The following is a 57671-nucleotide window of genomic DNA, read 5'->3' on the forward strand; positions in this document are numbered from 1 at the left end:
CCGTTGCCCCGGATGCGGGCGCCCGGCTTCGGATCGCTGCTGATGACCTTGCCGCGGTCGACGTCGTCGCTGTAGGCCCGATCGACGCCCTTCAGCTCGAGACCGGAGTCCGAGAGCCGCTGGCGGGCGGTCTTCTCGGTCTGGCCGAGCAGCGAGGGGACCCGGGTGAACTGTCCCGAGTTGATGTACCAGACACCGGCGCCGACCCCCAGTACCAGCAGCACGGCGACGATCGCAGCGAGCATCCCGCGGCGGGGACCGCCGTGCCGCGGCCCACTCCTCGCCGGCTCGGGCGGCAGCGGCGGGGGCATCTCCAGCCGGCTGGTGTGATGGGCGGTGCCCTGGTCGACCGGGAGCACCCGGGGGATCACGCTCGTCCGGTCCTCGGCATCGTCGTGTGCCTCGGCGAGGGCCTGCGGCGGTACGGCGTCCAGCTGGTTGTCGGTGAGCGCGGCCCGCGCGGTGCGGGCCTCGGCGAGCAGGGCCACGGCGTCGAACGGACGGGCCTCGGGGTTGCGGGCGGTGGCGCTCGCGACCAGTTCGTCCAGCTCGGTCGCGAGCCCCGGGACGACGGCCGACGGCGTCGGCACGTCCTCGTTGAGGTGCTGGTAGATGACCTGGGCGGGGGATTCGCCGGTGTGCGGCTTGGCGCCCGTCAGCATCTCGTACAGCACGACACCGCAGGCGTACACATCGGTGCGGGTGTCCGCCGTGCCGTGCTCGATCTGCTCGGGGGCGAGATAGGAGACGGTGCCGAGGACCGTTCCGGTGGTGTTGGTGTCGGAACCCACGGTCCGTACGAGACCGAAGTCCGCGACCTTGACCCGGCCGTCGTCCCCTATGAGGACGTTCTCCGGCTTCATGTCGCGGTGTACGAAGCCTGCCCGGTGTGCGGCGCCGAGCGCGGCCAGGACCGGCTCCAGGATGTCCAGCGCGGCTCTCGGCTGCAGGGCGCCGCGCTCACGCAGGACGTCGCGCAGCGTGCAGCCCGCCACGTACTCCATCGCCAGGTAGACGTACGGCCCCTGGGCGCCCTGGTCGAAGACAGCGACCACATTGGGGTGCGCGAGCCGGGCCACGGACTTGGCCTCGCGGATGAAACGTTCGACGAACGAGGCGTCGGTTGCGAGGGCCGGGTGCATCACCTTCAGGGCGAGCACCCGGTCGAGCCGGGTGTCCATGGCCCGGTAGACCGTGGCCATCCCGCCCACGGCGATGCGGGCATCGACGCGGTAGCGGCCGTCGAGCAGCTGCCCGACGATGGGGTCTCCCCGGCCGAAGGCCGGGGAAGGGTCCTGGAGGGTCGTATCCACGCAAGCGAGTCTACGAGCCGCCGAGGACGTGGCCGACGGGCCGGGGCGATCCCGGGGCCGTACTGCAGCCGAGCCGTGACAGGGAGATGCGCGCCACACGCGTGCGGCGTCAGGCGCTCCGCGTGCGTACGGGGGCTCAGAACGCGGGCCGCTCCGGGTCCAGCGCAGCCCGCCCCTCCATCGGTGACGACGCCTCGGCGAAGTGGCGCCGGGGGATCCGGCCCGCGCGGTACGCCAGCCGCCCGCCGTCCACCGCGTGCCGCATCGCAGCCGCCATCAGCTCGGGCTCCTGCGCCCGGGTCACCGCCGACGCCAGCATCACCGCCGCGCACCCCAGCTCCATCGCGAGCGCCGCGTCCGATGCGGTCCCGGCGCCGGCGTCGAGAATCACCGGTACCCGGGCGTGCTCGACGATCAGCTGGAAGTTGTGCGGGTTGCGGATGCCGAGACCGGAGCCGATCGGGGAGCCGAGCGGCATGATCGCCGCACACCCCACGTCCTCCAGCTTCCGGGCCAGCACCGGGTCGTCATTCGTGTACGGAAGGACGGTGAAACCGTCGTCCACCAGCGTCTCCGCGGCGTCCAACAGTTCGATCGGGTCGGGCAGCAGGGTCCGCTCGTCGGCCACCACCTCCAGCTTGATCCAGTCGGTGCCCAGCGCCTCGCGGGCCAGCCGCGCGGTCAGCACGGCCTCGCCCGCGGTGAAGCAGCCCGCCGTGTTCGGCAGGACGCGGATCGAGAGCCGTTCCAGCACGGAGAGCACCGAACCCTGCACGGTCGGGTCGAGGCGGCGCATCGCGATGGTGGTCAGCTCGGTGCCGGACGCGGTCAGCGAGCGTTCCAGCACGTCGAGGCTGGGTGCCCCGCCCGTCCCCATGATCAGCCGGGAGCCGAACGTGGTGTCGCCGAGGGTGAAGAGATCGTCGGACATGGTCAGCCTCCCTGGACCGCGGTGAGAACTTCGATCCGGTCGCCGTCGGCGAGCGCCGCGGTGGACCACCGGCTGCGCGGGACGACGGTCTCGTTGACGGCGGCAGCGACGCCCGAGGGTGCCGCGGTGAGGGCGGCGACGAGGGCTTCCAGGGTGGTACCGGCGGCGATCGAGCGGGGATCACCGTTCACGGACACGGAGAGCGCGACGGAGTCGGTCATGCGGGCTGCTCCTGACGTGCGGTGGCGGGGGGCGCGGCGGGCGGCGGTACGACGGCGGGCGCGAACCGCCCGGGGGTGAACGGGCGGGCCACGGCGGGCAGCTCGCCGGTGGTCAGCAGCTCGGCCATGGCGTCACCGGTGACGGGGGTGAGCAGCACCCCGTTGCGGTGGTGGCCGGTGGCGAGATGCAGGCCGGGCAGGGCGGTGGGGCCGAGAAGCGGGGCGTTGTCGGGGGAGGCGGGGCGCAGGCCGGCCCGGGTCTCGGTGAGCGGCAGTTCGGTGATGCCTGGCACCAGCTCATGGGCGTCGCGCAGCAGTTCGTACACCCCGCCCGCTGTGACCGTGGTGTCCCAGCCCATCTCCTCGCTGGTGGCGCCGACGACCAGCTCGCCGTTCTCGCGCGGGACGAGATAGACGTGGCTGCCGCGGACCACGGCCCGCACGGTCCGGGTGAGGAACGGCGCGTACGCGGCGGGCACGGTCAGCCGCAGCACCTGCCCCTTCACCGGCCGGACGGGCGGCACGACCTCGTCCGGCAGCCCCGCGAGCCGCCCGCTGAGGCTGCCCGCGGCGAGCACGATCTGGTCGGCTGCGAGCTCCGTGCCGGTTGCCAGTACGGCCCCGGCGGCCCGGTCCCGTACCACCACCAGGCGTTCCGCCCGGTCGCGGTGGAAGACCACCCCGGTCCGCTCGCAGGCCGTCAGCAGAGCGGCGGCCAGCCGACGGGGGTCGACCTGGTGGTCGCCGTCGACCCGCAGACCGCCGCGCACACCCGGCGCCAGCATCGGTTCCAGGCGGCGGCACTCACGGCCGGTGAGCCACTCCGACTGCAGCCCCGAACGGTGCTGGAGCGCGTGCAGTTCCCGCAGATGGGCGCGGTCGTCGGAGTCCAGGGCGACCGCGAGGGTGCCGCAGGCCCGGAAGCCGATGTCCTGGCCGCTCGCCGCCTCCAGCTCGGCCGCGAAGGCCGGGTAGCGCGCGGCGGAGGCGACATTGAGGCCGAGCAGCATCTGTTCGCCGTAGTGGAGTTCGGTGACGGCGGCGAGCATTCCGGCCGCGACCCGGGCGGCACCGCCGCCCGGGTCGGGGTCGACGACCGCGGTGCGCAGGCCCCGCTGCGCCGCCCGCCAGGCGGTCACCAGACCGATGATTCCGCCCCCGATGACGAGGACGTCGGATCCGGGTACGTCGGATCCGTCTGCCGAGGTGTTCCCGGATGATCGCATGGGCGTCCAGCCCCTCCCTTCGCCGGCATGACCCGGATCAGGTTCGTACGGTCGGAGGCCGCCCAGCCTCCCTCTCAGCCCGGTGCGTCCGGGCTCCCGCGAGTGTCTTACGTTGGCCACCCTAAACCCCGTCACCCGGACCCAGTAAGGGAGCAGCCACTGTGGCCCGTTCACTCGACGGACTTGTCCTCTCGCCGGTCGCCGACCAGGCGCCGGGTCAGGTCGGTACCCGGACCCGCTTCACGTACCACGAGGAGAGGGGCACGATCTGGGCCGATTACGCGGGCGGGGACGTGGTCCGGGGCCATCTCGTCGGCACCCGCACCGGCGATCGACTCGACTTCCGGTACGTCCAGTTGAAGCAGGACGGAACGACCTCCTCCGGACACTGCGTCTCCAGCGTCGTCGGCCTTGCGGACGGCCGGGTGCGGCTGGAGGAGCGCTGGGAATGGGAGTCGCAAGAGGGCAGCGGGACGAGTGTGGTCGAGGAACTCGCGGACCTGACGGTTCGTCAGATGCTTAAGGTGGACAGGTGAGCGAGCAGCAGACAGAGCAGCCGGCCGGGCGGACAGAGCGCCGCGTCGTCATCGTCGGTGCGGGCATGGCCGGCGTGCAGACCGCGGTGGCCCTGCGGGAACAGGGCTTCACCGGCCCGGTCACCCTGATCGGTGCCGAACCCCACCAGCCGTACGACCGGCCTCCGCTGTCCAAGGCGGTGCTGCTCGGCACGGCCGAAGGCTCCGCCTTCGACATCGACTTCGAAGAGCTGGACATCGAGCTGCAACTGGGCCGTGACGTCACCGGCGTACGGGCCGACGCGCACGAACTGGACACCCTGGCGGGCCCCGTCCCGTACGACGTCCTGGTCATCGCCTCCGGCGCCGAACCGGTGGTGCTGCCCGGCTCCGAGGGGGTGCCCGGCGTCCATCTGCTGCGCACCCTCGACGACGCCGCACGGCTGCGGCCGGTCCTCGACCAGCAGCACACCGTCGTGGTCGTCGGCGCGGGCTGGATCGGCGCCGAATTCGCCACCGCAGCCCGCGCCGCGGGCTGTGAGGTCACCGTCGTCGAGGCCGCCGACCGGCCGCTCTCGGGCGTCCTGCCCGCCGAGGTCGCCGCCCCGATGGCCCGCTGGTACGCGCAGAGCGGCGCCGAGCTCCTCACCGGCGCCCCGGTGGCCCGGATCGAGCCCGGCAGCGTGGTCCTCGCGGACGGCCGCACGGTTGCCGCCGGAGCGGTGGTCGTCGGGATCGGCGCCCGGCCCGCCACTGGCTGGCTGGCCGGCTCCGGCATCGCCCTCGGTCCGGACGGATCGGTGACCGCCGACGCGGAGCTGCGCACCTCGCTGCCCGATGTGTACGCGGTCGGGGACTGTGCGTCCTTCCCCTCCGCGCGGTACGGCACACGGCTCCTCGTCCACCACTGGGACAACGCCCTCCAAGGGCCGCGGACCGCCGCCGCCAACATCATCGGTGCCGGTGCGGACGGGGCGTCGCAGCTCCTGGCCTACGACCCCGTTCCGTACTTCTGGTCCGAGCAGTTCGACCGGTTCGTGCAGTACGCGGGCCATCACGGGGGCGCGGACACCCTGCTCTGGCGCGGTGACCCGGCCGATCCCGCCTGGTCCATCTGCTGGCTGCGGGACGGCGCGCTGGTCGCCGTCCTCGCCGTCGGCCGGCCGCGCGATCTGGCTCAGGGGCGCAAACTCATCGAGGCGGGGGCACGGCTGGATCCGGTGCGGGCGGCCGACCCCGCCGTACCGCTGAAGTCGGCCAGGGTCGATGCCCCGTAGCGGCGCGCGCGGAGGGGGTTCCGGAGCCCTTGCGGGCACTGGGTCGACCCCCGTCCGGTCGGGTCCGGGTACCGACTGTCGGTCCGGGATGGCACGCTTGTCTCCGTGACCGAGATTGACGCAAAGATTGATGCTCTCGTCCCCGCCTGGCTCCACCTTCCCGACATCGCCGAAATGTTCGATGTCGAGGTGACGCGCGTGCGGCAGCTGGTCAAGGAGGGCCAGCTCATCGCCGTACGACGTGGTGAGAACCGGACGCTCCAGGTGCCTGCTGCCTTCATCGACGGCAACAAGGTGGTCAAGGGCCTCTCCGGCACCCTGACGCTCCTGAGGGACGACGGCTACACCGACGAAGAGATGCTGGAGTGGCTCTTCACCCCCGACCCGACCCTGCCGGGTACCCCCGCGCAGGCGCTGAGCGAGAATCGCGGCACGGAGGTGAAGCGCCGCGCCCAGGCGCTCGCCGTCTGACCGGGACAACCGCACGCGGGGTACGGGCACGGTCCGTTCCGAACGGCCTGTGCCCGTACCTCCGCATCACGCCGTACCGCTGTGCCAGCCCGACCGTGTCGTACCGCTGTATTCCGTACAGCTGTATCAAGGGGGAACCGCGCCATGCCCACGCCTCGCGAGCTGCTGTCCGACGCCCGGCTCTATCTGTGCACGGATGCCCGCAGGCGCCAGGGCGACCTGCCCGCCTTCCTCGACGCCGTGCTCTCCTCCGGGGTGGACATCGTCCAGCTGCGTGACAAGGGCATGGAGGCGGCCGAGGAACTCGAACACCTGGCGGTCCTCGCCGACGCCTGCCGGCGCCACGGCAAGCTCCTCGCCGTGAACGACCGGGCCGATGTCGCCCACGCCATCGGGTCCGACGTGCTCCACCTCGGCCAGGGAGACCTGCCGGTGCCCGCCGCCCGCGCCATCATCGGCGAGGACGTGGTGATCGGCCGCTCCACGCACGCGGAGCCCGAGGTCGACGCCGCCGTCGCCGAGCCCGGCATGGACTACTTCTGCACCGGACCCTGCTGGCCCACCCCGACCAAGCCCGGCCGGCACGCCCCCGGGCTCGACCTCGTTCGATACGCCGCCTCGCTCGCCCAGCCGCGCCCCTGGTTCGCCATCGGCGGGATCGACGCGGGCAACCTCGACGAGGTGCTGGACGCGGGAGCGCGCAGGGTCGTCGTCGTGCGGGCGATCACCGAGGCCGACGATCCGGCGGCGGCCACCGCGGAGCTGGCGAAGCGGATCAGGGCGCACGCCGACGGCTGACAGGCGCGTCAGGGAAATCACAGATCATCCGGAGAACGCCGGAGGACTGTCCGAAGGGTGGACAAACCACCAGTCAATTCGGGCAATTGCCGCTGGTCCGGTTGGGGCACCGCCGCACCCTGGTTAACCTGCAGTATGGCCCTTGGCACTCCCTCTACCAGGACGGATCACGCACGCACCGTGCGTGAGCTGCTCGCGACCGGCAAGACTTCGTATTCGTTCGAGTTCTGGGCGCCCAAGACCGAGAAGGGCGAGCGGAATCTCTGGAATGCGCTGCGCCGGGTCGAGGCGGTGGGTCCGAGCTTCGTCTCCGTGACGTACGGGGCGGGTGGTTCCACCCGGGCCGGGACGGTCAGAGCCACCCAGCAGATCGCTGCCGATTCCACCCTCACCCCGGTCGCGCACCTCACGGCTGTCAACCACTCCGTCGCCGAGCTGCGCAACATGATCGGGCAGTACGCCGACGCCGGGATCAGGAACATGCTCGCCGTGCGCGGCGACCCGCCGGGCGACCCGATGGGCGAGTGGGTCGAGCACCCGGAGGGCGTGCGGTACGCGGCCGACCTCGTCCGGCTCATCAAGGAATCCGGCGATTTCTGCGTGGGGGTCGCGGCATTTCCCGAGATGCATCCGCGCTCGACCGACTGGGACACCGACATCCGGCATTTCGTGGACAAGTGCCGCGCGGGTGCCGACTATGCGATCACGCAGATGTTCTTCAATCCGGACGACTATTTGCGGATGCGTGACCGTGTGGTTGCTGCGGGTTGCGACACGCCCGTCATCCCCGAGGTCATGCCGCTCACCAGTGTCAAGCAGTTGGAGCGGTTTCCGCAGCTCAGCAACGCGACGCTGCCTTCGTCCCTGAAAGACCGCATCCTCGCCGTCAAGGACGACGCAGCCGCTGTACGCTCCATTGGCATCGAGTTCGCAACGGAGTTCTGCGCGAGGCTGCGCTCCGAGGGTGTGCCCGGACTGCACTTCATTACGCTCAACAACTCGACGGCAACGCTCGAAATCTACGAGAATCTCGGACTGCACAAGCAGTCGTGACCGGCCGTACCCGCCATGATCCCGGGCGGCGGCCGTAGAAATGGGGGCGGGCATGGGCTGGACGGTCCTCTACATCGCGTTCGGCATCGTGGCGCTGTGGCTGCTCGGCGAAGTGCTCCTGCAGTACAAGGCGCGGCTGCGCTGGCGCCTGCTCGCCTTCACCGGCTTCGCCGGCGTGGTCGTCGGCGTGCTGATGCCGTCCGTGCCTGTCATCGCCGTCGGCGCGATCGCGTTCGCCATCGGCCAGACGTACGTCACGCTCTCCTTCCGGCGCGGCTTCTCGACCGGTTGGGCCATAGGGGGCAGCCCGGGCGAGAGCCGTCGCCGCCGAAGCGGCGGTGACCGGGACACCCGCCGGGAGCCCACGCTCGAAGTGTCGGACCTGGAAGTGGAGTACGACCGGGCGGGCGAGGGCGAGGCGGAGAGCGCCTCACCCGCACCCGCGGCCGCCGTCTACGAGCCGGAACCGCTGCCGGACGACACCGGGCAGTACGGCATCTACACCGATCCCGTCCCGCAGCAGGAGTCCCAGCAGGCTCAGGGGCAGCCCCAGTACGGCGCGTACGACCCGTACACCGACTACTCCACGTACAGCGGCGTGCCCGGCCAGGACAGCTACGCCGGACAGGGTACGTACGCCGACCAGAACGCGTACGCCAGTCAGGACAGTTACGCCGGGCAGGACACTTACACCAGTCAGGACAGCTACGCCGGGCAGTACGACTACGGCACGGGCCAGCAGCAGTACGCCGCGTACTCCGACCCGTACATCGGCACCGGCACCACCGGCCCCTCGCAGTACGGTGCGCCCGACCCCTACGCGAGCTACGACAGCTACGGCGGCCAGCAGCAGTACGCGGCAGACCCCTACGCCCAGCAGTACACCTCCGAGACCCCGCCGGGCGGCGTCTGGGTACCGCAGCAGCGCGAGGGCGAGCAGTATCCGCCGGAGCAGCAGCCCGCACAGCCCGCCCCGTACCCGAACACCTACGACAGCGGCTACAACGAGCAGCAGTACCGCTACTGACGGACGCCAGGCACCCGGTCCCGGCCTCTCATGCCTTCGAGGTGATGGGGGAGACCGGCGACGAGGCGGCCCCCGACGCGTCCGGCCCCCGCCCCCGTACCCGCACTCGTGCCCTCCCGATGCAGGCCCCTCACCGGGAGCCGCGGAAGCTGTCCCCCTCCACGATGAGCCCGGCGACGAGCGTCCCCGACATCCCGGCGTGCGCGAGCCCGCCGCCCGGGTGGGACCAGCCGCCCGCGAGGTAGAGACCCGGCAGCCGGGTGCGGTTCCCCGGATGCAGATACGCGCCACCGGCCCCGGCCAGCGCCGGTGCGGGTACCGAGCCGCCCTCGGCGCCGGTGTCGGCAGCTGTTTGGGCGGGCGTCCGCACTTCGGCGTGGAGCAGCCGCTCACGTATGCCGGGGACGGCAGCGCCGGCCGCCTCGATCAAGGTGTCCGCGTACCGCTCGCGCAGCGCCGCGTCCGTCCAGTCCACCGCGCCGTGCGGGGCGACCGTCGCCGTCACCGTCACGGCCTCGTGCGCGTCGTCGGGGCGGGTCGACGGATCGTCCGGGCGGATCACCGTCACCGTGGGCCGCTCGGCGAGCAGGCCACCGAACACCGCCTCTCGTTCCGCCGCGCCGTGCACCACGGTCCGGTGCACCGTCCCCGCGGGCCGGGCGCCGCTCAGCGACAGCAGGACCTGGAACCGGCCCGGCACCGTCGCCCGGTCCGCCGACCGCGGCTGAGCCGTCACATCGCCGTCCTGCCAGAGCTCCTGACCCGGCACCAGCCCCGGGCGCGGCCAGGCCCCGAGAACCACGTGATCGGCCTCGGCGACCGTCCCCGACGCCAGCTCGACGCCCGCCGCCCGGCCGTCCTTCTCCACCACCCGGGCCACCTCGGCGCCGAACACGAACTCCACCTTCCGCGCCAGGCACCGCTCGTACACCGCCTGCGCCAGCGCCCGCATCCCGCCGACCACGTACCAGCTGCCGAACGTCTCCTCCATGTACGGGAGCAGGGCCGCGCTCGCCGGCGTGCGCAGCGGATCGAGGCCGTACGACAACGCGTATCCGTCGAGCAGCGCGGTCAGCCGGGGGTCCGTCAGCTCCCAGGCGCCGACCTCCGCCACCGTGCCCGCCTGCCGGGCGGCCCGCAGTATCCGGCGCTGCCGGAGCGCCGGATACGGATCGCGGCCCAGCACCTGCCAGTCGGCGCGCAACGGCTCCTCCAGCAGCGGCCGCCGGGACCGGTCCCACGCATCCCGGGCCCGGTCGAGGAACTCGCCCCAGCTGCTGCCCGCACCGGTCCCCAGCGCGCCGTCCAGGGCGGCGACCACCCCGGCCCGCGAGGCGTCCGGCAGCGAGACCGCCGTGCCGTCGGCGAAGAGATGGCGGCTCGCCGGATCGACCTGTGTCATCGTGACGCACCGCTCCAGCGGCTCCTTGCCGGTCTTGACGAACAGATCGCGGTAGACGGCGGGCAGATGCAGCAGCGAGGGACCCGTGTCGAACGCGAAGCCGTCACGGGCATACCGGCCGACCGAGCCGCCGTACGTCCCGGACCGCTCGTACACCGTCACCCGGTGGCCTGCCACGGCCAGCCGGGCAGCCGCCGTCATTGCGCCCATCCCGGCGCCGATCACCGCAATACGTGCCATGTCAGTGACCTTAACGGCCACCGCTGACAAGTCAGCCGGGAGGCCAGTGCGAACCCGTCCCGGCCAGGTGTTTCTCCTCGCGCCGCTGGGCCCTCCGGCGCAGGAACCGGCGGATCCGGGAGGCCAGGAGAACCAGTGTCACGATGCCGAGCACCAGCAGCGTCGCGGCGATGATCGCGGCCGCCAGCGGATGGAATATCGCGAACGTGATGATTCCGGCGACGCCCAGGTCCTCGGCGGTGCTCACCGCGATATTGCTGAACGGCTCGGGCGAGGTGTTCACCGCCATCCTGGTTCCCGCCTTCACCAGATGACTCATCAGCGCGGTGGAACCGCCGACGGCCCCGGCGGCCAGCTCCGGCAGCGAACCGCTCTCACCGGCCAGCAGCGCCGCCACGACGGCCCCGGCGAGCGGCCTGATGACGGTGTGCACCGAGTCCCAGAGCGAGTCCACGTACGGGATCTTGTCCGCCACCGCCTCGCACAGGAACAGCACGCCGGCCACCACGAGGACATCGGTGCGCTGCAGCGATGCGGGCACCTCGTCGCTGATGCCGGTCGCACCGAAGACGCCGAGCAACAGGACCACCGCGTAGGCGTTGATCCCGCTCGCCCAGCCGCTCGTGAACACCAGGGGGAGTACGGACACGGACGTGATCGTAACCAGGTGGTGCGGCGCTGCGGGTGGGGTCGGGTGCGCAGCTCTGAGTATCCGTACCTAGTGAACGAGATGAGTAGGTACGCGGATGGGCTGCCACCTGCGCAGACGGAAGAGTGGAGACCACGGAAGGGGCGCGGCGTCGGTACCGCCGACACGGGGCGGCGGAACAGGCACGGCACTCCTTTCCGGAACGGGGGTGCACCGCGGAGGGCCCGGGGACCACGGGGGAACACGGGGGTCACGGGGGAAGGCTCTCCGACAGCACGGGAAGCGCCGGTCGGACGAGGCTCGGGGGGATCGAGCCTCGTGGGACCGGCGCTTCTGTGCGTGCGCACGCCCTCGGAGAGGAGCGCGTATCAGCGTCCGCTGACCCGGCCGTGCAGCAGCAGGGACAGCGCCGAGTGCACATCGTCGATGGACCGCTCAGGCTGGAACGCCTGCCAGTCCAGCGCCGCCACCAGCACCATGCCGACCAGTGCGGCCGCCGTCAGCGGGATGTCGATCTCCTGGCTGAGCTCGCCGTTCCCGACGCCCTCCCGGAGCACGTCCTCGACCACGGCGACGGCCTCCTGACGTACCACCAGCAGGGTCGCCTGCCAGGCACGGTTGGTGCGCCACAGCTCCGCGACGTACAGCTGGGTGAACGCCGGATAGCGGTCGATGAAGACCAGGCCGGCCCTGATCATTGCGTCCAGGGCCTCGACCCGGGTGCCGCCGCGCTCCTCGGTCTGCTCGGCCGCGGACCGCAGTGACGCGGTCAGCAGTCCGACGCCGTGCCGCAGCAGTTCCTCGAAGAGCTCGGTCTTGCTCTTGAAGTTGTAGTAGACCGTGCCCTTGGCGACCCCGGCGCGCTCGGCGATCTCGTCGACCGTGGTCGCCGAGAATCCCTTCTCCGCAATGAGCGTGACGGCCGCCTCGTAGAGCTTCTGCCGGGTGGCCTGGCGACGCGTGGTGCTACTGCTTTCCATGCGGTCGATTCTCACAGGTCCCGGCGCGCTCACAGGATCAGCTCCGGATGCAGCCGGTCCAGCGTCCACACCTGCTTGCGGCGTGCGGCGACCGCGGTCAGGGCCAGCGCCCCCGCCGTGAACGCCAGGAGCACCGCACAGCCCTGCCAGACCGGGCCGAGCCCGCCGCCCGTGATCAGCCTGCGCAGCCCCTCGACGACATAGCTCATCGGCAGATACGGGTGGATCGCACCGAAGAAGCCGGGGCTGGTCTGGACGGGATACGTACCTCCGGCCGAGGTCAGCTGGAGCATCAGCACGGCGAGTACGAGGATCCGTCCCGCTGCACCGAACCGTGCGTTCAGCCACTGCACGATCGCGCCGAAGCAGCAGGTCACAAGGGCGAGGAAGCCGATCGTTCCGGCGGCGTGGGCCATCTGCAGTCCCAGCCCCCAGTGCAGCACGGACATCAGGGCGGCGACCTGCAGCAGACCGATCGCGGCCACCGGCAGCCAGCCCGCGAAGGCGATTCGCCAGGCGGAGGCCCCGGCGGCGAGCGCCCTCCGGTTGAGCGGCTGGATCAGCATGTATGCCACCATCGCGCCCACCCAGAGGGAGAGCGGGATGAAGTACGGGGCGAACCCGGTGCCGTAGTTGGGGGCCTTGTGCAGCGACTGGGAGGCGAGCTTCACCGGGTCGGCCATCACATCGGTGCGCCGGTCGCGGTCCTGCTTGTCGTAGTCGGGGATCTTGCCGACCCCGTCGTTCAGCCCCTGGGCGAGCGTCGCCGAACCGTCGCCGAGCCGGATCAGCCCGCCGTCCAGGCTGGTCGCCCCCTTCTTCAACTCGCCGACGCCGGTGTTCAGATCGACGGATCCGGTCCTCGCGGTGGCCAGGCCGGTGTGCAGCTCGTCCGCACCCTTGGCGACCTTGTGGGCTCCGGTGTTGAGCGCGTTGACCTTCGCGACGGCGGACTTCAGGTCCTCGTCGAGGTGCGGGGAGCGTTCGGCGAGGGCGTCGGCCTGCTTCTGCAGGGTCGCCAGCTGTCCGCGCAGCTTCTTGAGATCCCCGTTCTGGTCCTTGACCAGTACGTTCACATCGTCGGCGACCTTCGCGACATCGGCCGCGGCGGTCGTGGCCCGCTTCAGCGGGGGACAGACGGTGGGGTCGGGGAGCAGCTGCTCCGTGCAGCGGGTGCGGTAGACGTCGGCCAGATCGTCGGAGGCCTCGTGGGCGGCGGTCGCCGCGGTCGGCGCCGCCTTCACCAGCAGGTCGAGGTTGTCCCGTACGGTCTGCGAGGAATCGGCGACCAGCCGGGCGGTGTCGCCGATCGTCCTGCCGTTGTCCTTCAGGAACGGGCGGACGTCGGCCGCCACCCCGTTGACCTTGTCGGCGAGCAGCTGAGTGCCGTCGGCGACCTGCCGGGACCCGGTTTCGAGGTCGCCGGCGCCCTTGTTCAGTTTGGCGATTCCGCTCTCCAGCCGGCCGCTGCCGGACTTGGCGTCCTTGAGTCCGTCCGCGAGATCCTTCGAGCCCTTCTTCGCCTTGCCGATCCCGCCCTTGAGGTCGTCGGCGCCCTGCGCGGCCTTCGCCGTCGCGTCGTGGAGGTCGGAGAACGAGATGAAGATCCGGTCGAGGAAGCCGCGCGAGGCATTGACCGAGGCGGCGGTGCGGACCTCGGAGAACACCGTCCGGGAGATCTGCCCGACGATGTAGTTGTTGGCGTCGTTCGTCCGCACCTGCAGCGCACCGGTCTCGGGGGAGTCACCCGAACTGGACGCGATCCGCTTGCTGAAGTCCGCCGGCATGGTCAGCGAGAGGTAGTACGTGCCGTCCTCGACGCCCCGGTCGGCCTGGGCGGAGCTCACCTCGTGCCACTCGAAGATCTTGGAGTCGAGCAGCTCGCCGGTGATCTCGTCCCCGGCCTCGATGCGCTTTCCGGCGGCGGTGGCGCCCTTGTCGTTGTCGACCAGGGCGACAGGGATCTTGTCGAGGCGGCTGTACGGGTCCCAGAAGGACCACAGGTACAGGGCGCCGTAGAGCAGGGGCAGGAGCAGGAGCGCGACGAGTGCGGCGCGGGGCAGCCTGCCCCTGCCGAAACGCTTCAGCTCAAGCGCGGCCAGTTTCGGCGAACGCATCGGCCGTCCCCTCATCAGTGGTCTTCTCGGTAGTCGTCGCCTCGGAGGCCTCTGCGGGCTCGGAGGCGTCCGTGGCGTCTGCCTCTGTGACGTCCGCGGTGTCTGAGACGCTCGTGGCGGCCGTGGTGGCCGTGTTGTCCGTGCGGACGGTGATGGCGCCCCCGGGCGCCTGGCTGCAGACGGCGAGCACGGTCGTTCCGCTGTCGGCGACGGAACGCAGCAGTTCCCAGGCCTCGGCGCGCTCGGCATCGGAGAGCTTGAGATCGGTGTCGTCCACGGCGAGCAGCCGCGGCCGACCGATCAGTGCGAGGGCGACGGACAGCCGCAGCGCCTCCAGCCGCTCCAGATCGCGTACGGAGGTCCGCTCGGCCTTGGGCAGGGTTGCCGGGTCGAGTCCGGCGGCGGCCAGTGCCGTGTCGATCCGGTCGCGGGCTGCGGCTGTGCGCTCGGCGCGGGGGCGGAGCAGGGCGCACAGCGAACCGTCGAAGCGGCGCTGCAGCAGGGCGCGCTCGCGCAGGTGCTCGGCGACCGTGAAGGCCGGGTCGAGTTCGCTGACTCCCGGCACCGGGCCGAGCGCGCTGATCCTGCGTGCGGCGGCCATCTGGCGCGGCAGGCGCAGACCGCCCACTTCGGCGCGGCCCTCGGAGGGGCGCATCCGGCCCGTCAGGGCGAGCAGCAGGCAGGTGCGGCCGGAGCCGGACGGGCCCTCGATGGCGACCAGGGCGCCGGGTGGGGCGTCGAGCCGTACGCCCCGGAAGGACCAGCCGCGCGGTCCCTTGAGCCCGAAGTCCTCGGCGGTGACAGCTGCCCCGTGCGGGCTGTCCACAGACCCTCCCCTTTTAGACTGACTGGTCAGTACAAAAAGATAGCTCGAACTCGCGAACGAGGCAAAAGGGCAGGTCAGGGGCGGATCGAGGTCGATTGTCAGTGGTGGGCCCCACGATGGATACATACGGCCACGGAGCCGTCACACGACGACAGGAGGTTCGTCATGGCCAACTCGTCCGCAGCTGCCGCCTCTCGGCGCCGCGCAGGCGGCCCTGCCCCCTCACCGACCGGCCCCGCCCCGTCTTCGAACGGCCCGGCGAACGACGTCCACCCGGTGCTGCGCCGCACCACCGCGCCGCCCGCCGCTCTCGATCTGCTGGCCCAGGCCCGCGGTGGCCTCGAAGAGGCTGCCGTGCTCGCCGTGCCGAACGAGCGCTATGCCACCGCTCATCTCGCCGCGCTGCGCACCGCTGCCGCCGTGCTCGCCGCCCGCGGCCGGCCCGAAACGACCAGGCGACGCAGGGAGAGGATCCGCAGCGCCTGGGAAGTCCTCCCGGAGATCGCCCCGGAGCTCACCGAATGGAGCGCCCTGTTCGCTTCGGGGGCCCGCAGGAGGGCCCGGGCGGAAGCGGGCATACCGGGGGCGGCCAGCAGCCGCGACGCCGACGATCTGCTGCGCGACGCGGCCATGTTCCTGCGCCTGGTGGAGCGGCTCCTGGTGCTCCAGCCGACGCTCCCTCAGGCCCGGCAGAAGCGGCCCGACGCGGGATGACGGCTGCGGTTGCTCGAGGCAATAGGGTGGACAGCACCTGCATCAACCTGCACCGTTCACGCTCCGCCGTCAGTGGCGGCACCGTGCCGAGGAGTCAACTGCCGTGTCGGATCAGCTGCGCCCCCGCGCCTCCCTCCGTACCGCCGTGGTCTGGGAGGTCCTGAAGGATGCTCTCGACCGTCAGGTCAAGGCGACCGGCAGGGACGCCCTGGACGTCCTGGACACCGGCGGCGGCACCGGAAACTTCGCGGTGCCGGTCGCCCGCCTCGGCCACCGGGTCACCGTGGTCGACCCCAGCCCCAACGCGCTCTTCGCGCTGGAGCGCCGCGCCGCCGAGGCGGGGGTCGCCGACCGCGTCCGAGGCGTCCAGGGCGACATCCTCGGCCTGTTCGAGGTGGTCGAGCGCGGCGGTTACGACGCGGTGCTGTGCCACGGCGTCCTGGAGTACGTCGACGACCCCGCCGAGGGCGTACGCAACGCTGTCGACGCACTCCGCCCGTCAGGTGAGCTCAGCCTGCTCGCCGCCGGACTCGGCGGCGCCGTCCTGGCCCGGGCGCTCGCGGGTCACTTCACCGAGGCCAGGCAGGCGCTCAGCGACCCGGCGGGCCGCTGGGGCGCAGGCGACCCGGTGCCCCGGCGGTACACCGCGGAGCAGCTCACCGAGCTGGTCTCCGCAGCCGACGTCGAGGTCGGCGCGGTCCACGGTGTGCGGGTCTTCGCCGACCTCGTACCGGGTGTTCTGGTGGACACCGAGCCCGGCGCGATGGAGGCACTGCTCAAGCTGGAGACTGCGGTTGCGGAACTGCCGGCGTTCCGCTCGGTCGCGACCCAGCTGCACGTTCTGGGCACCAAGCGCGCCTGAGTCGCGGCCGGGGCCTGGCTGCCGGCAGTGCCGGACCGGGCCGAAGTGCGGCGGCAGCGCGGCTGATCAGCAACGCAGCTGCAGATGGAGTACGCCACAGGCCCCCCGATCGGGGCGCAGTCACCGTATGATCGGGGGACACCATCCGGCATGACGGATCGGATGTTGGGGAATCTACGCCTCAGCAGCTGAGCCGTTGTGGCGGCCCGGACTGGCTGATTGGCGAACAGGGCGGGTTTCACGGGGGCGAATCCCTGCCTATCCTGGAAGGGCCGCATACCGGCCGCCCCCCGCGGCCGACGACGAGGAGGACTCCGTGCCGCTCTCGGAGCACGAGCAGCGAATGCTCGAGCAGATGGAGCGAGCGCTGTACGCCGAAGATCCCAAGTTCGCGACAGCGCTCGAGGGAAGCGGGCTGCGTACGTACACCCGGCGACGGGTCTACCAGGCGGTCGCTGGCTTCCTGGTGGGTATCGCGCTCCTCATGGCCGGAATGGTCGCCCAGCAGATCTGGATCAGCGTGGTGGGATTCCTCGTCATGCTGGGCTGCGCGGTCCTTGCGGTCACCGGTTGGCGCAAGGCGCCCAAGCCCGGCGAGCAGCAGGCGCCCGGAGGCAAGGGCGAGCGCCGACACCCCAGGCAACGCCGAACCGTGATGAACCGGATCGAGCAGCGGTGGCAGCGCCGCCGTGACGAGCAGGGTCAGTAAGCGCTTCCGAACGTGTACTGGTGAGGGGCGGCCGCATTCCCGCGGCCGCCCCTCAGCCATGTCTGCGCACCGCTTGCGCGGCCCGGCGGCACCGCCCTTCGATTTCCCCCACGGCCCCAAGGGCAGGCGAAGGTCCTCCCACCGGGCAGCGGCCCATGCCGCTCACGGCGTTTGCTCCTCCCCCTGGACGGGCCGAAACATCGAGCCCGTCCGTCCGGCGACGAGGAGGGAGCGCGGCCCGGTGGCCGCGCCCGCTCCTCAGCCCCGCTGGCGGGACGGCCACGGCGGCAACCTGCGCCACCGCGCCGCCCACCGGCCGATGAGCGCGGACCAGCTTTCGGACGCCGCCCAGATCACCCGAACGGCCGAGCGTGGTGCCACCACCGCGCGGATCCGGGCGAAGCGGTCGGCGGAGGCCCGCAACCCGTTCCGCACCGTCTCCACGTCCTCGGAGAGCCCGGTGGCCGCCCGGGGCTGCGGGGCGTACAGCACCTGCTCCACGGCCCCTGCCACCCCGTGCACGGCAGCGGCCTCGTCGGTGTCCAGCCGCCCCAGCCGTACCATCCGCGCTGCCGCCTTGCGGGGGGTCAGCGAATCGTCGGGGCCGATGCCGTGGTCCCACGCCGTGTCAGTGATCTCCCGCCAGGCCGCCAGCGTTCTGGCGGTGGCATCCGCCGGCGTACGTCCCGCGGGCGAGTTCAGCCTGCGCGTACGCACCCGAACCCGCCAGAGCAACGGCAGCAGCAGCAACGCGAGCACCAGCAGGACCGCCAGAACCGCCCAGACGACGGTGCCGACCGGCGTCCCCGGGTCCTTCGGAGTCGCGGCGCCCGGCGCCGTCGACGAGCCGCACTCGCCCTGCCTGCGAAGCTGCGGCGGGCAGCTGTCCGACGCGGACGGCGCGGCCGACGGCGCGGCCGAGGTACTCGCCTGCGGACGGCTCGGGTTGGCCGAGCCGCCCGTGGGGGCGTCCGGCAGGGTGTACTCGGGCGTACTGCCCCGCGTCGGGGTCGGCTCGAAGCGGGTCCAGCCGATGCCCTCGAAGTACAGCTCCGGCCAGGCGTGCGCATCGCGCAGCCCCACCGACACCGAACCGTCCGACTGCGCGGTGCCGGGCGTGAAGCCCACCGCGACCCGGGCCGGAATGCCCAGCGTCCGCGCCATCGCGGCCATCGTGAACGAGAAGTGGACGCAGAAGCCCCGCTTGGCCTTCAGGAACCGGCCGATCGCGGCCGAGCCGGTGCCCGAGGTCACCGAGGTGTCGTAGCTGAAGCGGCCGTCCAGGGCGAAGAAATTCTGCAGCTTCACCGCTCGCTCGTAGTTGTTGGCGGCGCCCTTCGTCACCTGCTCCGCCGTCTCCTTGACCACCTTCGGCAGCGAGCCGGGTACCTGGGTGTACTCCCGCCGCATCGCGGCCGACGCCGGGCCCGCCGCGGCGAGCTGATCCGCGGTCGGCTGGACCACCAGGCTGGAGACCTCGTACTGCGCCCCACGGGTGGTCTGGCCGCGGTCTCCGACGAGGGTGCGTCCCGCGCGCTCGTACCGCCAGTGCCCGCCGATCTTGATCTCGGTCGCCGGGTAGGGGAGCGGCAGGTAGGTCTGCTGGTACGAACGGGACGCGGAGATGTTCGACCTGATCTCCGTGACGGCGACGTCCGCGGCCAGGCCATCCGGGTTGGGGAGCCGCTTCGGCACGTCCTGCAGGCTGCGCCGCGAGGGCCGCCACTCGCCACCGGTGAACTGGTCCAGGGCCAGGATCCGCAGGTAGAAGTCCTGCGGGCTGCCGGAATTGGTGCGGTACGACATCACCTCCCGGTTCTCCGGCTGGTTCAGATCGTTCTGCAGCGAGACCAGCGGGTTCACCGCGGAGATCGTGCCACCGCCCCCGCCCTTGCCGGACCCGGTCCCCGTACCGGCCAGCCAACCGCCGTTGAGCGCGGACGTCGGTACGGCCAGGGCGATCCCCAGCGCCAGCGCACCGATCCGCCGCCCGGTGCGGACCGGGGCGAGCGGCCGGCCGCCCGACATGTCGAGACCGGCCGCCAGACCGTTCGGTGACCGACCCGTACCACCGAAGACCCGCCCCCACTGGGAGATCCGGTCCCGGCCCTCGGCCAGCAGCAGGAGTAGATAGCCGGCGGCCGCCAGCAGGAACCACAGCCGGCCCGCACCACCGGACAGTCCTGCGGCGACCGAGTAGAGCGCGAGGAGAGGCAGCCCTGCCGGAGCCGCGCTGCGGAACGTCACCGCGAGAGTGTCCACGGCAAGACCGATCAGCAGCACACCGCCGACCAGCATCAGCCGGATGCCGTCCGTCGCGGGCGCCGGGATGGCGTACCTCCCGACATCGTCCGCACCCGCGGTGAGCAGGTCAGCGAGCCGCTGGACGGCCTCGGGACCGGGCAGGAAACCGATCAGGGCCTGCCCCCGGGCGAACACCACGGTCAGCAGCACCAGAGTGACCAGGAACTGCACCGTGACGATCAGCAGCCGCGGCAACGGCACCCGGCGGGCGAGTGCGCCCACCCCGCTCTGGATCGCCAGCAGGAATGCGGCCTGCACGATCCAGGCGGCCGGGTCGACCAGGGGCAGCATCGAACCCGCTGCCAACAGTGTCGCCGCAAAGGCGCACAGCGCCAGCCGACCACGACCGCTCATGACCATCCCCCGGTGAAACCTGTCGTACCGCCCGTGACGCCGCCCGACAGGGCGGACTGCGTCACGGCGCTCTGTTGCCCCGCCAGCTGCCACAGCTCGGCGAGATCGGCCCTGGGCTTCACCAGGACCGCTGTCCAGCCCGCTTCGCGCAGCAGCCGCAGCCGCTCCTCCGCCCCCGCGACAGCGGCGTCGTGCGACTCTCCCTGCACCCAGGTATCGCTGTCCAGCACGAACGCGACGGCGCCGCCGCTGCGCTGCCGCATCCGGGCCGCCACCGCCGCCTGTTCCTCGTCCAGATCGCCGAAGAAGGCGACCAGTAGCCCTTGGTTGCCGCCGCGCAGCACGTCGTACGCCCGCGAAAGGCCGCCCCCGTCGGAGTGGTCGACGACCGCGAGCGTGTCCATCATCAGTCCCGCCGAGTCGGCGGACTCGTGGGTCGAGCCGGCGAAGCCGCCCTCGCCCTCGCCCGGCACCGAACTGCCGTCGTCGGTCAGCAGCCGCACCGCGAAGCCCCGCTCCAGCATGTGCACCAGTGCGGACGCGGCCCCCGACACCGCCCATTCGAAGGCCGAGTCGGGCCCGGTCCCCTGGTAGGCGAACCGCCGGGTGTCCAGCAGCACCGTGCATCTGGCCCGCTGCGGCTGCTCCTCGCGGCGCACCATCAGCTCGCCGTAGCGCGCGGTGGAGCGCCAGTGGACCCGGCGCAGATCGTCGCCGTGCCGGTAGCCGCGCGGAATCACGTCGTCCTCACCGGCCAGTGCCAGCGCGCGCTGCCGCCCCTCGCCGTACCCGGAGGCCTCGCCCGCCAGCCGGACCGGCGGCAGCGGCTCGGTCCGCGGGATGACGACCAGGGTGTCGTACGCGCTGAACGAGCGGGTCAGCTCGCACATCCCGAACGGATCGCTCAACCGCAGCTGCAGCGGTCCGAGCGGATACCGCCCGCGCAGATCCGACCGCACCCGGTACGACACCTCGCGTCGGCCGCCCGCCTCCACCCGGTCCAGCACGAACCGCGGCCGCGGCCCGAGCACATAGGGCACCCGGTCCTGCAGCATGAGCAGCCCCGTGGGCAGCCGCGACACGTTCTCCATCCGCAGGTGCACCCGCGCCTCGGTGCCCGCGGGCACCCGGGACGGGGAGAGCCGCCGGGTGCCCGCGACCCGGTAGCGGGTGCGGAACAGCACCGTCACGCAGACCAGAGGCAGCGCGGCGAGCAGCAGCCCGACCCGCAACAGGTCGCCCTGGCCCAGCACATACGCGCAGACCGCAGCCGCGATCCCGGCCGCGAGGAAGGACCGCCCGCGTGTGGTGAGCCCGCCCAGCGCGGCCCGCAGCCCGCCCTTGTCGTCGCCGTCGTTCATCGCGGCCGGCCCCCCTGCTGCCATCACACCCGCCGCATGCCGGGCGGCTGCTGCCGGCCGTACATCACGGGGCCCGGCTGGTGCTGCGGCGGCGCCGGGACGGCCGCACCGCCACCCGCGGTCGGCACCGGCGTCTGCTGCAGGATCTCCAGCACGACCTGCTCCGCGGTACGACGGTTCAACTGGGCCTGCGCGGTGGGCAGCAGCCGGTGCGCGAGCACCGCGACCGCCAGCGCCTGCACATCGTCGGGCAGGCAGTAGTCCCGCCCGCTCAGCGCCGCCGAGGCCTTTGCCGCGCGGAGCAGATGCAACGTGGCGCGCGGCGAGGCGCCGAGTCTGAGATCCGGGTGGACACGCGTGGCCCCGACCAGCTCCACCGCGTACCGCCGCACGGATTCGGCCACATGGACCGTCCGTACCGCCTCGATCAGCTTCACGATGTCGTGGGCGTGCGCCACCGGCTGCAGATCGTCGAGCGGCGAGACCCCGCCGTGCACATCGAGCATCTGCAGCTCGGCCTCCGCGCTGGGATAGCCGATCGACACCCGGGCCATGAACCGGTCGCGCTGGGCCTCGGGCAGCGGATACGTGCCCTCCATCTCCACCGGGTTCTGGGTGGCCACCACCATGAACGGGTCCGGCAGTTCGTAACTGTGCCCGTCGATGGTGACCTGGCGCTCCTCCATCGACTCCAGCAGCGCGGACTGGGTCTTGGGCGAGGCGCGGTTGATCTCGTCGCCGATCACGATCTGGGCGAAGATCGCGCCCGGTTTGAATTCGAATTCGCGCCGCTGCTGGTCGAAGATGGACACACCGGTGATGTCGGAAGGCAGCAGGTCCGGTGTGAACTGAATGCGCCGCACCGAGCAGTCGATCGACCGCGCGAGCGCCTTGGCCAGCATGGTCTTGCCCACCCCGGGGACATCCTCGATGAGGAGATGCCCCTCTGCGAGCAACACGGTCAGCGAAAGCCGAACGACCTCAGGCTTGCCCTCGATCACAGCCTCCACCGACCTGCGCACCCGCTCCGCTGTGGTCGTCAGATCTGTGAGGCTCGCTCGATCGTCATAGGTCGTCACCCGGCCCTCCTCGGCCCTGCCCCACGCTCTCAAGGAGCAGGGGATACCCCATTCACGGGCCGATGCGCTGTAGTTGGCCCGGCCACCCCGAAAAACGAACACCCTCCGGAACGGTCCGGTGGGATGTCACACCCGCATTCTTGTTGCCGTTACCGCTTCGTGTCACTCGCCTGTGGATAAGTGGGTGCGAAATGTCAGGGTCGGGGGTACTTTCGGTGCCCGGAAAAAACTCGCGAGCGTCAGCTGACGGGGTGGATCTCGCGCAGCAAGCCGCTGGTCACGTCGAAGACGAAGCCGCGGACGTCATCGGTGTGCGGGAGGAACGGCGAGGTGCGGACGCGCTGCATCGACTGCCGTACGTCCTGATCCGCGTCCTTGTACGCCTCCACCGCCCAGACCGGCCGCTGGCCGACCTCCGCCTCCAGCTCCTGGCGGAACTCCTCGGTGATCGACTCGAGGCCGCAGTTGGTGTGGTGGATGAGTATGACGCTGCGGGTGCCGAGCGCCCGCTGGCTGATGGTCAGCGAGCGGATGACGTCGTCGGTGACCACGCCGCCCGCGTTGCGGATGGTGTGGCAGTCGCCGAGCGCCAGGCCGAGCGCGTCGTGGAGGTCGAGCCGGGCGTCCATGCAGGCGACCACGGCGACCTGCAGCACCGGCCGCGCGTCCATGCCGGGATCGTCGAACTCGGCCGCGTAACTGATGTTCGCCTCGACCAGGCGGTCGGTGACCGTACCGCCGGTGCGGGCCCGGCCGGCAGCGGGTGCGGGGTGCTGAGCAGGGGACTGCGCGGAAGTCGACATGGATATGACGTTAGCTCTCGCAGATCACCCTGGCGTGCTGTGAGAAGGGACAAAGAACGTCAACGAGGCTTGTTGTGAGGTAACCCACAGGCCTTGGCCAGCTCACTCGACCGAGTGAAGAGAGGGCGGGCCGACGCGCTACCGGGTTGATTGATCGGGAATCGATCGAATGGCAGGGTGGACTAAAGTGACGGGAAGTTACCGACACCTTGCACATTCCGAAGATTTCCCCTGTGTGCGCGGCGTACGTACGGCCCGGCCCTCTCCCGCTCGCCGGTCGGCCGACGCCACTTCCCCGGCGCCGGCGGACCTCCCCTTCCGAGCGGGCGGGGACCAGGCCGTACGTGCAGCCACACGGGACCTGAGCCTGAGAGGGCGCATGAGCCAGACCCGACACGTCCCGGTGATGCTCCAGCGATGCCTGGACCTGTTGGCCCCGGCTCTGGAGGTGCCGAGTCCGCAAGAGCCCGTGGTCGTCGACTGCACCCTCGGTCTCGGCGGCCACAGCGAGGCCCTCCTCGCCGCCTTCCCGTCCGCCCGGCTGATCGCGCTGGACCGGGACAAGGAGGCGCTGCGGCTCTCCGGCGAGCGGCTCGCCCCGTACGGTGACCGGGCCACGCTGGTGCACGCCGTCTACGACGAGCTGCCCGAGGTGCTCGCCCGGCTCGGCGTCCCCAAGGTCCAGGGCATCCTGTTCGACCTCGGGGTCTCCTCCATGCAGCTGGACGAGGCCGACCGCGGGTTCGCGTACGCCCAGGACGCCCCGCTCGACATGCGGATGGACCAGACGACCGGCATCAGTGCGGCCGAGGTCCTCAACACCTACCCGCCGGGCGAGCTCGTCCGGATCCTGCGTGCGTACGGAGAGGAGAAGCAGGCCAAGCGGATCGTCTCCGCGATCGTGCGCGAGCGGGAGAAGGAACCGTTCAGCAACAGCGCCCGGCTGGTCGAGCTGATCCGTGACTCACTGCCGCAGGCCGCCAAGCGCACCGGCGGCAACCCCGCCAAACGGACCTTCCAGGCGCTGCGCATCGAGGTCAACGGCGAGCTCTCCGTCCTGGAGCGGGCGATCCCGGCCGCCGTGGAGGCCCTCGCCGTGGGCGGCCGGATCGCCGTCCTGTCGTACCACTCGCTGGAGGACCGGCTGGTCAAGCAGGTGTTCGCGGCAGGCGCGGCCAATACGGCGCCGCCCGGACTGCCCGTCGTCCCCGAGCGCTATCAGCCGCGGCTGAAGCTCCTGACCCGCGGTGCGGAGCTGCCCACGGAGGAGGAGGTCGCCGAGAACCGGCGCGCCGCCCCCGCCCGGCTGCGCGGCGCCCAGCGGATCCGCGAGGAGGAGCGATGAGCGCAGCCGGTACGGCACCGGGAGAGGCCGAGGTGACGCGGTGAGCGGACCGGCCGGACAGCTCAAGGGGCGGGCCGCGCGGCTGGCCCGGCTGATGCCCTCCGGGTCCAGCAGTGCGGCCCGTACGCCCTTCGTCCTGCTGGTCGTGCTGCTCCTCGGCGGCGGCCTGATCACCCTGCTGCTGCTGAACTCCGCACTCAACGAGGGATCGTTCAGGCTGAGCGAACTGAAGAAGCGGACCACTGATCTCACCGACGAGGAGCAGGCCCTCCAGCGCGACGTCGACGGCCGCTCCGAGCCGGACGCACTGGAGCGGCGGGCCCGCGAGCTCGGCATGGTGCCCGGCGGTAGTCCCGCCTTCCTCAACCCGGACGGTACGGTCCGCGGCGTCCCCTCCGAGGCCGTCGCCCAGCGGACCCGGGCGCCCGCGGCCGCGCCGCCTGCCGGTGCCTCGCCGTCGAAATCCGTACCGCCCCCGGCCGCGCCGTCCGCTTCCGCCACGTCCCCGGCCCCGCCCGCCACCAAACCCAGCACCTCGGCAGCCCCGCTCGCCACCAAGCCCAGCACCTCGGCAGTCCCGCTCGCGCAACCGCCTACCCCGGCACACCAGTCCTCGACCAGCCCCGGCAGGTGACGCAGTGCCCTCGAAGGAACCGCCGCGCCGCCGGGTCCCCGGCCCCGCACGCCCCCGCAGCGCCGCAGCGGGCTCCGGCCGTCCCCGGCCCGCCGCCCGTCGCCCGTCGCCGGTCCCACGCGGCCGCGCCCCGCGGGGGCCGTCGGCGCGCCCGCTGCGCCTCGGCAGCCCGCGCCCCCGGCTCCGCCTGGTCAGCCTGGGGCTGACGCTCGTCATGCTGGCGTTCGTCGTCCGGCTCCTCCAGGTCCAGGCCGTCGACGCCAGCGCGTACGCGGCCAAGGCCGAGGAGAACCGCTACCTCGAGTACACGATCTCCGCCGAGCGCGGTGAGATCACCGACCGCAGCGGCATCGCTCTGGCCATCAGCGTCGACGCGTACGACATCACCGCCGACCCCAAGATGTTCACGCCCGAGGACAGCAAGGCGCCGGACGCCCCGCAGCAGGCCGCGGCCCTCCTCGCCCCCATCCTCGGCGTCGACGCCGAAGAGCTGACGAAGAAGCTGTCGAAGCCGAAGAGCCGGTACGCCGTCCTGGCCCGCCGACAGACCCCACAGGTCTGGAAGCAGATCAAGGACCTCAAGTCCGTCTTCGCCGAGAAGGCCGAGAAGGACAGGGTGAACGGCGGCCCCGGAGCCAACGTGCTGGCCGGAATCTTCCAGGAGGCGACCACCAAACGGGTCTACCCCAACGGTGGGCTGGCCGCCGGGATACTGGGCTACGTCAACGCCGAGGGCAAGGGCGCGGGCGGCCTCGAATCGCAGCTGGACAAGGAGCTCGCGGGCGAGGACGGCAAGATCAAGTACGCCCAGTCCGGCGGCCGCCGGGTGCCCACCGCGGGCACCAAGGAGGTCCCGGCCGTGGCCGGTTCCGACATCGAGCTGACCATCGACCGGGACATCCAGTGGGCCGCCCAGAAGGCCATCTCGGACCAGGTGAAGAAGTCCAAGGCGGACCGCGGCTATGTGATCGTGCAGAACACCAGGACCGGCGAGGTCCTCGCCATGGCCAACGCCCCGGGCTTCGACCCCAACGACCTCTCGCAGGCCGACGCGGCGTCGCTGGGGAACGCGGCCGTGCAGGACGTGTACGAACCCGGCTCCACCAGCAAGGTCATGTCCATGGCCGCCGTCCTGGAGGAGGGCGTGGCCACCCCCGGTACCCATGTCACCGTCCCCAACCGGCTCCACCGCGGCGACCGGCTCTTCAAGGACGACATCGACCACTCCACCTGGTACCTGACGCTCAACGGCGTACTCGCCAAGTCCAGCAACATCGGGACCATCCTGGCCACCGGACAGCTCGGCAAGACGCAGGCAGAGGCCAACAAGGTCCTCTACTCGTACCTGCGCAAATTCGGCATCGGCAGCCCGACCGGACTGGACTACCCGGGCGAGACGCCCGGCATCCTCGCCAAGCCGCAGGACTGGTCGACCTCGCAGCAGTACACGATCCCGTTCGGCCAGGGACTCTCGCTCAACGCCATGCAGGCCGCCTCGGTCTACTCGACGATCGCTAACGGCGGTGTCCGGATCCAGCCCACCCTGGTCCGCGGCACCAAGGGCGCCGACGGCCGCTTCACCCCCGCGACCACCCCCGGACAGACCCGGGTGATCAGCGAGAAGACCGCGAAATCGCTCGCGAGCATGCTGGAGTCGGTGGTCGGTGACGAGGAGGGCACCGGTACCAAGGCCCGTATCCCCGGCTACCGGGTCGCGGGCAAGACCGGCACGGCCAACCGGGTCGATCCGGTCCGCGGTGGATACCACGGCTACACCGCGTCCTTCGCGGGCTTCGCGCCCGCCGACAACCCGCAGATCACTGTCTACTGCGCGATCCAGAATCCGACGAAGGGCAGCTACTTCGGCGGCCAGATCTGCGGTCCCATCTACAAACAGGTCATGGAGTTCGCGCTGAAGACGCTCCAGACCGCACCGTCCGGCAGCAGGTCCGCCCGCCTGCCGGTGTCCTTCCAGCCCGGCGAGTGAACTCGGGGTAATCAGCCAGTGACAACCATCACCCCCGATCCCGGGAACCGGAACGGGAACCACCCGGGAGCGGCCCCCTCACTTCGCGGGAGGCCGGGTGCGCCCGGTACGCTCACCGCCGTGCCCCACGCTGAACAGTCCCAAACCATCCAGAAGGACGCCCCTGTGAACTACCCGGGAGCGCCCCGCCCGGATCGGCTCCGGCCGACCACCCTCGGCGAGCTGGCAGCCCGGCTGGGAGTCGAATCGCCCGGACCCGGCGAGGTCACCGGGATCACCCATGACTCGCGGGCGGTACGGCCCGGCGATGTGTACGCGGCGCTGCCCGGCGCCCGCCTCCACGGCGCCGACTTCGTCGCCCAGGCGGCCGGCCTCGGCGCGGCGGCGGTCCTCACCGACCCGGCGGGCGCCGAGCGCGCCGCCGCCACCGGACTGCCGGTGCTGGTCACCGAGAACCCGCGCGGCCGGATGGGCGAACTCGCCGCGGAGATCTACGGGCGGCCGGGCGCCGACCTCCTGCAGATCGGCATCACCGGAACGTCCGGGAAGACCACCACCGCGTATCTCATCGAGGGCGGCTTCCGGGGCGCCGGACGCAGCACCGGTCTGATCGGCACCGTCGAGACGCGGATCGGCGACGAGCGCATCAAGTCCGAGCGCACCACCCCCGAAGCGACCGACCTCCAGGCACTGTTCGCCGTCATGCGCGAGCGCGGCGTCGACGCGGTCACCATGGAGGTCTCCAGCCACGCGCTGGTGCTCGGCCGGGTCGACGGCTGCGTCTTCGACGTCGCCGTCTTCAACAACCTCAGCCCGGAGCACATGGAGTTCCACTCCGGCATGGAGGACTACTTCGCGGCCAAGGCCCAGCTGTTCACCCCGGAGCGCAGCCGGCGGGGCGTCGTCAACTTCGACGACGAGTACGGCCGCAGGCTGATCACCGGGGCGTCCGTTCCGGTCGTCACCTTCTCCGCCGAGGGCCACCTGGACGCCGACTGGCGCGCCGAGGACGTCGAAGTCGGCCCGCTGGGCTCCACCTTCACCGTTGTCGGCCCCAAGGGTGAGCGGATCAGCGCCAGGGCCCCGCTGCCCGGCCCGTTCAACGTCGCCAACACCCTCGCCGCGATCGTCACCCTGGCCGTCGCGGGCGTCGACCCGCAGACCGCGGCCGACGGGGTCGCCGCCGTCCCCGGAGTCCCCGGCCGGCTGGAACGCGTCGACGCCGGACAGCCGTACCTCGCGCTCGTCGACTACGCGCACAAGACCGACGCCGTCGAGTCCGTCCTGCGCTCCCTGCGCAAGGTCACCGAGGGCAAACTGCACATCGTGCTCGGCTGCGGCGGCGACCGCGACACGACGAAACGCGGACCGATGGGGGCGGCAGCTGCCCGGCTCGCCGACACCGCCGTACTGACCTCCGACAATCCCCGCTCCGAGGACCCTCTGGCCATCCTCACCGCGATGCTCTCGGGCGCCGCCGAGGTGCCCGTCCACGAACGCGGCGAGGTCCTGGTCGACGCCGACCGGGCCGCCGCCATCGCCACCGCGGTCGCCCGCGCCCGGCCCGGTGACACAGTGCTGATCGCCGGCAAGGGCCACGAACAGGGCCAGGACATCCACGGAGTGGTACGCCCCTTCGACGACCGTACGGTGCTGCGCGCCGCCATCGCCCGGTCCCTGGGGCAAGAGAGCGCCGACGACGCCCCCGAGGACACCCCGGACCTCGCCCACACCCACGAGAACAACAGTCAGGGATGACCAAGTGATCGCCCTTACCCTCGCCGAGATCGCCGATATCGTCGGCGGGCAGTCGTACGACATACCGGATCCGGCAGCGGCCGTCAGCGGGCCTGTCGTCATCGACTCCCGAGCGGTGGAGCAAGGCAGCCTGTTCGTCGCCTTCGCCGGCGAGCGGGTCGACGGCCACGACTATGCGCAGCGCGCCGTCGAGGCGGGCGCGGCAGCGGTGCTGGCCGCGCGCCCCGTCGGCGTCCCGGCGATCGTCGTCGACGACGTCCTGGCCGCGCTCGGTGCTCTCGCCCGGGCCGTCGTCGAACGGCTCGGCACCGCCGTCGTCGCCCTCACCGGCTCCGCGGGCAAGACCTCCACCAAGGACCTGATCGCCCAGCTCCTGGAGCGCAAGGGCCCCACCGTCTTCCCCGCGGGCAACCTCAACAACGAGATCGGACTGCCGCTCACCGCCCTGCGCGCCACCGAGAGCACCGAGCACCTCGTCCTCGAGATGGGTGCGCGCTACATCGGCGACATCCGCTACCTCACCGGCCTGGTCCCGCCGCGGATCGGCCTCGTCCTCAACGTCGGCACCGCACACATCGGCGAGTTCGGCGGCCGCGAGCAGATCGCCATCGCCAAGGGCGAGATGGTCGAGTCGCTCCCCGAGGACGGGGTCGCCGTCCTCAACGCCGACGACCCGCTCGTGCGCGCCATGTCCTCCCGTACGAAGGCCCGGGTGCTGCTCTTCGGCGAAGCCGCGGATGCGGACGTACGGGGAGAGAAGGTCCGTCTCACCGACGACGGCCGCCCCGCTTTCACGCTCCACACACCCACCGGGTGCAGCGATGTGACCATGCGCCTGTACGGTGAGCACCACGTGTCGAACGCGCTCGCCGCGGCCGCCGTCGCCCATGAGTTGGGCCTGTCCGCAGACGAGATCGCCGAAGCGCTCTCCGAGGCGGGCACCCTCTCCCGCTGGCGCATGGAGGTCACCGAGCGTCCGGACGGCGTGACGTTCGTCAATGACGCCTACAACGCGAACCCCGAATCCATGCGAGCAGCGCTGCGCGCGCTGGTCGCCATGGGGAAGGGCCGGCGTACGTGGGCGGTGCTCGGCCCCATGGCCGAGCTCGGCGACGCCTCGCTCGCCGAGCACGACGCGGTCGGACGGCTCGCCGTCCGGCTCAACGTCAGCAAGCTCGTCGCGGTCGGGGGCAGAGAAGCCTCCTGGCTGCAACTGGGCGCATACAACGAGGGTTCGTGGGGTGAGGAGTCGGTGCACGTGTCCGACGCACAGGCTGCCGTCGACCTGTTGCGCAGTGAACTGCGCGCGGGAGACGTCGTGCTGGTGAAGGCGTCCCGGTCGGCCGGCCTGGAAAAGGTCGCCCAGGCACTGCTGGAGAACTCGACCGAGGGCGAGGTCACCGGCCGATGAGGCAGATCCTCTTCGCGGGGGCCATCGGGCTCTTCCTGACCCTGGTCGGTACCCCGCTGCTGATCAAGCTCCTGGCCCGCAAGGGATATGGGCAGTTCATCCGTGATGACGGCCCGCGCAGCCACGGCAGCAAGAAGGGCACGCCCACCATGGGCGGCATCGCCTTCATCCTGGCCACGCTGATGGCGTACGTCCTGGCGAAGGTGATCACCGGCGAGCAGATGCGCTTCTCCGGTGTGCTGGTCCTGTTCCTGATGACCGGCATGGGTCTTGTCGGGTTCCTCGACGACTACATCAAGATCGTCAAGCAGCGTTCGCTCGGTCTGCGGGCCAAGGCGAAGATGGCCGGCCAGCTGATCGTCGGCATCGCCTTCGCGGTGCTGTCGCTCCAGTTCGCCGACGGCCGCGGCAACACCCCGGCCTCCACCAAGCTGTCGTTCGTCACGGACTTCGGCTGGTCGATCGGCCCGGTGCTGTTCGTGGTCTGGGCGCTGTTCATGATCCTCGCCATGTCCAACGGCGTGAACCTGACGGACGGTCTGGACGGTCTGGCCACCGGTGCCTCCGTGATGGTCTTCGGCGCGTACACCTTCATCGGGCTGTGGCAGTTCCAGGAGTCCTGCGCCAACGCGGTCACCCTGACCAACCCCAACGCCTGCTTCGAGGTCCGCGACCCGCTCGACCTCGCGGTCGTCGCCTCCGCGTTGATGGGTGCCTGCTTCGGCTTCCTGTGGTGGAACACCTCGCCCGCCAAGATCTTCATGGGTGACACCGGTTCGCTGGCACTCGGTGGCGCGCTCGCGGGTCTCGCGATCTGCTCCCGCACCGAGTTCCTGATGGCCATCCTCGGCGGCCTCTTCGTGATGATCACCATGTCCGTGGTCATCCAGGTCGGCTCCTTCAAGATGACCGGCAAGCGGGTCTTCCGGATGGCGCCGCTCCAGCACCACTTCGAACTCAAGGGCTGGTCCGAAGTCCTTGTCGTGGTCCGTTTCTGGATCATCCAGGGCATGTGCGTGATCGTCGGACTCGGTCTCTTCTACGCAGGGTGGGCAGCCGCCAAGTGAGCAACCAGGACTGGCAGGGCAAGCACGTCACCGTCGCCGGGCTCGGTGTCAGCGGTATCCCCGCCGCCCGTGTCCTGCACGGCCTCGGCGCCGTCGTCACCGTGGTCAACGACGGGGACGACGAGCGTTCCCGCGCACAGGCGGCCGAGCTGGAGGCGCAGGGGATCACCGTGCGCCTCGGCGACGGGGCGACCCTGCCCGAGTCCACCGAGCTCATCGTCACCACCCCCGGCTGGAAGCCCGACAAGCCGCTGTTCGCAGCAGCCGCCGAGGCGGGCGTCCCGGTCTGGGGCGACGTCGAGCTCGCCTGGCGACTGCGCGGCCACGACGGCAGGGAACCGGCCCCCTGGCTCGCGGTCACCGGCACCAACGGCAAGACCACGACCGTACGGATGCTCGCCTCGATCCTGGAGACGGCCGGGCTGCGCACAGCGGCCGTCGGCAACATCGGGGTCTCCCTGCTGGACGCGGTGCTCGGCGACGAGACGTACGACGTACTCGCCGTCGAGCTCTCCAGCTACCAGCTGCACTGGGCGCCCTCGCTGCGCGCCCACTCCGCCGTCGTCCTCAACCTGGCGCCCGACCATCTCGACTGGCACGGCTCCATGGAGGCGTACGTCGCGGACAAGGGCCGGATCTACGAGGGCAACCGGATCGCCTGCGTCTACAACGCGGCCGACAAGGCCACCGAGGACCTGGTCCGGCAGGCGGACGTCGAGGAGGGCTGCCGCGCCATCGGCTTCACCCTCGGGACCCCTGGCCCGTCCCAGCTGGGCGTCGTCGACGGCATCCTCGTCGACCGGGCCTTCGTGACCAACCGGCAGAAGCAGGCCCAGGAGCTCGCCGAGGTCGGTGACGTCAACCCGCCCGCCCCGCACAACATCGCCAACGCCCTGGCGGCCGCGGCGCTGGCCCGCGCGTTCGGCGTCGAGCCCAGGGCGGTACGGGACGGGCTGCGGGCCTTCCGTCCCGACGCGCACCGCATCGAGCATGTCGCGGACGTCGCCGAAGTCGCATACATCGACGACTCCAAGGCCACCAACACCCATGCTGCGGAGGCCTCCCTCGCGGCGTACGACCCGATCGTCTGGATCGCCGGCGGCCTCGCCAAGGGCGCCACCTTCGACGAGCTGGTGAGCGGGGCCGCGAAGCGGCTGCGCGGCGTCGTGCTGATGGGCCGCGACCGGGCACTCATCCACGAAGCCCTCACGCGACACGCCCCCGAGGTCCCGGTCGTCGACCTCGACCGGACCGACACTGGGGCGATGTCCGAGGCGGTCCGCGAGGCGGCACGGCTCGCCCGGCCGGGAGACACCGTACTGATGGCCCCGGCCTGTGCCTCCATGGACATGTTCGCCAATTACAACAAGCGGGGCGAGGCATTCGCGGACGCGGTCCGCGCACTCGCCGACGAGAGCGCCTGACGGGCCCGGCCGCCGCGCCGTACTGTCCCGGAGAACCGGGTAGGGGCGGCTCCGCCGCGTGCCCCGGCCTTCGGCAGCAGCCCCGGGCACGAGCAGTGGAGGGGACAGCGACAATGCCGGCCGACGAGAGCTCCGCCGCGCGCGGCACAGGCCGCTCACGGGCGACCGCGGCGATCAGCCGGGCGTTCGCCCCGCCCCTCCTGGTCTCCGCCCGCCCGGCAGGGCCCCCGGCGCCTGCCGGCCTCGCTCTGCGCGGCAGGCTGGCGGCGGGGGCCGGGCGGCGGCCCGCGGTACCGCGCTCCAGGGGCCACGACGGCTCCGGCCCGCGCACCCCCCGCAGAAGCAGTGGTGTGCGGCGGATGTACGAGCAGGCACGCCGTGCCTGGGACCGCCCGCTGACCGCGTACTACCTGATCCTCGGCGCCGGCCTGCTGATCACCGTGCTCGGCCTGGTGATGGTCTACTCCGCCTCGATGATCAAGGCGCTGGAGCTGGACAAGCCCGGCACGTATTTCTTCCGTAAACAGTTCCTCGCCGCCGTCATCGGCTCCACGCTGCTGGTGATCGCCTCCCGGATGCCCGTCAAGCTCCACCGGGCGCTCGCCTACCCGCTGCTCATGGGTACGGTCTTCCTGATGGTGCTGGTCCAGGTACCGGGGATAGGGATGTCGGTCAATGGCAACCAGAACTGGCTCTATCTGGGCGGCCCCTTCCAGCTCCAGCCCAGCGAGTTCGGCAAGCTGGCCCTGATCCTCTGGAGCGCCGATCTGCTCGCCCGCAAACAGGACAGGCGGCTGCTGACACAGTGGAAGCACATGCTGGTGCCCCTCGTCCCGGTCGCCTTCATGCTCCTCGGGCTGATCATGCTCGGCGGTGACATGGGAACTGCGATCATTCTCACCGCGATCCTCTTCGGCCTGCTCTGGCTGGCCGGGGCGCCGACCCGGCTCTTCGCCGGGGTGCTCGCCGTCGCGGGAGTCCTTGCCTTCCTGCTGATCAAGACCAGTCCGAACCGGATGTCACGCCTCAGCTGCATGGGGGTCAGCGAACCCGGTCCCGACGGCTCGTGCTGGCAGGCCGTGCACGGCATCTATGCTCTGGCGTCCGGCGGATTGTTCGGATCCGGGCTGGGTGCGAGTGTGGAAAAATGGGGCCAACTGCCCGAACCTCACACCGACTTCATCTTCGCCATCACCGGGGAGGAACTGGGGTTGGCGGGGACGCTGTCGGTGCTCGCCCTCTTCGCGGCTCTAGGCTATGCGGGTATCCGCGTGGCCGGACGCACGGAGGACCCCTTCGTGAGGTACGCCGCGGGAGGTGTGACCACCTGGATCACGGTCCAGGCCGTGATCAATATCGGTGCGGTGCTCGGCCTGCTGCCGATCGCCGGGGTCCCTCTCCCGCTGTTCTCCTACGGAGGATCGGCCCTGCTGCCGACCATGTTCGCTGTCGGGCTGCTGATCGCGTTCGCGCGGGAGGAACCCGCCGCGAAGGCGGCCCTGGCCATGCGGAGGCCCGGGGTGAGATGGAAGACGATGAGACGGCGCGTCAAGAAGCGTCCGTCCGGAGAGCGGTGAATTTCGGTGCATGTCGTACTCGCCGGTGGGGGGACCGCCGGCCACATCGAGCCCGCGCTTGCCCTCGCGGATGCCCTGCGCAGGCAGGACCCGAGCGTGGGAATCACTGCCCTGGGCACGGAGCGCGGACTCGAGACCAGGCTCGTACCCGAGCGGGGGTACGAACTGGCGCTGATCCCGGCCGTTCCGCTGCCGCGCAAGCCCACCCCTGAACTGATCACTGTCCCGGGGCGGCTGCGCGGCACCATCAAGGCCGCCGAGCAGATCCTGGAGCGCACCAAGGCGGACTGCGTCGTCGGCTTCGGCGGCTATGTCGCCCTGCCCGGCTACCTGGCCGCCAAGCGGGCCGGGGTGCCGATCGTCGTCCATGAGGCGAACGCCCGGCCGGGCCTGGCCAACAAGATCGGTTCCCGGTACGCACACGGGGTCGCCGTGTCCACCCCGGACAGCAAGCTGCGCGGTGCCCGCTACATCGGAATCCCGCTGCGCCGCACCATCGCCACTCTGGACCGGGCCCGGGTCCGCCCGGAGGCGCGCGACGCGTTCGGCCTCGACCCCAACCTGCCGACGCTGCTGGTCTCCGGCGGTTCGCAGGGCGCCCGCCACCTCAACGAGGTGATCCAGCGGGTCGCCCCGCTGCTGCAGCGCTCCGGGATCCAGATCCTGCACGTGGTCGGCCCGAAGAACGAACTGCCGCGTATCGACAACATGCCCGGGATGCCGCCCTACGTCCCGGTACCGTACGTGGACCGGATGGATCTCGCGTACGCCGCGGCCGACATGATGCTCTGCCGCGCGGGCGCGATGACCGTCGCCGAACTCTCCGCCGTCGGGCTGCCCGCCGCCTACGTCCCGCTGCCGATCGGCAACGGCGAACAGCGGCTCAACGCCCAGCCGGTGGTCAACGCCGGCGGCGGTCTGCTGGTGGACGACGCGGCGCTCACCCCCGAGTGGGTGCAGAGCAATGTCCTCCCGGTACTTGCGGATCCACACCGTTTGTATGAAATGTCCCGCGCCGCCGCCGAGTTCGGCCGCAGGGATGCCGACGACCTGCTCGTCGGCATGGTGTACGAGGCGATTGCCGCACGCCGCAACGCGTGAGGCGGGCGGGTCCGGGGGCGATCCCCCGGACCCGGCATAAGGAGCGAGCGTGGCCGGACCGACGACCGCCCGGCGCGGTACAGGGCAGCAGCAGGACGAACCGGCCCGCCCACCGCGCCCCACCAGGCGCAGACTGCTGACCGTGATCACCGTCGGCGTCCTGCTGCTCGTTTCAGGGTCCGTCTGGGCGCTCTACGGCTCGTCCTGGTTCCGGGCCGAACAGGTCACGACCACCGGTGTCGACGTACTGACCCCGGCCGAGGTGGAGGCCGCCGCCGCGGTGCCGATCGGGGCCCCGATGGTCTCCGTGGACACGGACGCCATCGCGGACCGGTTGCGCCAGAAGTTGCCTCGTATCGACTCGGTGGATGTCGTACGGTCATGGCCGCACGGCATCGGACTTAAAGTGACCGAACGCAAACCGGTCCTGTTGATGAAAAAGGACACAAAGTTCATTGAAGTGGACGTGGAAGGTGTCCGTTTCGCCACGGTGGACAGGGCGCCGAAGCGCGTACCGCTGCTCGAACTGACCCCCGATCAGTCGGCGAGTCTGCGCCGCTTCGGCAGCGGCCGGCTGGTGCGGGAAGCGGTCCGGGTCGCGGGCGAACTCCCCGTTGCAGTCGCCAAGGACACCCGGGTCGTGCGGGTCACCTCGTACGATTCGATCTCCTTGGAGCTGACCGGTGACCGCACGGTGGTCTGGGGCAGCGGCGAAGAGGGGCCGGTGAAGGCAAGAGTCCTCACCGCTCTCATGAAAGCGGCTCCCAAAGCGGGACACTTCGACCTGAGTGCACCCACCGCTCCCGCGGTGTCGGGCAGTTGACGCGCATTTGGCCTGGCCAGCACCCTGGTTGGTCAGCGCTACGGGTGATCACATAGGGTGAAAAGAAAAACGGGAGGTTCGGCGTGTTCGTTGAACGTGCGCCACTTGTCGACTTAGTGTCCTGTTCGGAAGAGTCCAAGAAGCAGACACACTGGTAACCCTAAACTTCAACGTTAGGGTTTGGGTCGGCGTTCGGACCGCCCCAATCGGCATCAGTCGTCGCCGCGGGAGATCCGCGAAGCGACGACACGTAACTCGAGGCGAGAGGCCTTCGACGTGGCAGCACCGCAGAACTACCTCGCAGTCATCAAGGTCATCGGTGTCGGCGGCGGTGGTGTCAATGCCATCAACCGAATGATCGAGGTCGGTCTCAAGGGCGTCGAGTTCATCGCGATCAACACTGATGCGCAAGCCCTGTTGATGAGCGACGCCGACGTCAAGCTCGACGTCGGCCGTGAACTCACCCGCGGCCTCGGCGCCGGGGCCAACCCGGCCGTCGGTCGTAAAGCGGCAGAGGACCACCGTGAGGAGATCGAGGAGGTCCTCAAGGGGGCCGACATGGTCTTCGTCACCGCCGGAGAAGGCGGCGGCACCGGCACCGGCGGCGCGCCCGTCGTCGCCAACATCGCTCGCTCGCTCGGCGCCCTCACGATCGGTGTGGTCACCCGCCCGTTCACCTTCGAGGGCCGGCGTCGCGCGAACCAGGCGGAGGACGGCATCGCCGAGCTCCGCGAAGAGGTCGACACCCTCATCGTCATTCCCAACGACCGACTGCTGTCCATCTCGGACCGTCAGGTCAGCGTGCTCGACGCGTTCAAGTCGGCCGACCAGGTACTGCTCTCGGGTGTCCAGGGCATCACCGACCTCATCACCACCCCGGGTCTGATCAACCTCGACTTCGCCGACGTCAAGTCGGTCATGTCCGAGGCCGGATCGGCGCTCATGGGCATCGGCTCGGCCCGCGGTGACGACCGCGCGGTGGCCGCGGCCGAGATGGCGATCTCCTCGCCGCTCCTGGAGGCGTCCATCGACGGCGCCCGTGGTGTCCTGCTCTCCATCTCCGGCGGCAGCGACCTCGGTCTCTTCGAGATCAACGAGGCCGCCCAGCTGGTGAGTGAGGCGGCCCACCCGGAGGCGAACATCATCTTCGGTGCGGTCATCGACGACGCACTGGGCGACGAGGTGCGGGTCACCGTGATCGCTGCGGGCTTCGACGGCGGACAGCCGCCGGCGCGTCGCGAGAACGTCCTCGGTGCGGGTGCCGGCAAGCGCGAGGAGCAGGCTCCGCCGGTCCGGTCCGCCGAGCCGGTGCGCCAGTCCGGCGGGCTCGGTTCCGTGCCCGTGCGCGAGGAGGCCCCGGCCGAGTCCGTGCCGGTGGCGAACGAGAGCTCGATGTCGCCGGTCTCCCAGCCGCACGTCCCGCCGGCCCGTCCCTCCTACCAGGACACCCAGGCCGAAGAGCTGGATGTTCCGGACTTCTTGAAGTGATAGGCCGGCACCACGCAGTGACCGCAGTGTCCTCCGTGTCCTCGGGGGGTGGCGCTCACTTCGCCTTCACCGACAGGTGGGGTGGGGTGAGCGCCGCTCCGTACGGGGAGCTCAACCTCGGCGGCGCGGTCGGGGACGACTCCGCCGCCGTTCTCGCCAATCGCGAGCGCGCCGCCCGAGGCCTCGGTCTCGACCCGGCACAGGTCGTCTGGATGAACCAGGTGCACGGGCGGGACGTGGCGGTGGTCGACGGACCCTGGCCGGACGGTTCCGAGATTCCCGCGGTGGACGCGGTGGTGACCGCGCGACGCGGACTCCCGCTCGCTGTGCTCACCGCCGACTGCACCCCCGTACTCCTCGCCGACCCGGTCGCCGGGATCGCGGCAGCGGCACACGCCGGCCGCCCCGGTCTGGTCGCCGGAGTCGTTCCCGCGGTGGTCGAGGCCATGGTGGCGCTCGGCGCGAAGCCCTCCCGAATTACCGCGCACACCGGCCCGGCCGTCTGCGGACGGTGTTACGAAGTCCCGGCGGCAATGCGGTCCGAGGTCGCCGAGGCGGTTCCCGGATCGTGGTCCGAGACCAGTTGGGGGACGCCGGCCGTGGATGTCACCGCCGGGGTCCATGCCCAACTCGAAGCCCTAGGGGTGCGGGACCGGCACAAGTCGCCTGCCTGCACCCTGGAATCGGGCGACCACTTCTCGTACCGCCGCGACCGCACCACCGGGCGGCTCGCCGGATATGTCTGGTTGGACTGATAGGGCATGACGGACCGTAGAACCCAACTCGCTGAAAATCTGGCACAGGTGGAGCAACGTATTGCTTCCGCCTGTGTCGCCGCCGGTCGCAAAAGGGAAGAAGTGACCCTCGTCGTGGTCACGAAGACCTATCCCGCGAGCGATGTGCGGATCCTGCATGAACTCGGTGTGCGTCATGTCGCGGAGAATCGTGACCAGGACGCGGCACCCAAGGCAGCCGCTTGTGCGGATCTGTCGCTCACATGGCACTTTGTCGGACAACTGCAGACGAACAAGGTTCGTTCTGTGGCGAGTTATGCCGATGTCGTGCAGTCGGTCGACCGGACCAAGTTGGTCACGGCCCTCTCGGCCGCCGCCGTGCGTGGCGGGCGTGAACTCGGGTGTCTCATCCAGGTCGCCCTCGACGCGGAGAGCGGCGGGCGCGGTGACCGGGGCGGCGTCGCGCCGGACGGGATCGAGGAGTTGGCCGACGCGGTGGCCGCCGCTCCGGGGCTCCGGCTCGACGGTCTGATGACCGTGGCCCCGCTCGCCGGACCGTACGCCGGGCGGCAACGCGCGGCATTCGACCGGCTGATGGAATTCTCATCCCGCCTGCGCGGGAACCATCCGGCTGCGAACATGGTCTCTGCAGGGATGAGCGCGGACCTCGAGGAAGCGGTTGCGGCCGGAGCGACACATGTGCGCGTCGGTACTGCGGTACTCGGAGTCCGACCCGGGCTCGGGTAACGTCGCCAAGCAAGTCGGACCACAGCAGAAAATATGGTCATTCCCGCCTTTGGCGGGCAGGCCTGAGTGGATCGCGGGCACTTGGTGACAGGTTCCGATCCACCACAGAGCGGAGGACTCAGAGCATGGCCGGCGCGATGCGCAAGATGGCGGTCTACCTCGGCCTCGTGGAGGACGATGGGTACGACGGTCCGGGGTTCGACCCCGACGACGAATTCGAACCCGAGCCGGAGCCGGAGCGTGACCGGCGGCGGCACCAGCCCGCGCATCAGGTGGAGCGGGACCGCGAGCGGGACGAACCGGTACGAGTGGTGCAGCCCCCCGCGCAGCGGGAGCCCGTCCAGATCTCGGCGGAGAGCGTGCGACCCGCCCGAATCGCGCCCGTGGCATCCATCACACCTGAACGCCCCAACATGGAGAAGAACGCACCGGTGATCATGCCCAAGGTCGTGTCCGAGCGGGAGCCCTACCGGATCACCACGCTGCACCCCCGGACCTACAACGAGGCCCGTACCATCGGGGAACACTTCCGTGAGGGCACTCCGGTGATCATGAATCTCACGGAGATGGACGATACGGACGCGAAGCGACTTGTCGACTTTGCGGCAGGACTTGTCTTCGGTCTCCATGGCAGCATTGAACGGGTGACGCAGAAGGTGTTCCTGTTGTCGCCTGCTAACGTCGATGTCACGGCGGAGGACAAGGCCCGCATCGCTGAGGGCGGATTCTTCAACCAGAGCTGAGAACACGACACCGGGAACGACCCCGGCCGTGAGGCCGGAGCTACGAGAGCCAGGGGAGAGGGAAGCGCGAAATGGGCGTCGCACTGCAGGTTGTCTATATCGCGCTGATGTGTTTCCTCATCGTGCTGATCTTCCGGCTGGTCATGGACTACGTCTTCCAGTTCGCACGTTCATGGCAGCCCGGCAAGCCGATGGTGGTGCTTCTTGAGGCCACCTACACTGTCACCGATCCACCGCTCAAGCTTCTGCGGCGGTTCATTCCGCCGCTGCGTCTCGGGGGCGTGGCACTCGACCTGTCCTTCTTCGTTCTGATGATCATCGTCTACATCCTGATCGCGATTGTGACCAGGCTGTGAACGATACGGTCTTGCCGACTGCCGACGACTACGTAGAGGTGAAGAAGAGATGCCGCTGACCCCCGAGGACGTGCGGAACAAGCAGTTCACGACCGTCCGTCTCCGAGAAGGCTATGACGAGGACGAGGTCGATGCCTTCCTGGACGAGGTCGAGTCCGAGCTGACCCGCCTGCTCCGTGAGAACGAGGACCTGCGCGCCAAGCTGGCCGCCGCCACGCGTGCCGCCGCGCAGAACCAGCAGCAGGGCATGCGGAAGCCGGAGCCGCAGGACCGGCCCGGGGCACCCGTGCCCGCCGCCATATCGGGTCCGCCGGTCCAGCAGCAGCCCCCGCAGATGGGTCCCCCCCAGCTGCCCGGTGGTGCTCCGCAGCTGCCCGCCGGTCCCAGCGGTCACGGTCCGGGTCAGCACGGCCCCGGCCCTCAGGGTCAGCACGGCCCCGGCCCGATGCAGGGCGGCCCCATGGGCGGTCCCATGGGTCACGCGCCGCAGCAGATGCAGCAGATGCAGCAGATGCAGCCGCCGCAGATGCAGCAGCCCGGTCAGGGACCCGGTGGCGACAGCGCCGCCCGTGTCCTTTCGCTCGCACAGCAGACAGCCGACCAGGCGATCGCGGAGGCCCGTTCCGAGGCCAACAAGATCGTCGGCGAGGCGCGGAGCCGTGCCGAGGGCCTGGAGCGCGACGCGCGTGCCAAGGCGGACGCACTGGAGCGGGACGCGCAGGAGAAGCACCGCGTGGCGATGGGCTCGCTGGAGTCGGCCCGCGCGACGCTGGAGCGCAAGGTCGAGGACCTGCGCGGCTTCGAGCGCGAGTACCGGACCAGGCTGAAGTCCTACCTGGAGAGCCAGCTGCGTCAGCTGGAGACCCAGGCCGACGACTCGCTGGCCCCGCCGCGGACCCCGGCTGCCGCTTCGCTGCCGCCGTCGCCCTCGCTGGCTCCGGCCGGTGCCATGGGACACACCATGGGTGGCAACCACGGTGGTCACGGTGGCCCGCAGATGGGCGGCAACCCGTCCATGGGCGCCGGACCGTCGTACGGTGGCCAGCAGCAGATGTCGCCGGCCATGACCCAGCCGATGGCACCGGTGCGGCCGCAGGCGCCGCAGCCGATGCAGCAGGCGCCGTCGCCGATGCGTGGGTTCCTTATCGACGAGGACGACAACTGAGCGGCTCGCGCGCGCTGAGCGCGTAGCCGTCGGCAGGCTGAGGGCCGGGCCCCGGAGATTTCCCCGGGGCCCGGCCCTTTTTCCGTGTGCAGCGGATGGGGGTGCGGGTACGCCTGCGGCGATCCTTGTCCCCGCCCCGTCGCGTTACCCGCCCCGGACCGCGCGCCGCAGTCGCCGACGAGCCTGAGGAGCCGGCCCCTCCGGCGATTGCGGAGCAGCAAAAAGGCCCGGCCGGAATGTTTCCGGCCGGGCCCCCTGCTCCGGTGCGGGTTACTGCTCCGTCTTGCGGAGGCGGAACGTGAGGGACAGGCCCTCGTCCTCGAACGGGGCGCCGTACGCCTCGTCCGCCTCGCCCTCCGCGTAGTCGAGCGCCAGCACCTCGTCCGCGATCAGCGGCGCATGCTCGGTCAGGGCCTCCACCGTCGCCGGCGACGTGGACGTCCAGCGGACGGCGATGCGGTCCGCGACGTCCAGGCCGCTGTTCTTGCGGGCCTCCTGGATCAGCCGGATCGCGTCACGGGCCAGCCCCGCGCGCCGCAGCTCCGGGGTGATCTCCAGGTCCAGAGCGACCGTCGCGCCCGAGTCGGACGCCACCGACCAGCCCTCGCGCGGCGTCTCGGTGATGATCACCTCGTCGGGGGAGAGGGTGACCTGCTCGCCGTCCACCTCGACCGACGCCGTGCCCTCGCGCAGGGCCAGCGAGAGTGCCGCCGCGTCGGCGTTCGCCACGGCCTTCGCGACCGCCTGGACGCCCTTGCCGAACCGCTTGCCCAGCGCCCGGAAGTTCGCCTTCGCCGTCGTGTCGACCAGCGAGCCGCCGACCTCCGAGAGGGAGGCCAGCGAGGAGACGTTCAGCTCCTCGGTGATCTGGGCGTGCAGGTCGGGGGAGAGCGCGTCGAAGCCCGCCGCCGCGACCAGCGCCCGGGAGAGCGGCTGGCGGGTCTTGACGCCCGACTCCGCGCGCGTGGCCCGGCCGAGCTCGACCAGGCGGCGTACCAGCGCCATCTGGGTGGAGAGGGCCGGGTCGATGGCCGTGAGGTCCGCCTTCGGCCAGCTGGAGAGGTGGACCGACTCGGGGGCGTCCACGGTGACCGGGACGACCAGGTCCTGCCAGACCCGCTCGGTGAGGAACGGGGTCAGCGGGGCCATCAGCCGGGTGACCGTCTCGACGACCTCGTGCAGGGTGCGCAGCGCCGCCTTGTCGCCCTGCCAGAAGCGGCGACGGGAGCGGCGCACGTACCAGTTGGACAGGTCGTCCACGAACGCGGAGAGGAGCTTGCCGGCACGCTGGGTGTCGTAGCCCTCCAGTGCCTGCGTGACCTGGTCCACCAGTGCGTTCAGCTCGCTGAGCAGCCAGCGGTCCAGGACCGTGCGGTCCGCCGGGGCCGGGTCGGCCGCGGACGGCGCCCAGTTCGACGTACGGGCGTACAGGGCCTGGAAGGCGACCGTGTTCCAGTACGTGAGGAGGGTCTTGCGCACGACCTCCTGGATCGTGCCGTGGCCCACGCGTCGCGCCGCCCAGGGGGAGCCGCCCGCCGCCATGAACCAGCGGACCGCGTCCGCGCCGTGCTGGTCCATCAGCGGGATCGGCTGGAGGATGTTGCCCAGGTGCTTGGACATCTTGCGGCCGTCCTCGGCGAGGATGTGGCCCAGGCACACCACGTTCTCGTACGACGACTTGTCGAAGACCAGCGTGCCGACGGCCATCAGCGTGTAGAACCAGCCGCGGGTCTGGTCGATGGCCTCGGAGATGAACTGCGCCGGGTAGCGGCTCTCGAAGAGCTCCTTGTTCTTGTACGGGTAGCCCCACTGCGCGAACGGCATCGAACCCGAGTCGTACCAGGCGTCGATGACCTCCGGGACGCGGTACGCCTCCAGCTGGCAGTTCTCGTGCGTGCAGGTGAATGTGATCGCGTCGATGAACGGACGGTGCGGGTCCAGGTCCGACTGGTCGGCGCCGGTGAGGTCGGTGAGCTCGGCGCGGGAGCCGACGCAGGTGAGGTGGTTGTCCTCGCAGCGCCAGATGGGGAGCGGGGTACCCCAGTAGCGGTTGCGGGACAGCGCCCAGTCGACGTTGTTGTTCAGCCAGTCGCCGAAGCGGCCGTTCTTGACCGAGTCCGGGAACCAGTTGGTCTTCTCGTTCTCTTCGAGGAGCCGGTCCTTGATGGCGGTCGTACGGATGTACCAGGACGGCTGCGCGTAGTAGAGCAGCGCGGTGTGGCAGCGCCAGCAGTGCGGGTAGCTGTGCTCGTACGGGACGTGGCGGAAGAGTTTGCCGCGGGCGGCCAGGTCCTCGGTGAGCGCCTCGTCGGCCTTCTTGAAGAAGGTGCCGCCGACCAGCGGCAGGTTCTCCTCGAAGGTGCCGTCGGGGCGGACCGGGTTCACGACCGGCAGGCCGTAGGCGCGGCAGACCTTGAGGTCGTCCTCACCGAACGCGGGGGACTGGTGGACCAGACCCGTACCGTCCTCGGTCGTCACGTACTCGGCGTTGACGACGTAGTGCGCCGGGGCCGGGAAGTCCACGAGGGCGAACGGGCGCTCGTACGTCCAGCGCTCCATCTCGCGGCCGGTGAACGACTGGCCGGTGAGCTCCCAGCCCTCGCCGAGTGCCTTCTCCAGGAGGGGCTGGGCGACGACGAGCTTCTCCTCGCCGTCGGTCGCGACGACATATGTGACGTCGGGGTGCGCGGCGACCGCGGTGTTGGAGACGAGTGTCCACGGGGTGGTCGTCCAGACCAGCAGCGCGGCCTCGCCGGCCAACGGGCCGGATGTCAGCGGGAAGCGTACGAAGACCGAGGGGTCGACGACCGTCTCGTAACCCTGCGCCAGCTCGTGGTCCGAGAGACCGGTGCCGCAGCGCGGGCACCACGGGGCGACGCGGTGGTCCTGGACCAGCAGATCCTTGTTGAAGATCTCCTTCAGGGACCACCAGACGGAGTCGACGTACGACGGGTCCATCGTGCGGTACGCGTCGTCCAGGTCGACCCAGTAGCCCATTCGGGTCGTGAGCTCGCTGAACGCGTCGGTGTGGCGGGTCACGGACTCGCGGCACTTGGCGTTGAACTCGGCGATGCCGTACGCCTCGATGTCCTTCTTGCCGTTGAAGCCCAGCTCCTTCTCGACCGCGAGCTCGACCGGCAGTCCGTGGCAGTCCCAGCCGGCCTTGCGGCCCACGTGGTAGCCCTGCATGGTGCGGAAGCGCGGGAAGACGTCCTTGAAGACGCGGGCCTCGATGTGGTGGGCGCCGGGCATGCCGTTGGCGGTCGGCGGGCCCTCGTAGAAGACCCACTCGGGGCGGCCCTCGGACTGTTCGAGGCTCTTGGCGAAGACCTTGCTCTCGCGCCAGAAGTCGAGCACGGCGTGCTCCAGCGCGGGAAGGTCGACCTGGGCGGGTACCTGGCGGTACTGCGGCGATGTCATGGGCGAGATTCCTCCGGCGGACGTTTTCCACTTCCGTCGGAGGGACGAGAACCGTGCCGGCTCCCGCGGTACCACCCTCCTTGGCCCCGGGTGTGTGCCCGTGGCCCCCTCATTGGGGTCGCGATGCCGGTTCTACTTGCCTTGCGGCGTTCTTCCGACGGCTCCGGGTGATTTTCACGACGCGCTCGCCCCCGGGCTCTCACCGTCCCCGGGTCGCTCCTGGCTGCCTACGACGCTACTCGTCCCATCCATGCCTCTCGCTGGGGCCAGTGTACGGGCCCGTACGGGCGACGGCCGACCGGTTTATCCAGGGGGCGCGACCGTGACCCGAATGGCGCGACGGGTCGTACGGAGTCCTGGCGGGGGCCGGGAGACGGATTACCGGGCGGGGAGCTGGGCACAACGGTTTCAGGCGCGCGGTGATCCGGCACGAGGAGGGGCGATCCGGCGGCGTGCCCCGTTGCCGCCGGGCTGGGGTCGATTTATCGTCCCAGCACGATTCGCGTGCAAGATCACAATATGTGAAGGGGCCGCGGCCATGGTGGCGAAGAAGACCGCCGAACAGAAATCGGCGTCAGCGAGATCCACGGGCGCGGCGGCCGAGGCGACGACCGAGGAGGCGGGCTCGCAGACCGCGGATCCGGGTCCGAGGAAGGCCGCGGCGAAGAGCGCGGCGACCAAGAAGTCGGCAGCGAAGAAGGCCGTGGCGAAGAAGGCTCCGGCCAAGAAGGCCACTGCGAAGAAGAGCGCGGTCAAGAAGGCTTCGAAGAAGACCGCTGCGGCGGACACGGGGGCGGCCGAGGCCGCCGAGGAGACGGGAGCCCACACGGTGGTAGCCAAGAAGAGCGCAGCCCGGACCCGCACGGCCGGCAAGGGCGCGGCGCCCGTACCGCCCGCCCGGGCCGCCGCGACGGCACCCGGGGAACTGGCCGTACGGCCGGGCGAGGACCCCTGGACGCCGGACGAGGTCTCGGAGGCGCGGGCCGAGCTGACCAGCGAGATCATGCGGCTGCGCAGTGAGCTGGAGGCCTCCGGGGTCGCGCTCGCCGGGTTGATGAGGGACTCCGGCAACGGAGCCGGTGACGACGAGGCGGACACCGGCACGAAGAACATCACCCGTGAGCACGAAATGGCGCTCGCCGCCAATGCCACGGAGATGCTGGAGCAGACCGAGCGGGCGCTGGCCCGGCTCGACGCGGGGACGTACGGACTGTGCGAGATCTGCGGCAAGCCGATCGGCAAGGCGCGCATGCAGGCGTTCCCCCGGGCCACTCTCTGCGTCGAGGACAAACAGAAGCAGGAGCGCCGCGGCTGATCCACGGGGGGCGTGTCGTACTCTCGTCTTCGGTCAGGAACCTAGGTTGAGGGACTCACGTGGCAGAGGCGGAGCGCATCATCGGTACGCCGGACATCCCTGGAGCTGAGGGGACCGAGGGCGCCGGGGACAAGGTCCAGGGCGAGGTCCGGGGCAAGAGCAAGCGGAAGATCACGGTGCTCTTCGCCGTGGCCGTCTTCGCCTACCTGCTCGACCTGATCAGCAAGATGATCGTGGTCGCGAAGCTGGAGCACCACGAGCCCGTCGAGGTCCTCGGCGACTGGCTGCGGTTCGACGCGATCCGGAACGCGGGCGCCGCGTTCGGCATCGGCGAGGCATTCACGGTGATCTTCACCGTCATCGCGGCGACTGTGATCGTGGTCATCGCCAGGCTCGCCCGCAAGCTCTACAGCCTGCCGTGGGCCATCGCCCTCGGTCTGCTGCTCGGTGGAGCGCTCGGGAACCTCACCGACCGGATCTTCCGCTCGCCCGGCGTCTTCAAGGGCGCGGTGGTGGACTTCATCGCCCCCGCGCACTTCGCCGTCTTCAACCTGGCGGACTCCGCCATCGTCTGCGGCGGCATCCTGATCGTGATCCTTTCCTTCAGGGGCCTGGACCCCGACGGCACCGTGCACAAGGACTAGCGGGGGCAAGGCATACTCGACAGGTGAGTACGTATCCCGAGGTCCGCACCCTGCCCGTGCCCGACGGTCTGGAAGGCGAGCGTGTCGACGCCGCCATTTCCCGGATGTTCGGCTTCTCCCGCACCAAGGCCGCCGAGCTGGCCGCTGCCGGGAAGGTGCAGGTGGACGGAGCCGTGGTCGGGAAGTCCGAGCGCGTGCAGGGCGGCGCCTGGCTGGAAGTGGAGATGCCGCAGGCGCCCGCTCCGGTGCAGATCGTCGCCGAGCCCGTCGACGGCATGGAGATCGTGCACGATGACGACGACATAGTCGTGATCATGAAGCCCGTCGGGGTGGCCGCCCACCCGAGCCCGGGCTGGACCGGCACCACCGTGATCGGCGGTCTCGCCGCGGCCGGATACCGGATCTCGACGTCCGGCGCCGCCGAGCGCCAGGGCATCGTGCACCGTCTCGACGTCGGCACCTCCGGCCTGATGGTCGTCGCCAAGTCCGAGCGGGCCTACACGCTGCTGAAGGGCCAGTTCCGCGACCGCGTCGTCGAGAAGAAGTACCACGCGCTGGTCCAGGGCCATCCGGACCCGATGAGCGGCACGATCGACGCCCCCATCGGGCGTCACCCCAACCTCGACTACAAGTGGGCGGTCACGGCCGAGGGCAAGCCCTCCGTGACGCATTACGACCTCATCGAGGCGTACCGGGCGGCCAGCCTCCTCGACATCAAGCTGGAGACCGGCCGCACTCACCAGATCCGCGTGCACATGGCCGCCCACCGCCACCCCTGCGTGGGTGACCTGACCTACGGCGCCGACCCGACGATGGCCAAGCGTCTCGGGCTGACGAGGCAGTGGCTGCACGCGGTCCGGCTCGGCTTCGAGCACCCGGCGGACGGCAGCTGGGTGGAGTTCGCCAGCAGCTACCCGGACGACCTGCAGAACGCGCTGGACAAGATCGCGGCGGAGAGCGAATGACCACCGGCACCCCGGCCCCGTACACCACCCGTATAGCCGTCGACGAGAGCGACCTCGCGGCCTGCTTCCAGGTCCGCAAGGAGGTCTTCGTCGGCGAGCAGAACGTGCCCGAGGAGATCGAGTACGACGCCTACGACGCGGACGCGGTGCATGTCGTCGCCGTCGCGGCGGACGGTTCGGTGCTCGGTACGGGACGGCTGCTGCACGGTGCGGGGGTGGCCGCCAAGACAGGTGGCGACCTCACCGTCGGCTCGCTCGGCCGGCTCGCGGTGGCCAAGCGGGCGCGCGGTCTCGGGGTCGGCGTGGCGCTGGTCGGGGCCATCGAGGACGCGGCCCGCGGGCTCGGTCTCGTCGCCGTGGACCTGCATGCCCAGACACACGCGCTCGGCTTCTACGAGCGGCTCGGGTATGTGGCGTACGGCCCTGAGTTCGCGGATGCGGGGATCGCCCACCGGGCGATGCGCCGCACTCTCTGACAGCAGGCACCGCCCCCGTCGTACGGACCGGACCGGCACGGTACCCCGGCACACGTCCGCGCCGGCCCGGCAGATCCCGGCGCGGTCCGCGTCCACCAGGAGCGCTCCGGAAGGGCACATCGTGGACCAGATGGCACTGCTCCTGCTTCTGTTGCTCGGAGCCGTGGTCACGGTGCCACTGGGGGAGCGTCTCGGGCTGCCGGCGCCGGTACTGATGACGCTCGCCGGGGTGGCCATGGCATTCATCGGCTTCGTGCCGAATGTGGACATCCCCCCGGAGATCATTCTCCCCGCCCTGCTGCCGCCGCTGCTCTACGCCTCCGTGCAGCGCACCTCCTGGCGGCAGTTCGCCGCCAACAGGCGCCCGATCTTTCTGCTGGCCGTGGCCCTGGTCTTCGTGACGACGGCAGCCGTCGCCGCCGTGGCCAACGCGGTCGTCCCCGGGCTGCCCATCGCCGCCGCCGTGGCGCTCGGCGCGCTCGTCGCACCGCCCGACCCGGTAGCCGCGACCGCCGTCGCGGGATCGCTCGGGCTGCCGCGCAGGCTCGTCTCCGTCCTGGAGGGCGAGGGGCTGTTCAACGACGTGACCGCGATCGTGCTCTACCACGTGGCGATCGCCGCAGCGGTCAGCGGCACCTTCTCGCTGCCGCACGCCTTCGGGCTGCTGGTCCTGTCCGCGGTGGTTGCCGTGGCGGTCGGTCTCGCGCTCGGCTGGCTGACCATCAAACTCATGGGCCTGCTCGGCGATGCGACGCTCCAGGTGGGGCTGACCCTGCTGGTGCCGTTCGTGAGTTACGTCCTCGCGGAGGAGCTGCAGGGGTCGGGCGTGCTCGCCGTGCTCACCACCGCGCTCTTCCTCGCCGAACACACCGCCGACGCGGACGACGTGCTGGGCCGGCTCACCGGCCGCACCTTCTGGGAGATCGTCGACACCCTTGTCACCGGGGTCGCGTTCGGCCTGATCGGCCTCGAACTACGCAATGTCTTCGGTGTGTCGGACGGCCGCGCCTGGCAGATGACCGGCTGGGGTCTGGTGATTGTCGCGGTCGTCGTCGGCGTACGGCTGCTCTGGCTGCTGCCCGCCACCTGGCTGGCGAAGCGGCTGCACAGCCGCCGCGACTACAGCGAGGAGCTCCCCGCCAGCTGGCGCGAGACCGTCGTCATGTGGTGGGCCGGGATGCGCGGCGTGGCCACGGTCGCGCTGGCCCTCGCGATCCCGCTGAAGACGGACGACGGGAAGCCCTTCCCCGGCCGCGACGAGATCGTCTTCATCGCCTTCGCAGTGATCATGGCGACCCTGGTCTTCCAGGGGCTCACCCTGCCGTGGCTGGTACGGAAGCTCCGCGTCCGCGCGGACACGGACGCGGAGGCGGCACTGGAACGGGACCTCGCGATCCGCGCCGCGAAGGCCGCACGGCAGCGGCTCAGGGAGATCCAGGAGGTCGAGGAGTTCCCGCAGGAGGTGGTGGAGCGACTGCTGCGACTGGCGTACGACGTGGGGGCGCGGATCAGCCCCGAGATGGTCGACGAGGACCGGCGTGAGGCGTACGCGCAGCGTGCCGAGCGGCTCCGGGCGGTCAGCCGGATCCAGCGCGAGATGATGTCCGCGGCCCGCCATGCGGTGCTGTCGGCGCGCAGCGAGACGGGGACGGATCCGGAGGTGGTCGACCGGGTGCTGCGTCAGCTGGACGTTCGGAGCCTGCGCTGACGACAGCGCCTTCCGTCGTGTCGCGGGCCGCCGCCCGCGGTGTTGTCGTTCGCCGTACTGTCGGCCGCACCTGGCACCATTGCTCCCATGAACATCATGCTTTTCCACTCGACGTACGGCCTGCGCCCCGCGGTGCACGCGGCCGCCGCCCGGCTTCGCGCAGCGGGGCACGAGGTGCACGTGCCCGACCTCTTCGACGGGCGCACGTTCGAGACCGTCGAGGAAGGCATGGCCTTCAAGGACGAGGTGGGCAAGGACGAACTGCTCCGGCGCGCCGTGCTGGCCGCCGCGCCCTACTCCGAGCGCGGCCTGGTCTACGCGGGCTTCTCCTTCGGCGCGTCAACCGCCCAGACCCTGGCCCTCGGTGACGAGAAGGCGCGCGGACTGCTGCTGCTCCACGGCACGTCGGACATCGCCGAGAGCGCGTCGGTCGACGAGCTGCCCGTACAGCTGCATGTCGCCGACCCGGACCCGTTCGAGACGCACGACTGGCTGAACTCCTGGTATCTGCAGATGCAGCGGACCGGCGCCGATGTCGAGGTCTACCGCTACCCCGGGGCCGGCCACCTCTTCACGGACCCGGATCTGCCGGACTACGACGCGTCGGCGGCCGAGCTGACCTGGAAGGTCTCCCTCGGCTTTCTCGCCACCCTGTAGACGGACCCGGGCCCCGCCACCGTGACGGTGTGCGGGGCCCCGGCGGCCCCGACCGTGGATCAGGCGCGGTACGCGGCCCAGCTGTCGCTCATCCGCTGCACCTGGCCCGCGGTGAACTGGTACATGCAGGAGTCGTACGTGTAGTCCATGAAGTTGTGGATCGGGTCGACCCCGGTCTTGTTGGTGCAGGTGTCGCGTCCGGTCGGGCACTCGAACGCGGCGCTCTTCTCGGCGGGCGTGTCGGAGACGTAGTCGCCGTTGCCGTTACAGCCGCCCTGGAAGGTGTGGTACAGCCCCATCCAGTGGCCGACCTCGTGGGTGGCGGTGTCGCCCTCGTCGTAGTTGGTGGCCGAGCCGCCCGGCAGCGAGGCGTCGAGGATCACCACGCCGTCCATGCTCGGGCTGGAGTTGTACGAGCTGGGGAAGGTGGCCCAGCCGAGCAGCCCGCCACCGAGGTTGGCGGTGTAGACGTTGAGCGCGTTCTTGCCGCCCTTGCGCAGCGCCGTCTTCATGGCCCTCTCGGCGGACGAGCCCGAGGAGAGGTTGTACCAGGCGGCGTTGTCCGTGTAGTCGGTGCCGGCCAGCGAGAACTGGAAGCCGGTGTCGGTGTTGCCGGTGCCCTGGCCGCTGTAGGCCGCGTTCAGCACGTTCATCTGGCTGCTGATGTCACCGGCGGTGAGCTTGCCGGTGGTGCCGGAGTGGATGACGTGGAAGTAGACCGGGACGGTCGCTCCGGCGGCCAGGGTGGTTCCGCTGACCCGGCGGTCCGCGAGTCTCTCCTTCAACTGCGTGTCCATGGCCTTGGCCTGGGTCGCGGTGAGTTCGTTGGGCTCCGCGGCGTGCTTGGTGCCCGAGGGGCGGGCCTGGCGCGCGGTCGCGTCGGTGCTCGCGCACTTCTCGGCAGAGGCTGAGGCGGAGGACACCTTGGCGGCGGCTGAGCCGGTGGGCGCGGAGAGCGGTGCCAGGGCCAGGGTTCCGGCCAGGATGGCGGTGCCGATCGCACGGTTACGTATACGCGGCGATATACGGGCAAGAGTGCGCACAGAGACTCCTCGCGGATGTGTGGGGGAGGAATTTCCTCACCCGCCGCCGGGAGATTACGTGCGCATGTCACATGTTGAGGAGAACCGATCAGGCCCAATCATTCGTGGGGCAAACCGGGGGAACGGGAAGAATTATTTCTGTGCGTTCCAGAGTTTGAGATACGGACGTAACGTCGCGCGTTACCCCGGCGGGTGGTGTGCCCCCATTGGAGCAGAGGAACGCGCCACCCGCCGTAGCGATGTAATGCGCCGTCAACATGGTCCGGCATGGCTGGAAATGGATGTTCAGAGCACCGGGCGGTCCACCGGCTCGACCTTCTGCGTGCCGCTGAGCGTCCGGTACGAGCGCGTCCAGGCCGCGGTCGCGTCCCGCTTCGTCTTGTCGGAGACCACGTAGTAGTCCATCTGCGAGCGCTCGGCGGTCACATCGAGGACGCCGTAGCCGTGCGAGTCCATGTCCACCCACTTCACATGGCGGTTGGCGGCCCTGACCGCCGCCGCGGCGAGCACGGAGACCGTCTGCGGTGCGACATGCAGGATGTCGTCGAGGTTGTCCGAGGTCACCGACGTCACCACGAACTCCGTGGCGGCCGATGCCGAGAGCGGGTACGTCGCGGCCTTCACCGGTACGTCGTTGGCCCACGCCATGTGGATGTCGCCGGTCAGGAAGACCGTGTTGGTGATCGACCGGTCCCGCAGATGCGTGATCAGTTCCTTGCGGTCGTCCGTGTAGCCGTCCCACTGATCGACATTGACCGCGAGCCCCTCCTTGGGCAGCCCCAGCAACCCTGCCAGCGGCTCCAGCAGATGGGCGGGTACGGAACCGAACGCGACCGGCGAGATCATCACCGACGTGCCGACCAGCTTCCAGGTGGCGTCCGAACCGGCCAGGCCCGACTTCAGCCAGTCCAGTTGCGCCCGGCCGGTGATCGTGCGGTCGGGGTCGTCGACCGAACCGTTGCCGACCGTCGACTGCTGGGAGCGGAAGGTGCGCAGATCGAGGAGGTGGAGATCGGCCAGGTTGCCGAAGCGCAGCCGCCGGTAGACGGTGCCCTCGGTCGATGCGCGGACCGGCATCCACTCGAAGTACGCCTGCTTGGCGCCGGCCGCCCGGTCGGCCCAGGCGCCCTCCGTGCCCGGCGTGTGGTTCTCGGCCCCGCCCGACCACGCGTCGTTGGCGAACTCGTGGTCGTCCCAGATCGCGATCACCGGATGCGTGGCGTGCAGGGTCTGCAGATCGGCGTCCGTCTTGTAGTGGCCGTGCCGGGTCCGGTAGTCGGCGAGGGTGAGGATCTCGTTCCTCGGCTCGTGCGGACGCACGACGTACTTCGCGTCCGGGTAACTGCCCGACGCGTACTCGTATATGTAGTCGCCGAGATGGAGGACCGCGTCGAGGTCGGCGCGGGCGGCGAGATGACGGTACGGGGAGAAGTAGCCGGACTCCCAGTTGGCGCACGACACCACGCCGAAGCGCACCCCCGGGGTGGCCGCACCGGCCGCCGGAGCCGTACGGGTGCGGCCGGCCGGGGACCGTACCGCCCCGCCGTCGCCCGCCGAGAAGCGGAACCAGTACGTGGTCGCCGGGGCCAGGCCCCGCACGTCGGCCTTGACGGTGTGGTCGGACGCGGCCCTCGCGACGGTGGAGCCCTGCGCGATGATCCGGGCGAACTCCTTGTCCTCGGCGACCTCCCACCGCACCGCTGTGTCGGCGCCGCGGCCGGAGCCGGGCGCGGCGTCGGGGGTGGGGGTGACGCGGGTCCACAGGAGGATGCCGTCGGGCAGTGGGTCGCCGGAGGCGACGCCGTGCAGGAAGGCGGGTCCGTCGGCGGCGCGTGCGCCGGTGGCGGCGCCGAGCACGGGGGCCACGACAGCGGTGGCGGCAGCGGCCTTCACGAGCGTGCGGCGGCTGGGAGCGGAGAGAGGCGAAGAAAGGTGTCGACTGGTCACGGAGCAGAACCCTACTGACCAGTACGGCGAACGGGCAGGCGAACAAAGGAAGTTCGCCTGCCCGTCGGGAAGCCGCTGTCCGGAATTAGCCCTTCAGGGCCTTGGTGATCGCGGTGTTGAAGTCGGCGACGGTCATGGGGGCGTTCTTGGTGCCCTCGCCGGTGAGCGTCTTGCCATCCATCTTCAGCGTCGGGGTGCCCTGGACGCCGCTCTTGTCGAACGTCTGGGACATCTTCATCGCCCAGTTGTCGTACGTACCGTCGTTGACGTCCTTCTGGAACGCCTTGTTGTCCTTCAGCTCGGGCACGGTGTTCGCGACCTCGATGAGGTACGAGTCCTTGGCGAACTTGTCGTCGGCCTCTTCCGGGTGGTACTTCGCGGAGTAGAGCGCGTACTTGTAGTCGAGGAACGCCTGAGGGCTGACGTTCAGCGCCGCACCCAGCGCGCTGAGCGCGTTCTTGGAGCCCTCACCGTTGTCGCTGTTGTCGATGAATGTCGCGCCGATGTACTTGATCTTGTACTTGCCCGCGTCGACGTCCTTGTGCACCGTCTCACCGACGGTCTGCTCGAACTGGGCGCAGATCGGGCAGCGGGAGTCCTCGTACAGTTCGAGAGTCTTCTTCGCCGTCGACTTGCCGACGACGACGGTCGTGCCGTTGGTGCCCGACGTGTTCTTCGGCGCGGTGACGTTCTTCGCGTCCTTGGCCGCCTCCCACTGGGAGGGCTTGTTCAGCTGCATCACGCCGTAGCCGACGCCACCAGCCACCGCCAGCACGGCGACGACCGAGAGGCCGACGACGACCTGCTTGCGGACCTTGTCCTTCTTGGCCTGGCGCTCGCGCTCGGCGCGCAGCCGCTCGCGGGCGGCTGCCTTGTTGGCCTGGCTGTTGCGCTTGCTCATGGTTGTTCTCTCCGTGGTGTGTGGGGCGTACGTCGTCAGGGACTGGCGCGCTCAGGCGGTGGCGCAGGCCGAGCGCGGCGGTCCCCTCCGTCCCACGGAGTGCACGAGGAGACGGGCGTGCGCGAGAAGGTGCGGGCCGTACGGCGCGGGCCGAGCGGCACGGCGTACGGAGCGACGGGCCGTGCCCACCACGGCGACCGCGATCAGCAGCGGCCGGAACGCGGTGGCGGCGACCGCCCGCAGCAGACCCGCGAGCGCGGACTCGCCGCGCCGCAGCCAGGCCGCGGCCAGCAGACCGACCGTCACATGGGCGGCCAGCAGCAGCCACGGCACGGCGGGGCCCGGGGAGGCCAGCAGGGCGGCCGCACCGTGCCCGGGTCCGGTCACCGAGGCCAGCGGGGTGCCCACCGAGCCGACGCGGCCGAGCTGCGCGGACCCGGCACCGACATCGCCGCCGCACAGGACGTCCACGCCGACCGAACGCAACGGGCCTGCGATCGGGCCGCCCGCCGCGCCGTAACAGAGGTGCTGGCCGGTGGTGAAGACGGTGTCGGCGGTCAGCTCCAGCGGCACCAGCAGTCCGGCGATCGCACCGAAGCCGCGCTCCCGGCCGGCCAGCGCGTACGCCACGGCGAAGACGAGACCGGCCAGTGCGGCGACGACCGTCAGCGGCAGCGGGACCTGGGAGAGCAGCACATGGGACGCAGCGGAGAGCGTCACGACGAGCGCTGTGAAAAGCGCCGCGCGAACGACTCTGAGCTGCGTCCCTGATATCTCCATCGCCGGAGAGTGTGCCATGTGAACCTGTAAGCGACCCCTAAAGGGGGCACCGCTCGGTGAGGAGGCTCACAGCCCCGGGATGCGGCCGTTGCGGAAGAGGTCCACGAAGATCTGGTGGTCGGCGCGCGCCCGGGCCCCGTAGCTGTGCGCGAAGTCCACCAGCAGCCCGTCGAAGCCCTCCTCGTCCGCCGCGATCGCCGCGTCGATCGCCCGCTCGGTGGAGAACGGCACCAGTGAGTGGCCGCTCTCGTCGTCCGCCGCGGAGTGCATCGTCGCCGTCGCCCGGCCGAGGTCGGCGATGACCGCCGCGATCTCCTCCGGCTCGTCGATGTCGGACCAGTCCAGATCGACCGCGTACGGCGAGACCTCGGCGACCAGCTGCCCGGAACCGTCCAGCTCGGTCCAGCCGAGCCACGGGTCGGCGTGGGCCTGCAGGGCGCGCTGCGAGATGACCGTGCGGTGCCCCTCGTGCTGGAAGTAGTCGCGCACGGCCGCGTCGGTGATGTGCCGGGAGACCGCCGGGGTCTGCGCCTGCTTGATGTAGATCACCACATCGTTCTCCAGGGCGTCGCTGTTGCCCTCCAGAAGGATGTTGTACGAGGGCAGCCCGGCCGAGCCGATGCCGATGCCGCGACGGCCGACGACGTCCTTCACCCGGTACGAGTCGGGGCGGGTCAGGCTCGACTCGGGCAGCGTCTCCAGATAGCCGTCGAACGCGGCCAGCACCTTGTAGCGCGTCGCCGCGTCCAGATCGATCGCGCCGCCGCCCGCCGCGAACCGGCGCTCGAAGTCCCGGATCTCCGTCATCGAGTCGAGCAGCGAGAACCGGGTCAGCGACCGGGCGTCGCGCAGCGCGCCCAGCAGCGGGCCCTCGGCGGTGTCCAGCGTGAACGGGGGCACCTCGTCGTTCTTCGCGCCTGTTGCGAGCGCGTGGATCCGCTCGCGGTAGGCCGCCGCGTAGACCCGGACGAGCTCACTGATCTGGTCGTCACCCAGCGCCTTCGCGTACCCGATCAGGGCGACGGAGGCGGCGAACCGCTTGAGGTCCCAGGTGAACGGGCCGACGTACGCCTCGTCGAAGTCGTTCACATTGAAGATCAGCCGGCCGTTGGCATCCATGTACGTGCCGAAGTTCTCCGCGTGCAGATCGCCGTGGATCCACACCCGGCCGGTCCGGTCGTCCAGGTACGGGCCGCCGTGCCGCTCCCGCTCCAGGTCGTTGTAGAACAGGCACGCCGTGCCTCGGTAGAAGGCGAACGCCGAGCCCGCCATCTTGCGGAACTTGACCCGGAAGGCCGCCGGGTCCGCGGCCAGGAGCTGGCCGAAAGCGGTGTCGAAAACCTCGAGAATCTGCTCCCCGCGCTGCGCTGCGCCGGTCTGCGCTTCCGACATTTCTGGGTGCCTCCTGGTACCTGGCGTTCATGACAAATGGGACGGGCGTCTCCGACCCCTCAACGCGCGACGGTACCCGGGAGTGCCCCTCGGCTGTCAGTCCGGAGACGTAGACTTCCACGCTGTCCCCCCAGTCCGTCATTGCTTGTTTCCCCGGAGGCCCGACGCCGTGACCAAGCCGCCCTTTACGCACCTTCACGTCCACACCCAGTACTCGTTGCTGGACGGTGCCGCGCGGCTCAAGGACATGTTCGCTGCCTGCAATGAAATGGGCATGTCGCACATCGCGATGACGGACCACGGCAACCTGCACGGGGCGTACGACTTCTTCCACCAGGCGAAGAAGGCCGAGGTGACGCCGATCATCGGCATCGAGGCGTACGTCGCCCCGGAGTCGCGCAAGCACAAGCGGAAGATCCAGTGGGGCCAGCCGCACCAGAAGCGCGACGACGTCTCGGGTTCCGGTGGTTACACCCACAAGACGATCTGGGCGTCGAACAAGACGGGTCTGCACAACCTCTTCCGGCTCTCCTCGGACGCGTACGCCGAGGGCTGGCTGCAGAAGTGGCCGCGGATGGACAAGGAGACCATCGCCCAGTGGTCCGAGGGTCTGATCGCGTCCACCGGCTGCCCGTCCGGCGAGGTGCAGACGCGGCTGCGGCTCGGCCAGTTCGACGAGGCGGTCCAGGCGGCCTCCGACTACAAGGACATCTTCGGCGAGGGCAAGTACTTCCTGGAGCTCATGGACCACGGCATCGAGATCGAGCGCCGGGTCCGTGACGGGCTCCTCGAAATCGGCAAGAAGCTGAACATCCCGCCGCTCGTGACGAA

Annotated in this window: 51 protein-coding genes and 1 riboswitch (2 of these 52 only partly in view); of the genes, 32 read left to right on the top strand and 19 right to left on the bottom strand. The window is 70.5% G+C overall.

Annotation, left to right across the window (positions count from 1 at the left end; genetic code table 11):
• The 4 genes from pknB to thiO form a co-directional block, all read right to left on the bottom strand.
• Positions 1-1313, bottom strand: partial view of a Stk1 family PASTA domain-containing Ser/Thr kinase gene (pknB, locus tag OHA03_RS22495; protein ID WP_267005596.1) — the 5' portion only. 631 nt of this gene lie to the left of the window's left edge; only the first 1313 of its 1944 coding nucleotides appear in the window; its start codon is at positions 1311-1313; its stop codon lies off the left edge, out of view.
• Positions 1314-1449: 136 nt separating this feature from the next.
• Positions 1450-2244 (bottom strand): thiazole synthase, encoded by a 795-nt coding sequence (locus tag OHA03_RS22500; protein ID WP_267005597.1) that lies wholly within the window; start codon positions 2242-2244, stop codon positions 1450-1452.
• 2 nt (positions 2245-2246) lie between these two features.
• Positions 2247-2465, bottom strand: coding sequence for a sulfur carrier protein ThiS (thiS, locus tag OHA03_RS22505; RefSeq protein ID WP_267005598.1), 219 nt, complete (start codon positions 2463-2465; stop codon positions 2247-2249).
• Positions 2462-3691, bottom strand: coding sequence for a glycine oxidase ThiO (thiO, locus tag OHA03_RS22510; RefSeq protein ID WP_267005599.1), 1230 nt, complete (start codon positions 3689-3691; stop codon positions 2462-2464). The genes thiS and thiO overlap by 4 nt, the downstream gene beginning before the upstream one ends.
• Positions 3689-3801, bottom strand: a riboswitch (TPP riboswitch). (Overlaps the previous gene by 3 nt.)
• A gap of 51 nt (positions 3802-3852) precedes the next feature.
• Here thiO and OHA03_RS22515 point away from each other — a divergent pair.
• The 6 genes from OHA03_RS22515 to OHA03_RS22540 all read left to right on the top strand — a co-directional run bounded on the left by OHA03_RS22515 (position 3853) and on the right by OHA03_RS22540 (position 8832).
• The gene (locus tag OHA03_RS22515) at positions 3853-4227 is read left to right on the top strand and encodes a hypothetical protein (protein WP_267005600.1); all 375 of its coding nucleotides are present in this window, start codon (positions 3853-3855) and stop codon (positions 4225-4227) included.
• Positions 4224-5483 (top strand): NAD(P)/FAD-dependent oxidoreductase, encoded by a 1260-nt coding sequence (locus OHA03_RS22520; RefSeq protein WP_267005601.1) that lies wholly within the window; start codon positions 4224-4226, stop codon positions 5481-5483. Before OHA03_RS22515 ends, OHA03_RS22520 begins: the two co-directional genes overlap by 4 nt.
• A gap of 105 nt (positions 5484-5588) precedes the next feature.
• Positions 5589-5954, top strand: a complete 366-nt coding sequence (locus OHA03_RS22525; RefSeq protein WP_267005602.1) for an Rv2175c family DNA-binding protein — start codon at positions 5589-5591, stop codon at positions 5952-5954.
• 144 nt (positions 5955-6098) lie between these two features.
• On the top strand, positions 6099-6752 hold the full coding sequence (gene thiE / locus OHA03_RS22530; RefSeq protein ID WP_267005603.1) for a thiamine phosphate synthase: 654 nt from the start codon (positions 6099-6101) through the stop codon (positions 6750-6752).
• A 135-nt stretch (positions 6753-6887) separates the two neighbouring features.
• Positions 6888-7805, top strand: a complete 918-nt coding sequence (metF, locus tag OHA03_RS22535; protein WP_267005604.1) for a methylenetetrahydrofolate reductase [NAD(P)H] — start codon at positions 6888-6890, stop codon at positions 7803-7805.
• A gap of 52 nt (positions 7806-7857) precedes the next feature.
• Positions 7858-8832, top strand: coding sequence for a hypothetical protein (locus OHA03_RS22540; protein ID WP_267005605.1), 975 nt, complete (start codon positions 7858-7860; stop codon positions 8830-8832).
• Between the two features lie 130 nt (positions 8833-8962).
• On the opposite strand, the gene OHA03_RS22545 is transcribed toward OHA03_RS22540, so the two are convergent.
• From OHA03_RS22545 to OHA03_RS22565, 5 genes are all read right to left on the bottom strand, one after another.
• Positions 8963-10474 carry an NAD(P)/FAD-dependent oxidoreductase gene (locus tag OHA03_RS22545; RefSeq protein ID WP_267005606.1) on the bottom strand — a complete coding sequence of 504 codons (1512 nt, stop codon included), beginning with the start codon at positions 10472-10474 and terminating at the stop codon, positions 8963-8965.
• Between the two features lie 31 nt (positions 10475-10505).
• Positions 10506-11123: a DUF4126 domain-containing protein gene (locus tag OHA03_RS22550; RefSeq protein ID WP_267005607.1), complete on the bottom strand. Its 618-nt coding sequence runs from the start codon at positions 11121-11123 to the stop codon at positions 10506-10508.
• A gap of 368 nt (positions 11124-11491) precedes the next feature.
• Complete coding sequence (locus OHA03_RS22555; protein ID WP_030972924.1) at positions 11492-12103, bottom strand: TetR/AcrR family transcriptional regulator; 612 nt, start codon at positions 12101-12103, stop codon at positions 11492-11494.
• A 29-nt stretch (positions 12104-12132) separates the two neighbouring features.
• Positions 12133-14220 (bottom strand): YhgE/Pip domain-containing protein, encoded by a 2088-nt coding sequence (locus tag OHA03_RS22560; RefSeq protein WP_267005608.1) that lies wholly within the window; start codon positions 14218-14220, stop codon positions 12133-12135.
• Positions 14192-15046 (bottom strand): ATP-binding cassette domain-containing protein, encoded by an 855-nt coding sequence (locus OHA03_RS22565; RefSeq protein ID WP_267005609.1) that lies wholly within the window; start codon positions 15044-15046, stop codon positions 14192-14194. The genes OHA03_RS22560 and OHA03_RS22565 overlap by 29 nt, the downstream gene beginning before the upstream one ends.
• Before the next feature lie 165 nt (positions 15047-15211).
• Here OHA03_RS22565 and OHA03_RS22570 point away from each other — a divergent pair, with 165 nt between their 5' ends.
• The 3 genes from OHA03_RS22570 to OHA03_RS22580 all read left to right on the top strand — a co-directional run bounded on the left by OHA03_RS22570 (position 15212) and on the right by OHA03_RS22580 (position 17331).
• Positions 15212-15760 carry an SAV_6107 family HEPN domain-containing protein gene (locus OHA03_RS22570; RefSeq protein ID WP_267005610.1) on the top strand — a complete coding sequence of 183 codons (549 nt, stop codon included), beginning with the start codon at positions 15212-15214 and terminating at the stop codon, positions 15758-15760.
• A gap of 103 nt (positions 15761-15863) precedes the next feature.
• A complete protein-coding gene (locus OHA03_RS22575; RefSeq protein ID WP_030919297.1) occupies positions 15864-16622 on the top strand; it encodes a methyltransferase in 759 nt (252 codons plus the stop codon).
• Between the two features lie 316 nt (positions 16623-16938).
• Positions 16939-17331 (top strand): DUF3040 domain-containing protein, encoded by a 393-nt coding sequence (locus OHA03_RS22580; protein ID WP_267005611.1) that lies wholly within the window; start codon positions 16939-16941, stop codon positions 17329-17331.
• Positions 17332-17589: 258 nt separating this feature from the next.
• On the opposite strand, the gene OHA03_RS22585 is transcribed toward OHA03_RS22580, so the two are convergent.
• From OHA03_RS22585 to OHA03_RS22600, 4 genes are all read right to left on the bottom strand, one after another.
• Positions 17590-19989, bottom strand: coding sequence for a DUF3488 and transglutaminase-like domain-containing protein (locus tag OHA03_RS22585; RefSeq protein WP_267005612.1), 2400 nt, complete (start codon positions 19987-19989; stop codon positions 17590-17592).
• On the bottom strand, positions 19986-21374 hold the full coding sequence (locus OHA03_RS22590) for a DUF58 domain-containing protein (protein WP_267005613.1): 1389 nt from the start codon (positions 21372-21374) through the stop codon (positions 19986-19988). The genes OHA03_RS22585 and OHA03_RS22590 overlap by 4 nt, the downstream gene beginning before the upstream one ends.
• Positions 21374-22429, bottom strand: a complete 1056-nt coding sequence (locus tag OHA03_RS22595; protein WP_267005614.1) for a MoxR family ATPase — start codon at positions 22427-22429, stop codon at positions 21374-21376. Before OHA03_RS22595 ends, OHA03_RS22590 begins: the two co-directional genes overlap by 1 nt.
• Before the next feature lie 239 nt (positions 22430-22668).
• Positions 22669-23232: a carbonic anhydrase gene (locus tag OHA03_RS22600; protein WP_267005615.1), complete on the bottom strand. Its 564-nt coding sequence runs from the start codon at positions 23230-23232 to the stop codon at positions 22669-22671.
• Positions 23233-23611: 379 nt separating this feature from the next.
• On the opposite strand from OHA03_RS22600, the gene rsmH reads away from it, so the two are divergent.
• From rsmH to OHA03_RS22680, 16 genes are all read left to right on the top strand, one after another.
• Positions 23612-24577: a 16S rRNA (cytosine(1402)-N(4))-methyltransferase RsmH gene (gene rsmH, locus OHA03_RS22605; protein WP_267005616.1), complete on the top strand. Its 966-nt coding sequence runs from the start codon at positions 23612-23614 to the stop codon at positions 24575-24577.
• Positions 24578-24617: 40 nt separating this feature from the next.
• Entirely contained in the window at positions 24618-25211 is a 594-nt protein-coding gene (locus OHA03_RS22610) for a septum formation initiator family protein (RefSeq protein WP_267005617.1), read from the top strand.
• Positions 25212-25215: 4 nt separating this feature from the next.
• Complete coding sequence (locus tag OHA03_RS22615; protein WP_267005618.1) at positions 25216-27198, top strand: penicillin-binding protein 2; 1983 nt, start codon at positions 25216-25218, stop codon at positions 27196-27198.
• 165 nt (positions 27199-27363) lie between these two features.
• Entirely contained in the window at positions 27364-28956 is a 1593-nt protein-coding gene (locus tag OHA03_RS22620) for a UDP-N-acetylmuramoyl-L-alanyl-D-glutamate--2,6-diaminopimelate ligase (protein WP_267008127.1), read from the top strand.
• 4 nt (positions 28957-28960) lie between these two features.
• Entirely contained in the window at positions 28961-30367 is a 1407-nt protein-coding gene (murF, locus tag OHA03_RS22625) for a UDP-N-acetylmuramoyl-tripeptide--D-alanyl-D-alanine ligase (RefSeq protein WP_267005619.1), read from the top strand.
• Positions 30364-31434 (top strand): phospho-N-acetylmuramoyl-pentapeptide-transferase, encoded by a 1071-nt coding sequence (gene mraY, locus OHA03_RS22630; RefSeq protein WP_030972903.1) that lies wholly within the window; start codon positions 30364-30366, stop codon positions 31432-31434. The genes murF and mraY overlap by 4 nt, the downstream gene beginning before the upstream one ends.
• Positions 31431-32858 carry a UDP-N-acetylmuramoyl-L-alanine--D-glutamate ligase gene (gene murD / locus OHA03_RS22635; protein ID WP_267005620.1) on the top strand — a complete coding sequence of 476 codons (1428 nt, stop codon included), beginning with the start codon at positions 31431-31433 and terminating at the stop codon, positions 32856-32858. Before mraY ends, murD begins: the two co-directional genes overlap by 4 nt.
• Positions 32859-32971: 113 nt before the next feature.
• Positions 32972-34435, top strand: a complete 1464-nt coding sequence (ftsW, locus tag OHA03_RS22640) for a putative lipid II flippase FtsW (protein WP_267005621.1) — start codon at positions 32972-32974, stop codon at positions 34433-34435.
• 6 nt (positions 34436-34441) lie between these two features.
• Complete coding sequence (murG, locus tag OHA03_RS22645; protein ID WP_267005622.1) at positions 34442-35536, top strand: undecaprenyldiphospho-muramoylpentapeptide beta-N-acetylglucosaminyltransferase; 1095 nt, start codon at positions 34442-34444, stop codon at positions 35534-35536.
• A gap of 49 nt (positions 35537-35585) precedes the next feature.
• Positions 35586-36359 carry a cell division protein FtsQ/DivIB gene (locus tag OHA03_RS22650; RefSeq protein ID WP_267005623.1) on the top strand — a complete coding sequence of 258 codons (774 nt, stop codon included), beginning with the start codon at positions 35586-35588 and terminating at the stop codon, positions 36357-36359.
• A 276-nt stretch (positions 36360-36635) separates the two neighbouring features.
• The gene (ftsZ, locus tag OHA03_RS22655) at positions 36636-37847 is read left to right on the top strand and encodes a cell division protein FtsZ (protein WP_267005624.1); all 1212 of its coding nucleotides are present in this window, start codon (positions 36636-36638) and stop codon (positions 37845-37847) included.
• 17 nt (positions 37848-37864) lie between these two features.
• On the top strand, positions 37865-38602 hold the full coding sequence (gene pgeF, locus OHA03_RS22660) for a peptidoglycan editing factor PgeF (RefSeq protein WP_267005625.1): 738 nt from the start codon (positions 37865-37867) through the stop codon (positions 38600-38602).
• Positions 38603-38608: 6 nt separating this feature from the next.
• Positions 38609-39328 (top strand): YggS family pyridoxal phosphate-dependent enzyme, encoded by a 720-nt coding sequence (locus OHA03_RS22665; protein WP_267005626.1) that lies wholly within the window; start codon positions 38609-38611, stop codon positions 39326-39328.
• Positions 39329-39453: 125 nt separating this feature from the next.
• Positions 39454-40071 carry a cell division protein SepF gene (locus tag OHA03_RS22670; protein ID WP_266986668.1) on the top strand — a complete coding sequence of 206 codons (618 nt, stop codon included), beginning with the start codon at positions 39454-39456 and terminating at the stop codon, positions 40069-40071.
• A 71-nt stretch (positions 40072-40142) separates the two neighbouring features.
• On the top strand, positions 40143-40427 hold the full coding sequence (locus tag OHA03_RS22675) for a YggT family protein (RefSeq protein WP_030919359.1): 285 nt from the start codon (positions 40143-40145) through the stop codon (positions 40425-40427).
• A gap of 49 nt (positions 40428-40476) precedes the next feature.
• Complete coding sequence (locus OHA03_RS22680; RefSeq protein WP_267005627.1) at positions 40477-41592, top strand: DivIVA domain-containing protein; 1116 nt, start codon at positions 40477-40479, stop codon at positions 41590-41592.
• A gap of 270 nt (positions 41593-41862) precedes the next feature.
• On the opposite strand, the gene ileS is transcribed toward OHA03_RS22680, so the two are convergent.
• Positions 41863-45012: an isoleucine--tRNA ligase gene (gene ileS, locus OHA03_RS22685; RefSeq protein ID WP_267005628.1), complete on the bottom strand. Its 3150-nt coding sequence runs from the start codon at positions 45010-45012 to the stop codon at positions 41863-41865.
• A 538-nt stretch (positions 45013-45550) separates the two neighbouring features.
• Between ileS and OHA03_RS22690 the strand changes: the two genes are divergently transcribed.
• The 6 genes from OHA03_RS22690 (at position 45551) to OHA03_RS22715 (ending at position 50777) form a co-directional block, all read left to right on the top strand.
• Positions 45551-46327 carry a TraR/DksA C4-type zinc finger protein gene (locus tag OHA03_RS22690; RefSeq protein WP_267005629.1) on the top strand — a complete coding sequence of 259 codons (777 nt, stop codon included), beginning with the start codon at positions 45551-45553 and terminating at the stop codon, positions 46325-46327.
• Between the two features lie 59 nt (positions 46328-46386).
• Positions 46387-46971, top strand: coding sequence for a signal peptidase II (lspA, locus tag OHA03_RS22695; protein ID WP_267005630.1), 585 nt, complete (start codon positions 46387-46389; stop codon positions 46969-46971).
• Positions 46972-46994: 23 nt separating this feature from the next.
• On the top strand, positions 46995-47936 hold the full coding sequence (locus OHA03_RS22700) for an RluA family pseudouridine synthase (protein WP_267005631.1): 942 nt from the start codon (positions 46995-46997) through the stop codon (positions 47934-47936).
• A complete protein-coding gene (locus OHA03_RS22705) occupies positions 47933-48412 on the top strand; it encodes a GNAT family N-acetyltransferase (RefSeq protein WP_267005632.1) in 480 nt (159 codons plus the stop codon). Before OHA03_RS22700 ends, OHA03_RS22705 begins: the two co-directional genes overlap by 4 nt.
• Positions 48413-48533: 121 nt before the next feature.
• Positions 48534-50120, top strand: coding sequence for a Na+/H+ antiporter (locus OHA03_RS22710; protein WP_267005633.1), 1587 nt, complete (start codon positions 48534-48536; stop codon positions 50118-50120).
• Positions 50121-50207: 87 nt separating this feature from the next.
• A complete protein-coding gene (locus OHA03_RS22715) occupies positions 50208-50777 on the top strand; it encodes a dienelactone hydrolase family protein (RefSeq protein ID WP_267005634.1) in 570 nt (189 codons plus the stop codon).
• A gap of 59 nt (positions 50778-50836) precedes the next feature.
• Here OHA03_RS22715 and OHA03_RS22720 read toward each other — a convergent pair whose 3' ends face one another.
• From OHA03_RS22720 to OHA03_RS22740, 5 genes are all read right to left on the bottom strand, one after another.
• On the bottom strand, positions 50837-51820 hold the full coding sequence (locus tag OHA03_RS22720; protein ID WP_267005635.1) for a zinc metalloprotease: 984 nt from the start codon (positions 51818-51820) through the stop codon (positions 50837-50839).
• Between the two features lie 285 nt (positions 51821-52105).
• Positions 52106-53767 (bottom strand): alkaline phosphatase, encoded by a 1662-nt coding sequence (locus tag OHA03_RS22725; protein ID WP_267005636.1) that lies wholly within the window; start codon positions 53765-53767, stop codon positions 52106-52108.
• Positions 53768-53852: 85 nt separating this feature from the next.
• Positions 53853-54668, bottom strand: a complete 816-nt coding sequence (locus OHA03_RS22730; protein ID WP_267005637.1) for a DsbA family protein — start codon at positions 54666-54668, stop codon at positions 53853-53855.
• Positions 54669-54719: 51 nt separating this feature from the next.
• Entirely contained in the window at positions 54720-55448 is a 729-nt protein-coding gene (locus tag OHA03_RS22735; RefSeq protein WP_267005638.1) for a hypothetical protein, read from the bottom strand.
• 66 nt (positions 55449-55514) lie between these two features.
• On the bottom strand, positions 55515-56840 hold the full coding sequence (locus tag OHA03_RS22740) for a DUF2252 domain-containing protein (RefSeq protein ID WP_267005639.1): 1326 nt from the start codon (positions 56838-56840) through the stop codon (positions 55515-55517).
• 169 nt (positions 56841-57009) lie between these two features.
• Between OHA03_RS22740 and dnaE the strand changes: the two genes are divergently transcribed.
• Positions 57010-57671 carry the start of a DNA polymerase III subunit alpha gene (dnaE, locus tag OHA03_RS22745; protein WP_267005640.1) on the top strand. The gene runs 2875 nt beyond the window's last position, so only the first 662 of its 3537 coding nucleotides appear in the window; the start codon lies at positions 57010-57012; the stop codon falls past the right edge of the window.

This window comes from Streptomyces sp. NBC_00154 (genome assembly GCF_026342835.1).
Taxonomy (GTDB): Bacteria; Actinomycetota; Actinomycetes; order Streptomycetales; family Streptomycetaceae; genus Streptomyces.

What these genes read in the sequence shown, in the direction of transcription:
- mraY (WP_030972903.1), top strand. Translation starts at nt 30,364, where the DNA reads ATGAGGCAGATCCTCTTCGCGGGGGCCATCGGGCTCTTCCTGACCCTG.
- thiS (WP_267005598.1), bottom strand. Translation starts at nt 2,465, where the DNA reads ATGACCGACTCCGTCGCGCTCTCCGTGTCCGTGAACGGTGATCCCCGC.
- OHA03_RS22735 (WP_267005638.1), bottom strand. Translation starts at nt 55,448, where the DNA reads ATGGAGATATCAGGGACGCAGCTCAGAGTCGTTCGCGCGGCGCTTTTC.
- OHA03_RS22715 (WP_267005634.1), top strand. Translation starts at nt 50,208, where the DNA reads ATGAACATCATGCTTTTCCACTCGACGTACGGCCTGCGCCCCGCGGTG.
- OHA03_RS22600 (WP_267005615.1), bottom strand. Translation starts at nt 23,232, where the DNA reads ATGTCGACTTCCGCGCAGTCCCCTGCTCAGCACCCCGCACCCGCTGCC.
- OHA03_RS22545 (WP_267005606.1), bottom strand. Translation starts at nt 10,474, where the DNA reads ATGGCACGTATTGCGGTGATCGGCGCCGGGATGGGCGCAATGACGGCG.
- OHA03_RS22560 (WP_267005608.1), bottom strand. Translation starts at nt 14,220, where the DNA reads ATGCGTTCGCCGAAACTGGCCGCGCTTGAGCTGAAGCGTTTCGGCAGG.
- OHA03_RS22585 (WP_267005612.1), bottom strand. Translation starts at nt 19,989, where the DNA reads ATGAGCGGTCGTGGTCGGCTGGCGCTGTGCGCCTTTGCGGCGACACTG.
- OHA03_RS22705 (WP_267005632.1), top strand. Translation starts at nt 47,933, where the DNA reads ATGACCACCGGCACCCCGGCCCCGTACACCACCCGTATAGCCGTCGAC.
- OHA03_RS22500 (WP_267005597.1), bottom strand. Translation starts at nt 2,244, where the DNA reads ATGTCCGACGATCTCTTCACCCTCGGCGACACCACGTTCGGCTCCCGG.
- OHA03_RS22675 (WP_030919359.1), top strand. Translation starts at nt 40,143, where the DNA reads ATGGGCGTCGCACTGCAGGTTGTCTATATCGCGCTGATGTGTTTCCTC.
- OHA03_RS22665 (WP_267005626.1), top strand. Translation starts at nt 38,609, where the DNA reads ATGACGGACCGTAGAACCCAACTCGCTGAAAATCTGGCACAGGTGGAG.
- metF (WP_267005604.1), top strand. Translation starts at nt 6,888, where the DNA reads ATGGCCCTTGGCACTCCCTCTACCAGGACGGATCACGCACGCACCGTG.
- ileS (WP_267005628.1), bottom strand. Translation starts at nt 45,012, where the DNA reads ATGACATCGCCGCAGTACCGCCAGGTACCCGCCCAGGTCGACCTTCCC.
- thiO (WP_267005599.1), bottom strand. Translation starts at nt 3,691, where the DNA reads ATGCGATCATCCGGGAACACCTCGGCAGACGGATCCGACGTACCCGGA.
- OHA03_RS22670 (WP_266986668.1), top strand. Translation starts at nt 39,454, where the DNA reads ATGGCCGGCGCGATGCGCAAGATGGCGGTCTACCTCGGCCTCGTGGAG.
- OHA03_RS22730 (WP_267005637.1), bottom strand. Translation starts at nt 54,668, where the DNA reads ATGAGCAAGCGCAACAGCCAGGCCAACAAGGCAGCCGCCCGCGAGCGG.
- OHA03_RS22555 (WP_030972924.1), bottom strand. Translation starts at nt 12,103, where the DNA reads ATGGAAAGCAGTAGCACCACGCGTCGCCAGGCCACCCGGCAGAAGCTC.
- rsmH (WP_267005616.1), top strand. Translation starts at nt 23,612, where the DNA reads ATGAGCCAGACCCGACACGTCCCGGTGATGCTCCAGCGATGCCTGGAC.
- OHA03_RS22740 (WP_267005639.1), bottom strand. Translation starts at nt 56,840, where the DNA reads ATGTCGGAAGCGCAGACCGGCGCAGCGCAGCGCGGGGAGCAGATTCTC.
- ftsW (WP_267005621.1), top strand. Translation starts at nt 32,972, where the DNA reads ATGCCGGCCGACGAGAGCTCCGCCGCGCGCGGCACAGGCCGCTCACGG.
- OHA03_RS22540 (WP_267005605.1), top strand. Translation starts at nt 7,858, where the DNA reads ATGGGCTGGACGGTCCTCTACATCGCGTTCGGCATCGTGGCGCTGTGG.
- thiE (WP_267005603.1), top strand. Translation starts at nt 6,099, where the DNA reads ATGCCCACGCCTCGCGAGCTGCTGTCCGACGCCCGGCTCTATCTGTGC.
- OHA03_RS22590 (WP_267005613.1), bottom strand. Translation starts at nt 21,374, where the DNA reads ATGGCAGCAGGGGGGCCGGCCGCGATGAACGACGGCGACGACAAGGGC.
- OHA03_RS22680 (WP_267005627.1), top strand. Translation starts at nt 40,477, where the DNA reads ATGCCGCTGACCCCCGAGGACGTGCGGAACAAGCAGTTCACGACCGTC.
- OHA03_RS22690 (WP_267005629.1), top strand. Translation starts at nt 45,551, where the DNA reads ATGGTGGCGAAGAAGACCGCCGAACAGAAATCGGCGTCAGCGAGATCC.
- OHA03_RS22570 (WP_267005610.1), top strand. Translation starts at nt 15,212, where the DNA reads ATGGCCAACTCGTCCGCAGCTGCCGCCTCTCGGCGCCGCGCAGGCGGC.